The organism is Fusobacterium sp. IOR10, from assembly GCF_010367435.1.
In the GTDB taxonomy this organism is placed as follows: domain Bacteria; phylum Fusobacteriota; class Fusobacteriia; order Fusobacteriales; family Fusobacteriaceae; genus Fusobacterium_B.
In genome coordinates this window covers 1-57671 of sequence record NZ_WJWY01000007.1, presented here as the reverse complement: position 1 = coordinate 57671, position 57671 = coordinate 1, and the positions used below count along the sequence as shown (strand labels likewise).

Here is a 57671-nt window from a genome sequence, read left to right as displayed (position 1 = left end):
TGGAAGGAATAGTAGATTATTTTATAAAACATTCTGAAAATAATAGTATATTAGTTATAAATACTATTGCTCTTGAAACTTTAAGTGAAGTTTTAAAAATTTTAAAGGAAAAAAAAGAAATATTGAAAGATATTCAAATTATAAATGTAAGTATTTCCAAAAATAAAAACATAGGGGATTATACTATGATGACTGGAGAAAATCCCATATATATAATAAGTGCTAAAAAATAAAAAGATAGAGAGGTAAAAAATGAATAAATTTTATGGGATAGGTGTTGGGGTTGGAGATCCAGAGATGCTTACAATAAAAGCAGTAAATATATTAAAGAAAATAGATATAGTTTTAATTCCAAATGCAGGAAGAAATTTTAAGAGTACAGCCTATAATATAGCAAAGGAATATTTGAAAAAAGATGTTAAATTGGTAAATGTTGAATTTTCAATGAATCCTAAATTAGATGAGAGAAAAAAAGAAAGGAAAAAGAATGCAGAAATAGTGGAAAAATATTTAAAGGACAATAAAAATGTAGCATTTTTAACTATAGGAGATCCTATGGTTTATAGTACATACATATATTTGTTGGAAAATATATCCTCAAAATATGAAGTTCAGACAATTTCTGGAATTTCTTCTTTCTCAGATCTTAGTTCAAGATTTAATATTCCTCTAGTAATTGGGAATGAAACTTTAAAGATATTACCTTTACATAAAAATTGTAATATAAAACAAGAGATAGATGGAATAGATAATGTTGTAATAATGAAGGTTTCTTTAAAATTTAAGGAATTAAAAAAAGTTTTAAAGGAAACTGGAAACGAGAATAATGTTATTTTAGTTTGTGAATCAGGAAAAGAAAAAGAAAGAGTGTATTTTAATTTAGATGAATTAGATGAAAATAATATACCTTATTTTTCAACTCTTTTATTGAAAAAAGGAGGAATAGAACAATGGAAAAAGTTTATTTTATAGGGGCAGGACCTGGAGATCCAGAATTAATAACAGTAAAGGGTCAAAAAATTATAAAAGAAGCAGACATAATAATTTATGCAGGTTCATTAGTAGCTAGAGAAATTATAGAGTGCCATAAACCAGAAGCAAAAATATATAATAGTGCTAAAATGAATTTAGAAGAGGTAATGGAAACAACAATAAATAATGTGAAAAAAGGGAAAAAAGTAGCCAGGGTACATACAGGGGATCCCTCTATTTTTGGAGCTCATAGGGAACAAATGAATATATTAGAAGAAAATAATATTGAGTATGAAGTAATCCCAGGGGTAAGTTCATTTTTAGCTTCAGCAGCAGTGTTAAAAAAAGAATTTACATTGCCAGATGTTAGCCAAACTGTTATTTGCACAAGGATGGAAGGAAGAACTCCAGTTCCAGAGAATGAATCTCTAGATAAGTTAGCTTCACATAAATGTTCAATGGCAATTTTTTTATCAGTACATATGATAGAAAATGTGGTTGAGAAATTATTAAAGCATTATGAAAAGAATACTCCAATTGCAGTTGTTCAAAAAGCAACATGGAAAGATCAAAAAATTGTAGAAGGAACTTTGGAAAATATAGCTAAATTAGTTGAAGAAGCAAACATAACTAAAACAGCTCAAATTTTAGTAGGAAATTTTTTAGGAAATAAATATTCAAAATCTAAGTTATATGATAAATATTTCACCCATGAATTTAGAAAGGGAATAAAAAAGGAAGAGTTATGAAAATAGCTGTTATATGTGTTACTGAAAAAGGGCTATCCAAGAGTTATGAGATAAAAAAAGAAATAGAATGTGATATATACACAATTTCTAAATTGAAAGAAAATGGAACTAAGCTAATAGAAAATTCATTATCAGATACTTATAGAGAAATTTGCTTAAAATACAATGCATTTATTTTTATAACTTCAACTGGGATTGCTGTTAGAGTTATAAGCCCATATTTAAAGGGAAAGGATAAGGACCCTGCAGTATTAGTTGTTGACCAAGAGGGGAATTTTGTAATTTCACTTTTATCAGGACATTTAGGTGGAGCAAATGAATTAACTAGTAAAATTGCAAAAATACTAAAATCCATACCTGTGATTACAACAGCATCAGATATTTCTGGAAAAATAGCAGTGGATACTATTGCTATGAGAATTAATTCTAAGATAGAGGATTTAGAATCAGCTAAAAAAGTAACTAGTTTAATAGTTGCAGGGGAAAAAGTTCAGCTAAAGGTTCCACATAATATAACATCTTATAATCCAAGTGGGGTAATTATTGTGAGTAATAGAGAAAAAATAGAAATTTCAAAAATAATTCCTAAAAATTTAATAGTGGGTATAGGGTGCAAAAAAGGGAAAACTAAAAATGAGATAATAGATGCAATTAAGGATAGCTTTAAAAAAAATAATTTATCTTTACAAGGGATAAGGTTTTTTGCTACAATAGACATTAAAAAAAATGAAAAAGGAATAATAGAAGCAGCTAAAAGTTTTGAAAAAGAATTAAAAATAATAAATAAAGAAGATATAAAGTTAGTTCATAGGAAATTTAAAGGATCTGAGTTTGTATTTAAGTCAGTTGGAGTTTACAGTGTTTCAGCACCATCAGCATATTTAGCTTCAAATAAAAAAGGGAAATTATTAGTTGAAAAATTAAAATATGATGGAATTACACTTTCAATATTTGAGGAGGAAACAAGTGATAGGAAAGATTTATGTGATAGGGATAGGTCCAGGTAATAAAGAAAACATGACATTTAGAGCCTATAATTCCATGGAAAAATCAGATGTAATAATAGGGCATAAAACTTATGTTTCTTTAGTGGAAAAAATATTTGAAAACAAAATTTTTATAAAGTCTTTTATGAAAAAAGAAATAGAAAGATGCGAAGAAACACTGAGACTAGCTAGAGAAGGGCAGATTGTGTCCCTAATAAGCTCAGGGGATGCTGGAGTTTATGGGATGGCAGGTATTATGCTGGAAATAGCTAGTGGCTCAGGGATAGAGGTTGAGGTTGTACCAGGGGTAACTGCTGCCACTGCCAGCGCATCTTTAGTAGGAGCTCCCATTATGCACGATAGTGTAACAATTTCTTTAAGTGACTTATTAACTGATTGGGAATTAATTAAAAAAAGAATAGAACTAGCATCTAAAGGAGATTTTGTTATTTCACTTTATAATCCTAAAAGTAAAAGTAGAACCAAGCAAATAGAAGAAGCAAGAGAGATTATGATGAAGTATAAGGATTCTAAAATTCCAGTTTTAATAGCTAGAAACGTTGGAAGAATAGGAGAAAACTATGAGATAACAGATATAGAAAATATGCTTAACTGTGAAATAAATATGTTTTCAACTGTTATAGTAGGAAATTCAAAAACCTTTGTAAAAGATGGGAAAATGATAACTCCAAGAGGATATAAGGTGGATTAAATGGATTGGATAATTGGTGGAACTAAAGATTCAAGATGCTTTCTAAAATCTTTAATAGAGTTTAGAGAAAATATACTGGTGACAACAATAAGTGAATATGGGAAAAAATTACTAGATGAATATAACTTAAAGGTAATAGTGAAAGCTATGGAAGAAAATGAAATGTTAGAATTTGTGGAGACACATAATGTGAAAAGGATATTTGATTTTACTCATCCATATGCTATAAATGTTTCCAAAAATGCTATGAAAGTTTCAAAGTATAAAAACATTGAATATTATAGGTTTAATAGAAAAACATATGAATATGATAACTGTATTGAATTTAATAGAATAGAAGAGTTAGTAGAATTTGTATCAAATTTAAATGGAAATATTTTAAGTACTTTAGGTAGCAACAGTGTAAAAAAATTTGAAAATTTAAAAAATTTAAAAAGTATTTATTTTAGGGTTTTACCAACTGTAAATGCTATACAAAAAGTTGAAAATATAGGGGTGCTGGCAAAAAATATAATTGGAATACAAGGTCCATTTACTAAAGATTTTAATTGTGTTATTTATAAGGATTATAATATAAAATATTTAATAACAAAGGAAAGTGGAGATATAGGTGGGGAAAAGGAAAAGATAGAATCAGCTTTAAAAAATAATATTACAGTAGTTATATTAAAAAAACCTCTTCTTAACTATTCTTGGGAAACTGATGATTTAAAAGTTATTTTAAAAAAATTCAAAGAAAATATAGGAGAATAAAATGAGAAAACTTTTTAAAATAGGAACCAGAGGAAGTGTTTTAGCCATAGCCCAAACAAAGATAGTAATGAATTTAATTAAAGAAAAGTTTCCAAAGTTAGAATTTCATATAAAGGAAATTATAACAACAGGAGATAAAGATTTAAGAACAAATTGGGGAAATAAAGATGTTTCTTTAAAAAATTTTTTTACTAAGGAAATAGAAAAAGAATTATTAGATGGGGAAATAGATTTTGCAGTTCACTCTATGAAAGATATGCCAAGTGTTAGTCCCAATGGATTAATTCTAGGGGGAGTTCCAAAAAGAGCAGATAATAGAGATGTATTTATATCAAAAACAGGAAAATTTTTAAAAGATTTACCTAAAAATCCAGTAATAGGGACTAGCTCAATAAGAAGAGCTAGATGTATTAAAGAATTAAGAAGGGATGCTATTATAAAACCAATTAGAGGAAATATTCATACTAGATTAAAAAAACTAAAAGAAGAAAACTTTGATGGGATTGTTTTAGCAGGAGCAGGATTAATTAGAACAGGATTAGAAGATAAAATAACAGAATACTTTAGTATAGAAGATGTGATTCCAGCTCCAGCACAGGGAGCAATATATATCCAATGTAGAGGCAATGATGCTGAGCTTTTAGAGATATTAAAAGAAATAACTGACAAAAAAACAATGGAAATAATAGAAGTGGAAAGGGAATTTTCTAAAATATTTGATGGAGGATGTCACACTCCAATGGGATGTGCTGGATATTTTGTAGGAGATGAGATTGAACTTCAAGGAATGTATTGTTCAGATAAGAACATGTATAAGAGAGTTTTTAGAGGTGGAAAAACAGATAGGAAAAAAATAGCCCATGTTTTAGCAAAGAAAATACAGGAGGATATCAGTGAAGAATAAAGGGAAGATTTATATTCTTGGAGGGGGATCTGGAGATTTTGAACTATTGACCTTAAAGGGAAAAAGATGTTTAGAAGAAGCTGATTGTGTAATTTATGATAGATTAGTAAATGATATTATTATTAGATTTTCAAATCCTAAAGCTGAAAAAATATACTTGGGGAAAAAAAATACTGAAGGTGGATTGATTCAAGAAAAAATAAATAGAACTTTAGTGGAAAAGGCACTGGAAGGTAAAACTGTAGTTAGATTAAAAGGTGGAGATCCTTTTGTTTTTGGAAGAGGGGGAGAAGAAATAGAGGAATTAATAAAAAATGAAATAGAGTTTGAAATAATTCCAGGAATAACATCAGCAATATCAGTTCCAGAATATGCAGGAATACCAGTGACTAATAGAGGAATAGCAAAGTCATTTCATGTGTTTACAGGTATGACAGCAAAAAATAATCCATATCATGATTTTAAAAGTATAGGAAAATTAGAAGGAACTTTAATATTTTTAATGGGAGTAAAAAACTTAGAGCTTATTTCAAAGGAATTAATAAAAAATGGTAAAAATCCATCAACTCCAGTTGGGATTATTGAAAATGGATGTACAGGAAAACAAAGAACAATAAAAGGGACATTGAAAGATATATATCAATTGGCAAAAAATGAAAATATAAAACCTCCAGCAATTATAATTATAGGGGAAGTTGTAAATAAAAGAAAAGATTATAAATGGTTTGAGGATAAACCTTTATTTGGAAAAACTGTTTTAGTTACAAGGGAGGAAAGGTTAGGAAATGAATTTTGCAAAAAAATAGAAAAAAATGGTGGAAAGTCAATACTCCTTCCAATGATAAGTTTAAAAAATAATTTAAATAAATTTTCCTATGATGAATTGAGAAAATATAAAGGATTAATGTTTAATTCACCAAATGGAGTAAAGTTCTTTTTTGACAATTTAGACGACATAAGGAAATTAGGGAATATAAAAATAGGTGTTGTTGGGGATAGGACAAGGGAAGAGCTAGAAAAATATAAAATAAAGGCAGATATTATGCCAAAAAATTATTTAGGGTTGGAATTAGCTAAAGAAATGTCAAAGGTTACAGAAAAGGAAGACAAAATTTTAGTAGTCACTTCAGATATATCCCCTTTGGGAGAAGAAGAATTAAAATTGAAATTTAATAGAGATTTTAAAATTTTAAAGGCATATAAAAATATGTCATTAAAAGTAGAAAAAAATAAATTAACAGAAGTAATTTCCAAAGTTGATTATATAACTTTTTTTAGTGCATCAGCGGTAGAAAACTTTATAAAATGTTTGGAAAATGACTTATGTTCTTTAAAAAATACAAAAATAATAACCATAGGACCCTTAACATCAAAAAAATTAAAAAATATAAAAAAAGAAAATATAATACAACCAGATATATATACAGGAGATGAGATGATAAAAATTATGTATGACTTAAATAAATAAAAAAAAGCTTGAAAAAAGTTACCAAAAAAACTATACTTTTAATATAAAGCTATTGAGAAATTAGTATTAAAAATTGATTATTTTTTAATTTCATCAAAATTAAGGAGGATTACAAATGGAAGAAGTAGTTACAATTGAAATGATTAAAGAGGCAGCAGAAACAATAAAAAGTTCAATAAAGAGAACTCAAACGCTAGAGTGCCCAAGTTTGTTTGAAAAAACAGGGAATAAAGTTTTTTTAAAATTAGAAAATTTACAAAAAACAGGTTCTTTTAAGATAAGAGGAGCTATGAATAAGATAATGAATCTTACAGATGAAGAAAAATCTCATGGAGTAATTGCTTCTTCTGCTGGTAATCATGCTCAAGGAGTAGCTTTAGGAGCTACAGCTTTAGGAATAAAATCTACTATAGTTATGCCAGGGACAGCTCCATTTTCAAAAGTAATTGCTACAAAAGCCTATGGTGCAGAAGTAGTTCAAGTGGGAACAGTTTATGATGATGCCTATAAAAAAGCTTGTGAAATACAAAAAGAAACAGGGGCTACATTTATTCATCCATTTGATGATCCATATGTAATAGCAGGACAAGGTACAATTGGTCTTGAAATATTAGAAGATATTGATGATATAGATATAGTTTTAGTACCTATTGGAGGAGGAGGAATTTGTTCTGGAATAGCCAAAGCAATTAAAACTTTAAAACCTTCAACTAAAATAATAGGTGTGGAACCAGCTAATGCAGCTTCAATGATGGAAGCTGTTAGAGAAGGACATCCTTGTACTATAAAAACATCTCCAACAATAGCTGATGGTATAGCAGTTGCAAGAGCAGGGGACTTAACTTGTAGAATGATATCAGAATATGTGGATGAAATAGTTACAGTTACAGAAGGTGAAATAGCTACAGGAATTTTATATTTACTTGAAAAAGGTAAGATTTTAGCAGAGGGGGCAGGGGCTTCCACAGTAGCTGCAGTTTTGTCTGGAAAAATAAAGGAAAAAAATAAAAAAGTCTGTTGTGTAATATCTGGTGGAAATGCAGATATTACTGCAATTGAAAGAATAATAAATGCAGCTTTAATCCACGAAGGAAGAAAAGTTGAAATAAATGTTGAATTATTAGATAAAGCAGGGGAGTTAGAAAAGTTATTAATGATATTAAGTGAAAATAAAGCGAATATACTAAGAATAAATCAATCTATGTATAGAGCAGATGCTAAGATGAATTCTCAAGTAGCAACAATAGCAATAGAATGTAAAGATGCTACTCATAGAGATGACATTATTGCTAAAATAAAATCAGCTGGATATAATTTAATGAAATAAATTTAAAAAATTTGTCTTTTTAATAAAATTTTAGTATTATATAGTTATAAAATTAAAAAAAGGACGGATTTTATGAAAAAGATTATATTTATTTTATATATTATTTTACAAAATCTAATTTTTGCTTATGATTTTCCAATGAAAGATCCATACATAGCAACAGTGGTAGGAACTTCAAAAATGATGACTCAAGGAATAAGAGAAAAGATTCCAGTGGAAGTACATCGTATGGAAATGATAAAAACTAGAGATATTCCAGAAAATTTAAAGTATCAAGAAAAATATAAGTTTTCTTTAGCATTACAAAACAAAAAAGCACCTTTGGTCTTTATTTTATCAGGAACAGGGTCTTCTGCAACTTCAATTAAAACAAGATATTTTGAGAGAATATTTTATACAGCAGGATACCACGTAGTAGGAATTTCATCAGTTATGAATTCTAACTCCGTGGTTTCTTTGTCGTATAATAAAATGCCAGGAAATTTAGTGGTAGATGGAGTTGATTTGTATAGAGCAATAAAGAATATAAGTAAATATGTTGAAACTAGAACAAAGGTTGAAGATTATAACTTGGTAGGATATAGTTTAGGGGGGACTCATTCAGCAGTACTAGGCTTTATAGACGAAAAAGAAAAATATTTTAATTTTAACAAAATTTTTGTTATAAATCCAGCAGTTAATTTATATGATTCTGCAAAGCTTTTAGATGTTATGTTTGATAAATTAACAAACAAAAATATTGAAGTTATGTTAAGAAGAATGGATGAGTTAGTTGACGAATTATCTAAATATGAAGATAAAATAGATATGAAGAATCCAGAAAAAATATTTAAAAAATTGAAAATAAGTAGGGATGATTTAAAATTAGGAATAGGTTTTGTATTTAGACTTACATCAATAGATATTAATTTTCTATCAGATGCCCTAAATAAAAGAAATATATATAGTGAGGGAAAAATTTCCAAATATGAAGATATGACTAAATATTTTAAAGAAATAAAATTTTCAAATTTTGAAGATTATGTTGATAGAGTAGCTTATCCATACTATAGAGAATTATATGGAGATAAGTTAACTTTAAATAAAGTTAAGGAAATGTCAGATTTAAAGAGTATTGATAATTATTTGAAAAATTCCAAGAATATTTATGTTGTAACAAATAGAGATGAACTAATATTAACAAGCAAAAATATCAAGTATTTGGAAAAAACTTTTAAAAATAAAATTAAAGTTTATCCTTGGGGTGGACATTGTGGAAATATGTTCTATCAAGAGAATGTGGATTATATGCTAAATATAATGAAGGAGAAATAATATGGTTGATAAAAAAAACAAAATCCTAATAATTTTTTTAGCATGTTTGAGTTTTTCTTGTTCATCTTTAAAAACAGGTTATAGATATGGAAAGATAGAAAAAGTAAAGTATATTGAAGAGATAGATTATGACAAGGAAATATTCTTTGGGGGTAATGATAAATTTGGTCCTTTGAATAGAAGAATATATTATTTTAATGGGATGTTTGATAGGTATGTATCCTATCCTGTAATAAGCAAATATGAATATTATACTCCTAATTTTATTAGACGGGGAATTGAAAACTTTTTTTCAAATTTCAGAGAAATTTCCACTGGAATAAATCAATTTTTACAATTAAGATTTTATGATGGAATGGAGACAACTTTTAGATTTGCTATAAATACCACAATTGGAATTGGTGGATTATTTGATCCAGCATCAAAAATAGGTTTGTTAAAACATAGGGAAACTTTTGGAAGAACCTTAGCTTATTATGGTGTTGGCTCAGGTCCATATTTAGTTGCACCTTTCTTAGGACCTTCTAATGTGAGAGATTTAAGTTCTTATGCTATAAATACATATGGATTAAATGAAATAGGAGTATATGATTATCTAGGTATGGATTTAACAGATCCATATGCAATATTATTGATGGGATTAGATACGAAACAAAATATAGGAATATATTTTATGGATACAGACTATGTTTTTGAGTATGAATATTTTAGATACTTAAATAAAAAGTATTTAGATGTACTAGATGAAAAAAATAAATATTATTCAAAAGGAAAGGGAATATAATGAGAATATCAATACTAGGAAGTGGAAGTGGAGGAAATGCTACTTTTATAGAAATTGATGGAATTAAAATACTTGTTGATGCAGGATTTAGTGGTAAAAAAATCAACGAAAGATTATTAGAAATAAAAGAGGACATAAGTAAGATAGAAGGTATTTTAATTACACATGAACATATTGATCATATTCAAGGAGCAGGAATAATTTCTAGGAAATATAATTTAAAAATCTATATTACAAAGGAAAGTTATAATGTATGTGAAAAAAAACTTGGAAAAATAAAACCTGAGAATTTAATATTTATTGATATAAATGAAATTATTTTTAAAAATAAAGTTAGAGTGAAACCCTTTGATGTAATGCATGATGCAGCAAGAACTGTTGGTTTTAGAATGGAAGGAATAATTTCTAAGAAAGTTTTGAGTATTTCTACAGATATAGGATATATAGATAATAGAGTTAGAGAATATTTTAAAAATTCAGATATAATAGTAATTGAATCAAATTACGATTATCAAATGTTAATGGGATGTGATTATCCTTGGGATCTAAAGGATAGGGTTAAAAGTAGAAATGGTCATCTTTCAAATAATGATGCTGCTAAATTTATATGTGAAACATACAATAAGAAATTAAAAAAAGTATATTTAGCCCATGTGAGCAAAGATAGTAATACCAGAAAAATTGTTTCAGAGACTATATCTAATGAATTAAATAGATTAAAGATAAAAGTACCTGTGGAAATAGCAAGTCAAGATATAGTAACTAAATTATATAAAATTTAGGAGGATTCATGAATAAAGAGGAATTATGGGAAGAATTAAAGTTTGAAATAGGAAATTTAGAAGGATTAAAAAATTCAACAGAACAAGAAGTTCTTTTAGGGAGCGGAAATAAGAATAGTAAAATTTTATTTATAGGAGATGACAGTAAGCTTTATGAAAATGAGGATCTAAAATTTGAAATAGGTTCCAGTGGAGAATTTTTAATTAAACTTTGTGATTTAGCTGAGATTTCCCCAAAACATTATTTTATAACAACATTAACTAAACAAAAATCAAAATTTAGAGATTTATATGAAGAGGAACAATTAAAACTTCTTGAATTATTGGATATGGAAATAGCTTTAATTTCTCCTAAGATAATTATATTTTTTGGACAAAGCGTAGCAGAGGCTATTTTAAAAAGAGAAGTAAATATGAATAATGAAAGGGGTAAATTTTTCAAATGGAAGGGTAGTATAGAATTTTTAATAACCTATGATGTGGAATATATAAAAAAAGTTAGAGAAAATACAGGAAGGAAGTCCAAAGCAGCCTTGGATTTTTGGAAAGATTTACAAAGTATAAAAGAGAGAGCAGATGATATTTATGGATAAAAAAAATTTAAGATTAAAAGTTAGGAAAATTAGAGAAAATTTATCTATTGAAGATAAGAAAAAAATGAGTAAAATTATTATAAATAATTTTTTAAAATTGGAAGAGCTTAAAAAATCTAAAATAATAATGAGCTATATGGATATGAAAAATGAAGTTGAAACTAGAGAACTTAATAAAAAACTTGAAAATTTAGGTAAAACAATTTTATTACCTTCAATAGAGGATGGAATGATAAAAGTCTATAAAGATGACGGACATTATAAAATCAGCAAATTAGGAGTATCAGAACCCTATGCAAATGAATATAATGGAAAAATTGATCTAATCCTAGTTCCAGGAATTGTATTTAATTCAAAGGGTGATAGAATAGGATTTGGTAAAGGATACTATGATAAATTTTTATCTAAAAATATTTATAAAAATACTGTAAAAGTATCAATGATTTATGATTTTCAATTAATTGAGGATTTTTCAGGAGAAGAATTCGATGAGAAAATAGATATATTAATCAAAGAAAGCAACATTTTAAAAATTCCAAATATTGAAAAATAAAAGTTGTTATGGTATCATATAAAATAGATATATTTTTAAATTAGGAGGGATATTTGTGTCAGGACATAGTAAGTGGAATAATATTCAACATAGAAAAGGAGCTCAAGATAAAAAAAGAGCTAATTTATTTACCAAATTAGGTAAAGAATTAACTATAGCAGCTAAAGAAGGTGGGGGAGATGCTAGTTTCAACCCTAGACTAAGATTAGCTGTGGAAAAAGCAAAAGCAGGTAATATGCCTAAAGATATACTAGAAAGAGCTATAAAAAAAGGAACTGGAGAACTAGAAGGTGTAGATTATCAAGAAATAAGATATGAAGGATATGGACCATCAGGAACAGCTTTTATAGTTGATGTTGTAACTGATAATAAGAATAGATCAGCTTCAGATGTAAGAAGTACTTTTTCTAAAAAAGGTGGAAACTTAGGATCTGATGGAGCTGTTGCTTGGATGTTTAATAAAAAAGGAGAAATTATTATTTCTTCAGACCAAGTTAAAGATTCAGAAGAATTTATGATGGAAGTTTTAGAAGCTGGAGCAGAAGATATAATTGAAGAAGATGGAGAATATCAAGTGATAACTGATCCTACAGATTTTAGAAGTGTTTTAGATTCCTTAACAGAAGCTGGTTATAAATATGAAGAAGCTGAAGTTACTATGTTACCAGAAAATAAAGTTAATGTAACTGATTTAGCTATTGCTAAAAAAGTTTTAGCTTTGTATGAAACTTTAGATGATTTAGATGATGTTCAAGAAGTTTATTCAAATTTTGATATCCCAGAAGAAATTCTAAACCAAATAGATTAAAGAACATTAGAAAACTTTCTAAATATTTTATATTTAGGGAGTTTTTTTTATGGACAAAAATAAATATTGTGTTAAAATAGGTTATCCCTTACAATTATAGGAGGAAGTATGGAAATTTTAGGATTGATAGCGGCTATTCTAACAACAGTATCATTTTTGCCACAAGTCATACAAGTGGTTAAAACTAAAAATACTAAAAGTATTTCACTTGGTATGTATTTAATGTTTGTTTTAGGAGTTGTATTATGGGCGATATACGGCTTTTTAATGAAAGACAGACCTGTTTTTATAGCTAATCTAATAACTTTTTGTTTATCTTTTATTATCTTGATATATAAATTAAAAGAAGTTAAAGATATTAAAAAAGATTAAAAGAGCCTATGATAGTTATATCATTTATAAAATTTTAAAAAACAAGGTGGAAATTATTTTTTGATTTTCACCTTGTTTTTATTTTAAGATTTAGGGACTAAATGATTCTAAGTTTGCATTTTCCTCCAATTAAATTTATAGTTAATTTTATTGGGTAGATATATTTATTTTTTAAGTTTAGTATTTAAGCTCCTAATTTTATTGATAGTATCATTTTAGATACTATATAACAAAAAAGTGAGTACTTGTAATTTAATAGTATTAGGGTATAATTATATTATATAGTATATATGCAAATAACTAGAAACTGAAACAAGCAGAAGGCAGAGAAATTTTTAAAATAAACAGTAATGGAGGAAGTAAAGTGGAAAATGAAGTTCTTAAATTAATAAGAAAGAGAAGAAGTACAAGAAAATATTCTAATAGGAGCTGAGAGCATGGGGTTAGGAGCGGTATGGATAGGACTTGTTAAATTCTTATTTACAATTGATGAAGAGGTAAATAAAATGAATTTGCCAGATGGCTATGAACCATTTTATGCTGTAGCTATAGGGTATAAATCAAATGATATCTCATTAGAACCATTAAAAAGAAATCAACAAGTTGTTAATTACATTAGATAAAAATGAAATTTTAAATAAAAGGAGTATAAAATGTTAAATTTTAATTATAATATACCAACAAAAATATTTTTTGGTAGAAATAAAATAGAAGTTCTTGCAAGAGAAATAAAAAATTATGGTAATAAAGTATTGTTTGTTTATGGGGGTAGAAGTATAAAAAGAAACGGACTATATAATAAGATTACTAATATTTTAAATGAAAATAATATTAATTTTTGGGAATTAGGGGGAGTAGATCCTAATCCAAGATTGTCAAGTGTAAAAAGTGGGATTAAATTATGTAGAGAAAATAAAATAGAACTAATACTTGCAGTTGGTGGTGGAAGTACAATTGATTGTGCAAAGGTTATAGGTGCAGGGTATTACTATGATGGAGATGCTTGGGATATTGTAATGGATTCTAGAAAGATAAAAAAAGTTCTTCCCATTGCAAGTGTTCTTACATTAGCTGCCACAGGTTCTGAAATGGATTCAGGAGCAGTAATAACTAATATGGAAACAAATGAAAAAATTGCAACTATACACGATGGGATGGCTCCAAAATTTTCAATATTAGATCCAACATATACTTTTTCAGTTCCAAAAAATCAAACTGCAGCAGGAGTAGCAGATATAATGAGTCATATTTTCGAAGTATATTTTAGTAATACTAAAGAAGCTTATTTACAAAATAGAATGGGGGAAGCTCTGTTGAAAACTTGTATAAACTATGGGAAAAAAGCCATTGATTGTCCTGAAAATTATGAAGCAAGATCAAATTTAATGTGGACTGCGAGTCTTGCTATAAATGGTCTTTTAAGTTATGGAAAAGAAACTGAATGGAGTGTTCATGCAATGGAACATGAATTAAGTGCATTTTATGATATTACCCATGGAGTTGGTTTGGCTATATTGACACCTTATTGGATGGAGTATGCTTTAAATGGTTTTACAGTAGATAAATTTGTTGAATATGGGGTTAATGTATGGGGACTTGACGCTAATGATGAAAAATATGAAATAGCACATAATGCCATAAGAAAAACAAGGGAATATTTTAATTTGTTGGGAATGCCTTCTTCATTAAAAGAAGTAGAAATAGATGATGAAAAATTGGAAAAAATGGCAAAACAGGCTACTATAAGGGGAAAATTAGGAAATTTCAAAGTATTGGAAGCAGAGGATGTATTAAATATCTATAAATCAGCTTTATAATGAGGATTAAGTTTAAAAAAAATAAAAATTAAATTTAAAATAAGGTAGAAATTAATTATTAATTTCTACCTTATTTTTATTAAGCTTTTAGACCTTTAATTAATAGTTCTGCTGTTTTAGAATTAGTAGCAACAGGAATTTTATGAACATCTGATAAACGTATTAGAGCTTGCACATCTGGTTCATGTGGCATGGCAGATAGAGGATCTCTAAAAAAGAAAACAGCTAAAATATTCTCGTTAGCTATTTCAGCTCCAACTTGTTGATCTCCACCCATTGGGCCAGATAAATATCTAACAACATTTAAATCAGTAGCTTGAATAATTCTAGTTCCAGTTGTTCCTGTTCCAACAAGTTCATATTGTGAAAAAAAATCTTTATGTTTTTTTACAAAATCAACTAATTCATCCTTTTTTTTGTCATGAGCAATTAAAGCAATCTTTTTTTCCATTTTTCCTCCTAAAAATTAACAAATTTCTAATTTTATATTTTTTTCTTTTAAAAAATCAACATATTCTTTTGGAGCAAAATCAGTTAATAAAAAATCAATGTCTGAAAATTGTGCATATGTAACAAGACCTAAAGAAGAAAATTTAGAACTATCCATAAGTAAAAATATTTCAGAACTTTGATTAATAGCTGTTTCTTTAACTCCAGATTCTTTTATAGAAGCATTTGTAATACCAATATTCATAGCAACTCCAGTAGTTGCCATAAAAGCTTTTTGTATATTTAAATTTTTTAAAAAATCAATTGATTCTTGCCCTACAAAGGAATTTACAGCTCTGTCAAGAGAACCTGATAAAGCTATTATTTTAATATTTGCATAGGGCAGAGCTTGAATTATAAAATTCAAATTATTTGTAAAAACTGTAACAGATTTATTTTTTAAACCATCAACCATATGAACAGTTGTGGTTCCAGAATCAACGTATATAATATCATTATCATTGACAAATTCACTTGCTTTTAAAGCAATTTTAGATTTCAAATTTTGATTAATTATTTTTCTTTCTTTAAAAGAGACTAAGGTTTCATTAGAAGCAGCTGTAACTCCTCCGTAAACTTTTTCAATAGTTCCTTTTTTTAGAATTTCTTTAATGTCTCTTCTGATAGTATTTGGCGAAACATTGAATACTTCACAAAGTTTATCCATTTTAACTGATTTTTTTTCTAGAATATATTCTTCTATTTTCTTTGTTCTTTCGTATTTCATAAGCACAACCTCTCATTTAAAATTATATTATTATTATACAACATTTTTTTTTCTTTGACAAATGATAAAAAAAATAATATAATCAAGTTGACAACAACATAATCAAAATATAATCAAAAGTTATTTTAAAGGGGGAGCAATGGCGAATATATTTCAAATTCCTAAACAAATTATAGCAGGGAAAGAGGCATTACAATTATCAAAAGTTAATTTAAAAACTTTTGGGAAAAAAGTTTTAATTGTTACAGACGATGTTATGGTTAAATTGGGAAATGTAAAAAAATTAGAAGATGTTTTAAAAGAAGTGGAAGTAGAATGTGTTATTTATTCAGGTGTAAACGGGGAACCTACAGATAAAATGGTTGAAGAAGGAATAAAAATTTACAAGGAAGAAAAATGTGAATTTTTAATAGCAATAGGTGGAGGAAGCCCAATAGATACAATGAAAGCAGTGGGAGCAATGATAACTAATCCTGGAAATATAAGGGATTATAATGGAAAAATTATAGAAAATGAGCCTCCTGTTTTAGTTGCTATTCCAACAACAGCAGGAACAGGATCAGAAGCTACAAAGGTTACTATAATAACAGATACAGAAAACAATATAAAAATGTTATTACAAGGTGGAAAACTAATACCTACTTTGGCTATAGTGGATCCTGTATTTACATTAACTGCTCCAAAGGGAATAACAGCAGCTACTGGTGTAGATGCCTTAACTCATGCAATAGAAGCTTATACTTCTAAAAAATCCTTTCCATTAACTGATACATTTGCTATATCAGCAGTTAAAAAATTATTTGATAATTTAGTAAAAGTTTATAAAGATGGTTCAGATATAAAAAGTAGAGAAATAGTTGCAACAGCTGCTACAGAAGCAGGGATTGCTTTTAATAACTCTTCAGTAACAATAGTTCATGGGATGAGTAGACCCATAGGAGCTTTATTTCATGTTCCTCATGGTTTATCAAATGCAGTATTACTTGAAAAATGTTTAGTATTCTTAAAATCAGGAGCTATAGATAAGTTAGTTGATTTATCAAAAGCCATAGGAGTTTATACTTCAGAAATGACAGATGAAGAAGCTGCTAATAAATTTATAGAAGCAGTAAGCCAATTACTTAAAGATTTAGAAATCCCAACTTTAGAAGATTTAAACATAGATAAAAATGTATTTTTTGAAAATATAGATAAAATGGCTAATGATGCGCTAGCTAGTGGAAGTCCAGCTAATACTAGAAAATCAGTGTCTCACAAAGATATTGTATCTATTTATCAAGAGTTGTGGGGATAGTATGCCTTTAGTAAAATCAAAAACATTATTGGAAAATGCTCATGCTGGAAAATATGGAGTAGGTGCTTTTAATGTGGCTAATATGGAAATGATAATTGGAGCAATTAAAGCAGCTGAAGAATTACAAGCTCCAATAATACTACAAATAGCAGAAGTTCGTTTAAACTATTCACCACTTGACTTAATAGGGCCTATGATGGTAGCAGCAGCTCAACAAGCAAGAGTTCCTGTAGCTGTCCATTTGGATCATGGGTTAACTATTGAAACAGTGAAAAAAGCATTGGATATTGGTTTCTCATCAGTTATGATAGATGGATCAAAACTTCCAATAGAAGAAAATATAAAATTAACAAAAAAAGTAGTTGAAATGGCTAAAAAATATAAGGCCAATGTTGAAGCTGAAATAGGTATTGTTGGTGGTAGTGAAGATGGGACAGAAGCAAATAAAGTAAAATATACTGACTTAAGGGAAGCTATAAGATTAGCCAAAGAAACTGGAATAGATGCTATGGCAGTGGCTATTGGAAACGCTCATGGTGTATATAAAGAAGAACCAAAATTAAATTTTGAGATACTAGAAAAAATACACGAATCAGTTGGAGATACAAGGTTAGTTTTACATGGTGGAAGTGGTATATGTGAGGAAGATTTCAAAAAAACTATAGAAAATGGTATAACAAAATTAAATGTTGCTACAGCCACTTTTTTATCAGTTTATGATAAAGTTAAAGAAAAAAATGATGAAATTACAAATTATTTTCAATTAAGCGAAGCTGAAGTAGAGGGAGCTTATTTAAACGTAAAAAAACATATAAAAATTTTTGGAACTGAGAATAAAGCTAATTAATAAAAAAAAGAGGAGATAAAAACCATTTCATGGGTAGTATCTCCTCTTTTTTAGTAAGTATTTATTTTATAAATGTTTACTTTCAAAACATATATAGTTAAACAAGGCTATTTTAATCTGAAATGACAAAATAAATTTGACAAATTTTGTAAAATATAATATACTCAAAACATGATAATGAATTAACCAAGAATAAACAAGTTATAGAACTTTTATAAGGAGGGCTTAAGGGGAAATGAAAAAAGTTAAGTTTGGAATTGTAGGATTAGGGAGATTAGGAATTAAACATGCTGAAAATATAGCTTTCGCAATTCCAGAAGCTGAATTAGTTGCAGTTTGTGGGTTAGACGATAGTATTCTTGAAAGAGTAAAAAAAGAATGGGGAGTAGAATATACATATAAAAATTATGATGAGATGATTAATAATAAAGAATTAGATGCAATATTTGTTTCATCACCATCAGGGTTACATTGTGAGCAAATTGAAAAAGCATTAAAAGCTGGAAAACATGTTTTTTCTGAAAAACCACTAGGAACAACAGTTGAAGAATGTAAAATAGCTGAAAAAGCAGTGGAAAATTATGGGAAAGATTTGATATTTATGCTTGGATTTATGAGAAGATTTGATCCATCATATAAATATGCTAAAGAAATGGTAAAAGCTGGGAAAATAGGGAAGCCTTTTATGTTTAGATCATACAGCCAAGATCCAGAATCAAGTATAGAAGGTGCGATAGCTTATGCAGGACATTCAGGTGGAGAGTTCTTAGATATGTCAGTTCATGATATTGACTTAGCAAGATGGTTTATGGAAGATGAACCTTCACAAGTATGGGCAATAGGAGGTTGTTACAAACATCCAGAGTTTGGTCAATACAATGATGGAGACAATGTTTCAGCTCTTATGAAGTTTAAAAATGGAGGAATGGGATTCTTATTTGCAGGAAGAACAGCACCTCATGGATACAATGTAGAAAGTGAGATTATAGGAACAGAAGGAATTTTAAGAATAGGAAGTGTTCCACAAAAAAATCTAGTTGAAATTCTAGATAATAGTGGAGTTAGAAAAGAATGTTCTCAAGATTTCCTAGAAAGATTTAAGGAATCATATGTTAATGAATTAAAAGAATTTGTAGATTGTGTAATAAATAATAGAAAACCTGAAGTAACAGTTTATGATGGAACTAATTGTACAAAGGTAGCTTATGCTTGTAAAGAATCATTTGAAACAGGAAAGCTAGTAGATATAAAATAGTTATCAAAAAGGGTTAAAAATTTTAGGAGGAATTAAAATGATTAAATATCAACCAAATAACAAATTGGTAAATGGATTTAATACAGTTGTAAGAGAAGAAGATCATACTCAAAATATGTTAATGGATTTTGATGTATATAAGGGTGAGAAAGGTGAAGAGCTAGAAATATATAGCTTAACTAAAGAAACTGCAGTAATCTTATTCCAAGGTGAAATTAAAATTTATTGGGAAAAAGAAGAATACCAAGCAAAAAGAGGAAATGTTTTTGATTTTGGACCTCATGTCTTACATGTTTGTAAAGATAAGAAAATTATAGTTAAATTTCTAGAAGAAACAGAAATAGGAATTCAAAAAACTACAAATGAAAAAGAATTTGAATCAAAATTATATACTCCTGAAGATTGTGTAGATAATATTTTTGGGAAAGATGGAATGGATGGAACTGCAAGAAGATTAGTTAGAGATGTATTTAAATATGAAAATGCACCTTATTCTAATATGGTAATGGGAGAAGTAATAACTTATCCAGGAAAATGGTCAAGTTATCCTCCACATTCACACACACAACCAGAGGTATATTTCTATAAATTTACTAAACCACAAGGGTTTGGAGCAGGATTTGTAGGAGAAAATGTATTTAAAATAAAGGATAATTCATCTCTATTAATTACAGGTGATTTAACACATCCTCAAACTTCAGCACCAGGTTATGGAATGTATTATTGTTGGATGATAAGACATTTGGAAAATAATCCATGGACAAAAAGAGTAGACGATGAGGCTCATACTTGGTTGTTGGATTCTAATGCTAAAATATGGCCTAACAAATAAAAAAAATATAGATTATGTTATTTTCTTGGGCGAGTATAACATAAAATAAGGAGGGGTTGTTTTGTTTACAGTAATTTCGTTTTTATTTTTCACATTTTTAGTAGCTTTCTTTTCATACCGTATTTGTAAGGGTGAAGATACAGAAACAAATGATGGTTACTTTTTAGGTGGGCGTGATTTAACAGGGGTTTTTATAGCAGGTTCTTTGATGTTAACAAATTTATCATCAGAACAGATAATAGGTCAAAATGGTATATCTTATTCTAGTTCAATAAGTGTTATAGCTTATGAAATAGGGGCAGCAGTTACACTTGTACTTTTTGCTTTAATATTTTTACCAAAATATTTAAGAGCAGGAATTACAACAGTTCCAGATTTCCTAGAAGAAAGATTTGACGGTGGATTTAGAAAAATTATTTCAATGGTATTTGTTGTAAGTTATGTTTTAACTTACTTACCGACAGTTCTTTATAGTGGAGCAATAGTATTTAATCAGTTATTTGATATTCAAGGAATAACAGGACTTAACTACTTTGCAACTATAGCCTTAATTGTATCTGTAATAGCAATAGTTGGAGCTATTTATGCAGTAAAAGGTGGATTGAAAGCAGTAGCAGTATCAGATACCTTAAATGGTGTAGGTTTACTAGTTGGTGGATTATTAATACCAATCTTAGCTTTAGTGAAGTTAGGACATGGAAGTATTTCAATGGGTATTTCAGAAATGTTTATAAATCATCCAGAAAAGTTAAATGCAGTTGGAAATAAACATTCAGCAGTACCTTTTGCAGTAATATTTACAGGAATGTTATTTAATAATCTATATTACTGGTGTACAAACCAAATGATCATTCAAAGAACTTTTGGAGCTAAGAATCTAAAAGAAGGTCAAAAAGGGGTTTTATATGCAGGATGTTTAAAATTACTTGGACCATTTATCTTAGTTTTCCCAGGGGTTATAGCATTTCACTTAATTCCAGGATTATCAAATGGAGATTTAGCTTATCCAGCTTTAGTAGGTTTAGTTTTACCTAAACCATTGGTAGGATTCTTTGCAGCAGTATTATTTGGAGCTATATTAAGTTCATTTAACTCTGCACTTAATAGTACTTCTACAATATTTGCTTTAAATCTTTATAAACCTAAATTAGAAGCTAGAGGAGAAGACGCTAGTGACGAGAAAGTAATAGCTATGGGTAAAAGAGTTGGAATAGCTCTAACAGTATTATCTATCTGTGTAGCTCCTTTCATTATGTACTTTAAAGGTGGACTATATGGATTCTTACAAGAAATGAATGGATTCTATTCAGCTCCATTATTTGCAGTAGTTTTAGTAGGATTCTTTACAAGAAGAGCAACAGCAAAAGCAGCAAAAGCAACTATGCTTTTACATATAGTTTTCTACGGATTATATGAAATCATAAAACCAGATATAAATTTCTTACACATACTTGGAATAATGCTTCCACTAGAAGTTTTATTAATGGTATATATGACTAAGAAAAATCCTAGACCAGAACCTTATACATTTAAAAGAAAAGAGGCTCCAGTGGAAATGACACCTTGGAAATATAGATATCATTTATCAGCAGTAATTTGTATAGTATTTGTTCTATATTATGTACTATTCTCTAGAATAGGATTATTACATTATTAATTAAAGTTATTAAGGAGATGATTTAAGATGTCAGAAAAATTAACAAAAGATGATTTTAAAGGAATTGATATGATGGCTAAATTAGCTGTAATTTGGTTAGTTTTAGAAATAGTATTATTAGGAATAGGTGGATAATTGTAATTATATAATAAGGGCATAGAAATATGCCCTTACAAAAAAATTTTATATATAGCGAGGAATAATATGGAAAGAGTAAAATTAACAATGGCACAAGCATTAGTAAAATTTTTGGATAACCAATATATTGAGGTTGATGGTATTGAGAATAAATTTATAGAGGGAATATTTACAATATTTGGACATGGGAATGTTTTAGGATTAGGAGAAGCACTAAAATATACAAAACATTCATTAAGAGTTCATCAAGGAAGAAATGAGCAAGGTATGGCACTTGCAGCAATGGGATTTGCTAAACAAAATAATAGAAAAAAAATATATGCTTGTACATCTTCTGTTGGTCCAGGGGCTATGAACATGGTAACAGCTGCAGCAACAGCAACAGCAAATAGAATTCCAGTTTTATTTTTACCAGGGGACACATATGCTTGTAGACAACCAGATCCAGTGTTACAACAGTTAGAACAATTTCATGATTTATCTATAACAGTAAATGATGCATTTAAACCAGTTTCAAAGTATTGGGATAAAATTTATAGACCAGAGCAACTTATGACAGCAATGATTAATGCAATGAGAGTATTAACAAGTCCACGTGATACTGGTGCTGTAACAATAGCTTTACCTCAAGATGTTCAAGGTGAAGTATATGACTATCCTGTTGAATTTTTCAAAAAAAGAGTTCATACAATGGGAAGAATATTACCAGCAGAAAATTTAATTGAAAAAGCAATAGAATTAATAAAAAGAAAGAAACACCCTATGTTAATTTGTGGTGGTGGAGTTAGATATTCAGGTGTAGGAGAAGTATTTAAAGATTTTTGTGAAAAATTTAATATTCCATTTGGGGAAACTCAAGCAGGAAAAAGTACAATTCCATATGATAATAAATATAATCTAGGAGGAATTGGTACTACTGGGAATTTAGCAGCTAATGTAGTAGCTAAAAAAGCTGATTTAATAATAGGAGTAGGAACAAGATATACAGATTTTACAACTGCTTCAAAATGGTTATTTAAAGATAGAGATGTAGAATTTTTAAATATAAACATAGGTGAATTTGACGCAGAAAAAATGGATGGATTATCATTAGTTGGAGATGCAAAGGAAACATTAAAAAAACTAATGGATAATTTAGAAAATTATAAAAGTGGTTATGAAAATGAAATAAAGGATGCAAAAGATTCTTGGGAAAATGAATTAGAAAGATTACATAAAACTAATTATTTTGATGAAGGATATGAAGAAGAAATCAAAGGACATTTACCTCACGTTTTAAAAGAATTTGGAGAACTAACTGGTTCTTATTTAACACAAACAAGAGTAATAGGACTTTTAAATAAAAATATAGCTAAAGATTCAGTTATTGTAGGTTCTTCAGGAAGTTTGCCAGGAGATTTACAAAGAGTGTGGACAGCTTCTGTTCCAGAAACTTACCATGTTGAATATGGATTTTCTTGTATGGGATATGAAGTAAACGCAGCACTTGGTGTAAAACTTGCAGTTGGAGATGAAAGAGAAGTTTATACAATGGTTGGAGATGGTTCTTATATGATGTTACATTCAGAATTGGTAACTTCTATTCAAGAAAAAAAGAAGATTAATATAATGTTATTTGATAACATGGCTTTTGGATGTATAAATAATCTTCAAATGGGAAATGGAATGGAAAGTTTTGGAACAGAAATGAGATATAGGGATTACAAAACTGATACAATGACTGGGGAACTAATAAAAATAGACTTTGCTAAAAACGCAGAAGCATATGGATGCAAAACTTATACTGTAAAAAATGAAGAAGAACTATTAGCAGCTATTGAAGATTCAAAAAAACAAAGTGTATCAACTTTAATAGATATAAAAGTTTTACCAAAAACAATGACAGATGGATATGAATCTTTCTGGAGAGTTGGAAATGCTCAAGTGTCTAATAGAAAAGAAGTTGAAGCAGCAACAAGGGAACTAGAAAAAGAGTTAAAAGAAACAAGAGATTATTAAAATATAAATATAGGATTAGGGGGATTAAAATGAATTTAAATAAAGATAATATAAAATTAGGAATAGCACCAATAGCTTGGACAAATGATGACTTACCTGATTTAGGAAAAGAAAATACTTTTGAACAATGTGTATCTGAAATGGCTCTTGCTGGTTTTACTGGAAGTGAAGTTGGAAATAAATATCCAAAAGATACAGAAGTTTTAAGAAAAAAATTAGAAATGAGAGGAATTAAAATTTGTAATGCTTGGTTCAGTACATTTTTCGCAGCAGGAAAAGAAGAGGAAACAATAGCAGAATTCATTAAACACAGAGATTTTTTACATGAAATGGGAGCTGAAGTAATAGGATGTTCAGAACAAACATACAGTATCCAAGGATTAGATAAATCTATATTTGATGAAAAACCTGTTTTTACAGCTGAAGAATGGGATAGAGTATTTAAAGGTTACAATAAATTAGCTGCGTTAGCTAAAGAAAAAGGAATGAAAGTTTCTCTTCACCATCATATGGGAACAGGTGTACAAACACCAGAAGAAGTTAAAACATTTATGGAAGGAACAAATGATGACGTTTACTTATTATTTGATTCAGGACATATTTACTATTCAGAAGGATCTCAAGAAGCAACTGAAAAATTACTAAAAGATTATATTAAAAGAATAGCTCATATTCATTTAAAAGATGTTAGAGACGAAGTAGTCGCAGAAATTAAAAACAAAAAAGGATCATTCTTAGAAGGTGTAAAAAAAGGAACATTTACAATTCCAGGAGATGGAAACATAGATTTTGAACCATTATTTAAAATAATAGGAGATGCTGATTATAAAGGATGGATGGTAGTAGAAGCAGAACAAGATCCAAGTTTAGCAAATCCATGCGAATATGCATTAAAAGCTAGAAAATTTATAGCAGAAAAAACAGGATTATAATAAATATTAATACAATATAAGGAGATGGAAGAATGTTAAACTTAGGTGTTATTGGATTAGGAAGAATAGGAAAAGTTCATGTGGAAAGTATAACTACTTGTGTTAGAGGAGCTAAAGTTAAAGCTGTTGCAGATCCTTTCTTAAATGAAGAAGGAAAAGAATTTGCAAAAAAACATGGAATAGAAGAAGTATATACAGATTATAAAAAAATATTAAATGATAAAGATATAGATGCAGTAATAATATGTTCTTCAACAAATACTCATGCAAATATATCAAAGGAAGCTGCCCTTGCAGGGAAACATGTATTCTGTGAAAAACCAATAGATCATGACTTAGAAAAAATAAAAGAAGTTATTGAAACAGTTGAAAAAACTAAAGTTAAATATCAAGTTGGTTTCAATAGAAGATTTGATCATAACTTTAAAGCAATAAAACAAGCAGTTTTAGCAGGAAAAGTAGGGGAACCTCAAGTTATAAAGGTTACTTCAAGAGATCCTGAAGCTCCACCTGTTGAATATGTAAAAGTTTCAGGAGGAATATTCTTAGATATGACTATTCATGATTTTGACATGATGAGATTTTTATCTGGAAGTGAAGTAGAAGAAGTTTTTGCAATTGGAGGAGCTCTTATAAATAAAGAAATAGGAGAAGCTGGAGATATTGATACAGCAATCATAACTTTAAAATTTGCTAGTGGAGCAATGGGAGTTATAGATAATTCAAGAGAAGCAGCTTATGGATATGATCAAAGAGCAGAAGTGTTTGGTTCTAAAGGAGCAGTTGAAACTAAAAATGACTCAAACTCTACAGCAATAATATCTACTAAAGACGGAGTAACTGGAGAAAAACCACTATACTTCTTCTTAGAAAGATATATGGCTTCATTCTCTCAAGAAATGCAAGAATTTGTTGATGCAATAGTAAACGACACAGAAACTCCAGTAACAGTAATGGATGGATTAAAACCAGTGTTAATAGGAATTGCAGCTAAAAAATCTTTAGTTGAAGGAAGACCTGTTAAAATTAGTGAAATTATGTAAATAAACTTTAAATAAAAGAGGTAAATAAAATGATGAAATTTGACCAAACAAAACCACTTGATATTATACCTATAGGTAGAGCAACAATAGATTTAAATCCAACAGATGTACATAAACCTTTGAATGAAAGTTCAAATTTTAATAAATATGTTGGTGGATCACCAGCTAATATTGCTGTAGGTCTTGCTAGATTAGGAAAAAAAGTAGGATTTATAGGAAAAGTATCTGATGACCAATTTGGAACTTATGTTATAGATTATTTTAAAAATGATGGTATAAATACAGACCATATATACAGAGCAAAAAATGGAGAAAACTTAGGGTTAACTTTTACAGAAATAAAAAGTCCAACAGAAAGCTCAATTCTTATGTATAGAAATAATGTTGCTGATTTAGAATTAGATCCATCTGAAATAGATGAGGATTATATAAAAAGTGCAAAGGGAATAGTTGTTTCAGGAACAGCCCTTGCAAAAAGTCCATCAAGGGAAGCTTGCTTTAAAGCAATAGCTTTTGCTAAAAAAAATGGAACAAAAGTTATATTTGATATTGATTATAGAAAATATACTTGGAAATCTAAAGACGAAATTTCAATTTACTATTCATTAGTTGGAAAACAAAGCGATATAATCATTGGTTCAGAAGAAGAATTTGAATTAATGGAACATATTATGAATCCAGAAGATAAATCAGATAAAGCTGTTGCAAATAGATGGTTTGATTATGGAAATGAAATAGTAGTTATAAAACATGGAAAAGAAGGATCAGAAGCCTTTGTAAAAGAGGATAATACTAGTTATAAAATAAAACCATTCCCAGTTAAATTATTAAAATCATTTGGTGGTGGAGATGCTTATGGTTCTGCATTAATTTATGCACTATTAGAAGGTTGGGAAGTAATCGATGCCTTAGAATTTGGAAGTGCTTCAGCTGCTATGTTAGTTGCAAGTCATAGCTGTTCAGCTGATATGCCTTCAGTTGAAGCTATTAAAGACTTCATAAAAAAAGAAAAAGAAGAATATGGAGAAATGATAGCAAGATATTAAGTTAGCGTGTAATTGTGTTTTACTCGATATATTACCTTAAATAGAAAATACCCTATAAATTTATAGGGTATTTTCTTATTTCTTTTATTTTTGTTTTTTTGATTCTAAAACTGTTATAACTAGAGCAAAAAATATTGATAGCATTCCAGTTATTCTTAAAACTTCATTAAAATACATATGAACTCCTTTATATAAAAAATTTATTTTTAAAATTGCTAGAATCCATTTTAGTATATAAATTGAAAAAAGCAAAGAAATTTTTTTAATTTACGAATTATATAGTAAAATTACAAGAAAAATGTGAAAAGTGTATTTAAAATATACAGGAAATATATAAAAAAAATGGAAATATGATATAATATTTCATATAGACTATAACTAAGATATGTTGGAGAGAATATGGATAAATATAATATGATTTTTAAAAAATTAGATGAAATAGGATTTAAAATTACTCCTAGGGAATTAAAAAATATAAATTCTCTTGGTATTTTTACAGTTCAAGAATTATTATATTATTTTCCTAGAGCCTATGATGATAGGACTAACATAAAAAAAATAGGTGAACTAAAAGGGGAAGAGTATGTAGTTTTAAAGGTTCAATTTTTAACAGTTACAAATCCATTTACCCCATCTAGAATGAAGATGACCAAAGCAAGGGCCACTGATGGAACTGGGATTATAGATATTATTTGGTTTAGGATGCCCTACTTGGTAAAAACTTTGAAAATAGGTGAAGATTACATAATCATAGGTAATGTTAAAAGGGGATATAATTTTCAAATAATAAATCCAGAATATAAAAGATTAGAAAATCAAAAGGAAATGAAATCAGGGGAAATATTACCTATATACAGTACAAAAAAGAATTTTTCTCAAAATAATTTAAGGAAAATTTTAAAGAAAGCTATAATAGATTATTGTGTATATTTTGAAGAAAATATTCCTAAGGATATTTTGGATAAATATAAAATATTAGAAAGAAAGAAAGCACTAGAGGTTATTCATTTTCCAACAAATAAAAAATTATTAGAAGAGGCTAAAAGAAGATTTGCAATAGAGGAATTATTGATTTTAGAATTAGGAATACTAGAAAATAAATATAGGTCAGGAAATCTAAAAACAAGAAAATATAGTATTAATGGAGAAAAAGAGCTTGTTAAAAAATACTTAAAAAATTTAAATTTTAAATTAACTAGTGCTCAAAAAAAAGTAATTACAGAAATTTATAAGGAATTAAATGAAGGATATTTTATAAATAGATTAGTGCAAGGGGATGTAGGGAGTGGTAAAACAATAGTATCCATAATTTTACTTCTATATATAATAGAAAATGGTTATCAAGGGGTTATAATGGCTCCAACAGAAATTTTAGCAGTTCAGCATTTTTTGTCAGTTAAGGATGATTTTAAAAAAATAGGAATTGAAGTGGAATTATTAACTGGAAGTATTAAAGGGAAAAAAAGAGAAGGGATATTGGAAAATATAAAGGATGGAAAAATTTCACTGGTAATAGGAACCCATGCCTTAATAGAAGAAAATGTTCAGTTTGACAAATTAGGTTTAATAGTTATAGATGAGCAGCATAGGTTTGGAGTTGTTCAAAGAAAAAAATTAAGAGATAAGGGGATATTATCAAATTTACTAGTTATGAGTGCAACTCCTATTCCTAGATCACTTGCTTTAAGTATATATGGAGATTTAGATGTATCTGTAATAGATGAGTTACCTCCAGGAAGGCAGCCTATAAAAACGAAATGGATAAATAATGATATGGATTTGGAAAAGGCCTATAGTTTTATTGAAAGAAAAATAACTCAAGGAAGACAAGTATATTTTGTAGTTCCACTAATAGAAGATAGTGACAAAATTTCAGCTAAATCTGTTGAAGAATATAAAATTGAAATTGGAAATAGATTTAAAAATTTCTCAATAGGAATTTTACATGGTAAAATGAAAAATGATGAAAAGTATAAAGTAATGCAAGAATTTAAAAATAAAAATATAGATATATTATTATCAACAACTGTTATTGAAGTTGGTATAGATGTTCCAAATGCAACAATAATTACAATAATAAATTCAGAAAGATTTGGGTTATCTTCTTTACATCAATTAAGGGGTAGAGTAGGAAGAGGGAAATTTAAATCCTATTGTTTTTTAATTTCCAAAACAGAAAACGATAGTTCAAAGTCTAGAATGAGAATAATGGAAGAAACCAATGATGGATTTAAAATAGCGGAAGAAGATTTAAAAATTAGAAAATCTGGTGAAATATTTGGAGTTAAACAATCAGGTTTAAGTGATTTAAAATTTATAGATATAACTCAAGATATAAAAACAATAAAACAGGTTAAAGAAATTTGTGAAAATTATTTAGAATCAACTAAAGGAAGGATTGAAAATCCTTATTTAAAAAAAGATATAGAGGAAAAATTTCTTTAATCTTTAGTCCTTTAAAAAAATATATGATTATGATAGAATATGAAGCACGATAAAAAAATAAAGAGGAGAAAATAAATGAGATTTAGTAAATATTATGTAAAAACTCTTAAAGAAAATCCAAAGGAAGCAGAAATAGAAAGTCATAAACTTCTACTTAGATCTGGGATGATAAAAAAATTAGCAAGTGGAGTATATTCTTATTTACCACTAGGTTATAAGACTCTTAGAAAAGTTGAAAATATAGTAAGAGAAGAAATGGAAAAGGCTGGAGCTTTAGAGTTACATATGCCAGTATTACAACCTGCAGAGCTTTGGAAGGAATCAGGACGTTGGGATGTAATGGGTGAAGAGATGATGAGGCTTAAAGATAGACATATGAGAGATTTTGTTTTAGGACCAACTCATGAAGAGGTAATAACAGATATAATAAGAAACGATATATTTTCTTATAAGTCTTTACCAGTAAATCTATATCAAATTCAAACTAAATTTAGAGATGAAAGAAGACCTAGATTTGGACTTATGAGAGGAAGAGAATTTCTTATGAAAGATGGATACTCTTTTTCTACAACTAAAGAAGGATTAGATGTGGAATTTGAAAATATGAAAAAAGCCTATTCTAATATTTTCACAAGATGTGGATTGGACTTTAGAATTGTTGATGCAGATTCAGGGGCAATTGGTGGAAGTGGATCAAATGAATTTCATGTAATCGCTAACTCAGGAGAAGATGAATTAATATTTTGTGACAATTGTCATTATGGGGCAAATGTGGAAAAAGCAACAAATACAATAGTTGATCAAGTAATAGAAGAACCTAAAGAAGTTAAGCTAGTAGATACTCCAGATGCAGGAACAATAGATGAAGTATGTAAATTTTTAAATGCTGATGTAAAACAAAGTGTAAAATCTTTAGTTTATAAAGATTTAGGAACTGATGAACTTTATTTGGTTATTATTAGAGGAGATTTTGAAGCTAACGAAGTTAAAGTTAAGAATGCCATAGGAGCCATTGACATAGTTATGGCAACAGAAGAAGAAATAAAAGAAGCAGGATTATTTAAGGGATATATAGGGCCATACAATTTAAAGGAAAATAATAAGGATATAAAAATTATAGCAGATACCTCTGTTGTTGATATACCTAATCAAGTTGTAGGTGGGAATAAAGAAAATACTCACTATATAAATGTAAATTATGGAAGAGATTACACAGCAGATATAGTTTTAGATTTAAGAACAGTGAGAGAAGGGGATACATGTTCTGTATGTGGAAAACCTTTAAGAGTTGCTAGGGGAATAGAATGTGGTCATATATTTAAATTAGGAACAAAATATTCAGAATCAATGGGAGCAAAGGTTTTAGATGAAAATGGAAAATCAGTAGTCTTGGAAATGGGTTGTTATGGTATAGGTATAGGTAGAACTATGGCAGCAGCAATTGAACAAAATAATGATGAGAATGGTATTATTTGGTCTTCAAATATAGCTCCATTTGTTGTTGATGTAATAGTGGCAAATATAAAAAATGAAGATCAATCTAAACTAGGGGATGAACTATATAATCTTTTACAAGAAAATGGGATTGAAACTATTTATGATGACAGAAAAGAAAGAGCTGGATTTAAATTTAAGGATGCAGATTTAATAGGATTTCCTTTTAAATTAGTTTGTGGTAAAAAATCATCAGAGGGCATTGCAGAGTTAAAAATAAGAAGAACTGGTGAAACTATAGAAGTTAAAAAAGATGAAGCTGTGATTAAAATTAAAGAACTTATGAAAAAATATTAATTTATAATAACAAAAAACTCTTCAGTTATTACTGAAGAGTTTTTTTATTTAAAACACATAAATTTATTTGTTAAAGTATCTTTTAAGTAATCCAGCCATTCCTTTTCCATGTCTAGCTTCATCCTTTGCCATTTCATGAACAGTATCATGTATAGCATCAAAACCTAGCATTTTAGCTCTTTTAGCCAATGTAAATTTACCTGAACAAGCTCCAAATTCAGCTTCTACTCTTTTAGATAAATTAACTTCAGTTGAATCACTTACACATTCTCCTAAAAGTTCAGCAAATTTAGCTGCGTGTTCAGCTTCTTCAAAAGCATATCTTTTGTAAGCTTCAGCAATTTCAGGATATCCTTCTCTGTCAGCTACTCTAGACATAGCAAGGTACATACCAACCTCAGTACATTCACCTTCAAAGTTAGCTCTTAATCCATTTATGATTTCTTCATCTTTAGATTCAAGTCCTTCACCAATTTTATGTTCTGATGCCCAAATTTGAGCTTCGTCTTCTTTAATTTCTTCCCATTTTTCTGGTCCAACTTTACAAACAGGACAAGTTGTCATTCCTTCTTCTATAATTTCTCCACATACAGTGCATCTAAATTTTTTCATTTTATTCCTCCCTAAGTCTTATTAATCAATTTGTAATCATTTCATTTATGGAATAATTATAACAATTCTTATGGACTTTGTCAAGAAATAAAATTATAAAATACTTATTTTTGAAATAACTTTTAATAGAGCTTCAAGGGCATCCTCTGGTAGTTTGTCCTTTCCTTCTTTGAAAGTTTCTCTAGACTTAATAAATTCAACTCTGTCATTCATTCTGTTTTTAAGAGCAGTAACATATGTCTTATCTTTCATGTCAGGAATAAATCCTTCTATTTCAAATATTTCAATATCTGAGAAAGGTTCCCAAGGTTTGAAGACAGCTTTTTTCTCAACAATAGCTTCTAAAATTCCTAAAGTATGTTTAGGTTCAACTTTTTTCCCCATAAATTTTCCAGTATTTAAAATATAACAATCAACATTTTTTTCTTCAACTAGTTTTTTAAATTTATTATAGTCATCAGAAAGAGCATGTGTTCTAAATGGATTAGCATAAGGCTCTACAACAAGAGCATCAGGATCAACACCCTTAGCAAGTCTTTCTGCATTACTTCTTTTAGTGGCAAGTGTAGCTCCCATAACAGAAGCTAAAGAAGCTCCCTTTAGTTTAATAACTGGTGGTAATGTTGGATCCTTCATTAACCAAAAAATAGCATTAACAGGTTCATCTATTTTATTAACTCTGTTAGGAGACCATAGTCTTGATTTTATAGCTCTACCATTTCCATTTCTAATATCTTCTGTAACTATAACTACCTTTCCATTCTCATCAAGAGTGGCAGAACAGTTTTGAACTGTTAGTAAAAATTTATTATCAGGACTTCCAGCAGGATAATCATTTGTTTTATCAAAATAAGCTGGTTCTAAAGCAATTGATGAACAAGTATCTGTGTTAATTATAAATGCATCATCATGAAGAATAGTAACTTCATATTTTCCATTGTGCTTAGCATGTGTAAGTGTTGATTTTCCAGTTCCAGATAATCCAAAAACAGATGCAACAAAAGTATCTCCATTATCTAGAGTGTATTTTTTTTGACCTCCATGACAACAAGCATAATTGTGACGATTTGCTACAGCCCATGCTAGTGTAAGAGTTCCTTTTTTAAATTCTCCAAAATATTTCATTCCAAGAATAGCTCCACAGTTACTAGCAGGATCAAAATATGTTAAATATTCAGGGTCAGCAGCTTCTACATATCTAGTTCCTTTCCATAAAGGGTCTGAAAAAATATAAATGTCAGATTCATTTGGAATAATTTTAGAATCTTTATACATATTTATATAATCTATAGAAAGATATTGAAAATTTAGCATCCAAGAATACATTAAGTTTTCTTGACCCTCAGGAATCAAAAGATGGGCTTTAACCATAAATTCAGGATCAAGGCCAATATATACTTCAGCGTGATATAGTTTTTGAAAACGAGTATAATAAATGGCATTCATCAAAGATTTATCCAATCTAGCATTATCAACATCAGGATCTCCAACTATTCTTCTTGCAGCAGCAAAACGTCCAGTAATAGGTCCATCATTAAATAATAGAACTTTAGAATCAGGTTCTAATCCCAATTCTTCTCCTTTGTAGATAGGCATATCAGTAACAATAGTTCCAGGAGAATCTTTAGCTAATTTATAGGCTTCTTTAAGAGTAGTAACTTTTGTAACATTATTTCCATAAAAAGCTGCTTCAACAATGGAACGAGTTCTGGCAAAACCAGGTTTTCCCTTACCGATTTCTTCATTTTTATAATATGTTTTTGTAGACATAAATCACCTCTTTAAAATTTTATAAACATCTTATTACAAATATCTTATCATATATTATTAGGAAAAAACCATTAAAATCATTTTTTTTAAATAAAATTTTAAAATTATAGAATAAAAAAAAATAAGAGGTATAATTGTAGTGTGTAAACAAAATTATCATAGGGATTTTTGTATGAAAATCTGGGGGAGACATTTATTATGAAAAAATTATTTTTAGGAATTGATTTAGGTTCTACAACTATTAAAATTGTTTGTGTTAATTCTAAAAAAGAAATACTATATTCGATTTATGAAAGACATTTTTCAGATGTTAGAAATAAATTGAAAATTATTTTAGATGAAATGTTAACAGTACTAACAAATAAATTCGGAAGAGATATATTGTTTAGAATTAATATAACAGGCTCATCAGGTATAGGAATATCCAAAACATTAAATTTTAATTTTACACAAGAAGTAATATCAAGTATAAAAGCAATTGAAATTTTAATTCCAGAAACAGATGTAGCAATAGAATTAGGTGGAGAGGATGCTAAAATAACGTTTTTAAGAGATGGAACAGAGCAAAGAATGAATGGAAGTTGTGCAGGTGGTACAGGAGCATTTATAGATCAAATGGCTAACTTATTAAATACAGATGCTATGGGCTTAAATGAATTGGCAAAAAAGTCCAATACAATTTATCCAATAGCTTCAAGATGTGGAGTTTTTGCTAAAACAGATGTACAACCTTTAATAAATGAAGGGGCTAAAAAAGAAGATATTGCAGTTTCTATTTTACAAGCTGTTGTAAACCAAACTATAACAGGATTAGCTTGTGGAAAAAAGATAGAAAAAAAGATAGCTTTTTTAGGAGGACCTTTATATTTTTTAAGTGAATTAAGAAAAAGATTTAAAGAAACATTGAACTTAAATGATGAAGATGTATTGTTTCCAAATGAATCTCAATTATTTGTTGCAAAGGGAGCTAGTTACATTGCTTTAGAAGAAGAGATTCCATTTATTAACATTAATGAATTTAAGGAAAGATTGCAACTATTATTGAAAAATGAATCAGAAAAATCTTCTTCTTTGAGACCTTTATTTTTAACAGAAAAAGAAAAAGAAGAATTTTATAAAAAGCATAATTTAGAAAAAGTAGGAAAAATTAATATAGATGAATATGAAGGAAATGCTTATTTAGGTATTGATGCAGGATCAACTACTATAAAATTAGTTTTGCTTTCTGAAAACTTAGAAATACTATATTCATATTATTCTAACAATAAGGGTACTCCTATGAATACTCTTCTTAAGGAAATGGAGAAATTATACGATAAATTAGGGGATAGAATAAAAATTAAAGGATCTTGTGTTACTGGTTATGGTGAACAATTGATAAAAACAGCATTTAATATTGACTATGGTATAGTTGAAACAATAGCCCATTATAAAGGAGCAAAACATTTCTTGCCAAATGTAGATTTTATATTGGATATTGGTGGTCAAGATATGAAGTGTCTTAAAATAAAGGATGGAGTTATAAAATCCATTCTTTTAAATGAGGCATGTTCTTCTGGATGTGGTTCCTTTTTAGAAACTTTTTCAAATTCTCTAAATATAGATATATTAGAATTTGCAAAGGTAGGTATGGAATCAAAAGAACCTTGTGATTTAGGTACTAGATGTACAGTATTTATGAATTCAAAGGTAAAACAAGTTCAAAAAGAGGGGGCTAAAATAGAAGATATTTCAGCAGGCCTTTCTTATTCAGTTATAAAAAATACTTTATATAAAGTTATAAAAATGAAAAACAATAATGAATTAGGAGAAAATATAGTAGTTCAGGGTGGGACATTTTTAAATGACTGTGTCTTAAGATGTTTTGAACTAATTTCTGAAAAATCTGTGGTAAGACCTAATATAGCAGGGTTAATGGGAGCCTTTGGTTGTGCTATAATAGCTAAGGAAAAATCAAAAGAAGAAAATAAAGAAATGTCTAGCATTTTGAATTTAAAAGGAATAAAAGAATTTTCATTTGAAAGTAAGTTAACAAGATGTAAGGGATGTGGAAATAACTGCCTATTAACTGTTCATTTATTTAAAACAGGGGAAAGATTTGTTTCAGGAAATAGGTGTGATAATTTTTTAGGGAAAATAAAAAAAGAATCTAAATATAATATGGTTGAGTATAAATATAATAGATTATTCAATTATAATCCTTTGGATATTTCCAAGGCATTTAGAGGAGAAATAGGAATCCCTAGAGTTTTAAATATTTATGAATCTTATCCTTTTTGGTTTACATTATTTAACTCTCTAGGATTTAGAGTTATTATTTCAGATGAATCCTCTAAAAGATTATACAATAAAGGAATTGGAACTATATCTTCAGATTCAATATGTTACCCGGCTAAACTTGTCCATGGACATATTATAAATTTGATAGAGAAGGGAATAAAAAAAATATTTTATCCTTGTGTGGTGTATGAAGAAAAAGAGTCTTTAACATCAGATAATAACTATAATTGTCCAATTGTAATTTCATATTCTGAAGTTATTAAAAATAATATGGATATATTAAAGGAAAAAAATATAGAATTAATAAACCCATTTGTATCACTAGAAAGTAAAAAAGTAATATGTAAAACATTGGAAAAAGAATTTGCCAAATACAATATTAAAAAACATGAGATAAAATCAGCAGTTGATCTTGCTTGGGAAGAAAGAATAAATTATAAAGAAGACCTGTTGGAAAAAACAAATGAAATTTTAAAATATATAGAGGAAAATGATAAACCAGGTATAGTTTTATGCGGGAGACCTTACCATATAGATAAAGAAATTAATCATGGAATTCCAGATATTATAAGTTCTTTTAATATACCTATTTTAACAGGAGATGTAATATCAACTTTATCGCCCCTTAAACATAAATTAAGGGTTGTGGATCAATGGACATATCATTCTAGATTATATAGAGCAGCAAATTTTGTAGGAGAACACAAGAATTTAGAACTAATTGAATTTAATAGTTTCAGTTGCGGGATAGACTCAATAACTATAGATCAAGTATCTGAAATACTAGATTATTACGGAAAAACATATACTGTTTTAAAAATAGATGAAATAAGTAATATGGGTTCTGTTAAAATTAGGCTAAGAAGTTTACTTGCAGTTATAGGAGATAAAAAAAGAAATATTTTGAAGGAAATTCAACATAAGAAAACTACAAAAAAAATAGAGTTTACTAAAAAATCAAAGGAAGAATATACTATAATAGCGCCTCAAATGTCTCCAATACATTTTGACTTAATAAAAACAGCTTTTAAATCTAGTGGTTATAATTTAGATGTTTTAACTGAAACAAAAAGTGCAATTGATATGGGATTAAAGTATGTGAATAATGATGCTTGTTATCCAGCCATACTAGTTGTAGGAGAATTAATACTAGCATTAAAGTCAAAGAAATATAATCTAGACAAGACGGCTGTTTTAATATCTCAAACTGGAGGAAGTTGTAGAGCTACAAATTACATAGCATTACTAAAAAAAGCTTTAAGTGATGCTGGTTTTGAAAATATCCCGGTACTTTCTTTAAATAGTCTAGGATATGAGCAACAAGAGGGATTTAAATTAAGTTTAAAATTAATTCATAAATTAATAATGGCAGTTTCATATGGAGATTTTTTAATGAATTTATTGTATAAGATAAGACCTTATGAAAAGATTAAAGGGGAAGCTAATAAATTATATGATAAATCTAGGAAAGTAATTAAAAAGAATATAGAAACTGGGAATATGATTAAATTCAAAAAAAATATTCATGAAATAATAGATGAGTTTTTAAAAATAGAAACCATTGTACAAAATAAAATAAAAGTTGGAATAGTTGGAGAAATTTTAGTAAAATTTAGTCCTTGTGCAAATAATAATTTAATAGATGCTCTAGAAGAAGAAGGATGCGAAGTTAAAGTTTATGGATTGATGAATTTTATAAATTATTGTTTATATAGTGACGGATTTCTTGAAAGTAAATTTAAAGGGAAATTATTTTCTATAAAATATAAAGTTTTTCTTTCAATTTTGAAAATATACACTAATATAATTGATAAGGCTTTAAATGAAACTAAAATATTTAAAAGCGAAAATTTAATTGAAAAAATAGCTGAAAAAACTTCTCAGTATATTTCAATTGGAAATCAATCTGGAGAGGGTTGGTTTTTAACTGGAGAAATGATAGATTTTATAGAAGAGGGAATCAATAATATTGTTTGTATACAGCCATTTGGTTGTCTACCTAATCAAATAACAGGAAGAGGAATGATGAAAAAAATAAAACATATTTATCCAGAATCCAATATAACTGCAATAGATTATGATCCTTCTTATTCAGAGGTAAATCAAATAAATAGAATTAAATTAATGGTTTCAGTTGGAAAAAAAAGTTTGGATAAAATATAATTTATAAAAAAGTTTGAAATTTAAAAAAAAGATAGTAAGATATACTTATCTAAATTTCAGGAGGGAAAATGAGAGAGATAAGTTTTGAGGAAGTATTAAAGTTAAAAAATTATGTGCTAATAGATGCTAGAAGTCCAAAGGAATTTTTAGAACAAGGTATTCCAGGGGCAGTTAATATTCCTGCACTATTAGATGATGAAAGAGCTGAAGTTGGTACAGCTTATGTAAAACAATCAAAAGAAAAAGCTAAGGAAATAGGAATTCAAAGAATCTCTAAAAGATTACCAGAAATATTTAAGAATATAAATGAATTATCTAAAAAATATGATAGATTAATATTTTATTGTTCTAGAGGTGGGATGAGAAGTGGCTCTTTAGAAGTTTTATTCAATACTTTAGGTTTTAAAACTATGAAACTTCAAGGGGGATATAAATCCTATAGGCAATATATTCTAGAAAATATTCATGAAATAAATAAGAATAAAGAATATATAGTTCTCCATGGAAGAACAGGGGAAGGAAAGACTAAAATATTAGAAAAGTTAGAAGAAAAGGGATATTCAGTTTTAAATTTAGAAAAAATGGCTGATCACAAGGGCTCATTTTTTGGAGGTGTTTGTGAAACTAGAGAACAAAGTCAAAAAAGATTTGATGGAGAAATATTCAATCGATTAATTAAAGATACAAAGGGATATTTTTTAGTTGAAAGTGAAAGTAAAAGGATTGGAAATATATATATAAATGAAAATATTTACAGTTCAATAGTTAATGGAAAGCATTTATTTGTAAGTACATCTATGAAAAATAGAGTTGAAATAATTATGGAAGATTATGCAGATGCTAAAATTTCAGAATTAGAAGAATGTCTACTGAAGGTAGCAAGATATATTAGTAAGGAAAGATATGAAAAATATCATAGTTTATTGATTGAGGGAAAACTAGCTGAGCTTAGTGAGATTCTTATGGAAAAATACTATGATCCATTGTATGATGTGGGAATAAATAAATATACATATGATGTGAATATAAATTATGAAGATGTTGATGAAGCAGTTGAAGAGATAGTAACATATTTAAAAAATAATAATTATGAAGAATAAAATAAAAGCTCCCTTTTTCAAGGGAGCTTTTATTTTTCATTTCTTTTTGGGGAGAGAAATTTATTATAACAATCTATTATCGTTATACCATTATGACTAGGAAAGTATAAAAAAAGTTTAATTGGAAAATAAATTTTTAATGAGAATATCCTTTAATGAGTTAATATCTAGGGTAAGATTTAAATCTTTTTTTAAATTATTTAATTTATTATCAGACAAATATTTTTCATCTATAAAATTTTCTATTTTTAGAATTTCAAGCTCTTCATTTGAAAAAGAATTGATAGTTTTTAGAAATATATCCCCATAATTTTTAAATTTTTGATTTCCAACTCCTTTAATTTTTAACATTTCCCATCTATTTATAGGCTTTTTTTCAGCCATTTCCATAAGTGTAAAATCAGAAAATATTATATAAGGAGCAACATTTTCTTTAACACTTATTTCTTTACGTATCTTGTTTAAACTTTTAAATAAAGGATCATTATAAAAATTTAAAGAAACAGTTTCATTTATTTTTCTGTAAATTTTACGTTTATCTTTTATAATATTAAAAGAATTTTTATTTAATTTGAGAACTGGAAAACTTCCAGCAGTTAATTCAATTATATTTTCTGAAATTAAAAAATTAAGAAATTCTTCCAACCAATTTTGGTTTTTATTTTTCATTAATGCAAAAGTACTTAATTTATTTAAGCCTTTTCTTTCAATTTTAGAATCAGCTTTTCCAAGAAGTATATTTACAAGGGTAGATGTTCCTATTTTTTCCTTGGCTCTTCCTATACAAGAGATAACAATTTTAGTATCAATTGTTAAATCTTCAATATCCTTGGCTTTTTTACAATTTCCACAATTTCCACAATAGTTTTTTATTCTTTTATCACCAAAGTATTTTAAAATATATTCCCTATAACAAGTTTCCAAATAAGCATAGTTAACCATATCATCTAGTTTACTTCTTTTTATTTGTATAATTTTATCACTGGCTATATCATTTGAGTTTATAAAAAATTCCTGGGTAGCCACATCTTCTTCGAAGAATAAAAGAATGGCCTCACTGGGAAGTCCGTCTCTTCCAGCACGTCCAGCCTCTTGATAATAACTTTCTAAATCCTTTGGGATATTTCTATGAATAACATAACGGACATTGGATTTATCAATTCCCATTCCAAAAGCATTGGTGGCAATCATAACTTTAACGTTATCATTTAAAAAGTTATCTTGAGAAATACTTCTTTCCTTTTTAGACATTCCAGCATGGTATTTTCCTACATTTAATTGTTTAATATCCTTGAAATATTGATACAGACTATCTACTTCTTTTCTTGTGGAAGCATAAATTATTCCAGATAATTCTTTATGATTTTTTATGTATCTAATAATGTAAGCTTCAGGATTAATATTTTTTTCAACTTTGAAAAAAATATTTTTTCTATCAAATCCATCAATATATTTAATAGGATTATTTAAATTCAAAAGAATCTCAATATCTTTTGTTACCTTAGGTGTAGCAGTTGCAGTAAGAGCAAGAATTGGAACATTTTTATCTAGACTTTTAATAAATTCTGGAATTTTCAAATAACTTGTTCTAAAATCATGTCCCCATTGGGAAATACAGTGAGCCTCATCAACTGCAACCATTTGAACATTTAAAGATTTTATAAATTTTATGAACTTTATATTTTCTAATTTTTCAGGAGACAAGTATAGTAACTTTATTTTTCCAGATCTCAAATCGTGACAAGCTTGAAAAAATTCCTCCTTAGACAAAGTGGAATTTATTGAAATAGCTTCTATCCCTAATATTTTCAAACTATCAACTTGATCTTTCATCAATGAAATAAGAGGAGATATGACAATGGTTATTCCTTGAAACATTAAAGCTGGTATTTGAAAACAAATTGATTTTCCTCCACCAGTAGCCATAACTCCAATGGTATCTTTTTTATTTAAGATATTTTTAATTATATGAGCTTGCCCTTTTCTAAAGGAATTATATCCATATATTTTTTTTAAAATTTCTAAAGCTTGATTTTCCATACAATAATTATTCCTTTCATTAATAGACAAAATTAAATTTATATTAATTATACTACATTGAGGATGCAAATGTATTTAAAAAAATAGAGATTTAAGGTTCAGTATGACAGAGAAATAAGAGTAATAGTTCAAGATATTCATACAATGGAATGAAGTATTTAAAAAGAAATTTATTCAATTGGGACTATTTTAATTTAAAATGTTCTATAAGACAATTAAAAGATTCATCACTTATACAATGTTCGATTTTGCAAGCATCTTTTTCTGCAACATCCTCAGGAACTCCAATAGAGACAAAAATTTCTTTAAGGCAGTTATGTTTATTATAAATTTTGTTAGCTAAAATTTCTCCAGAGGGAGTTAAAGATATTAATCCACTATCATCAATGGTGATATAATTGGATTCTCTTAATTTTTTCATAGCAATACTAATACTAGATTTTTTATATCCAGTTTCATTAACTATATCTATTGACCTAACATTAATTATTTTATTTTTTAAAAACAAAATAGTTTCCAAATAATCTTCAGATGATTTATTTATTTTCATAATTACTCCTTTAATAAATATTATAATTAAATGTTAACATAGAGCAAAATAAATATCAAATAATTAATTGACATTAAATTGATGTTGTGATAAACTTTTATTAAGTTAGTTTGGACTAACTTAAAGTTTGCAAAGCAAAGTAAAATACCTATTTAAAGGGGTGAGGTTATGGAACCATTGAGTTTTTCAAATATAGGAGATAGAAAACATATATTAAAAATAACAGGTAGAGATGAGGTTAGACAACATTTAGCTGAATTAGGGTTTGTTGTAGGTGCTGAAATATATATTGTTTCTAAAATAGGAAAAAATATGATTCTTTCTGTTAAAAACTCTAGAGTCGGATTGGATATGAGTATGGTAAATAGAATAATGGTTTAAAAAAGGAGATAATATGAATTTAGCAACTGGAATTTTAGGATTAATTATTTTTGTAATATTTGTATTTATTGTAAGAAAAATGATAATAGATAAAAAAAATCACAAATGTTCTTGTGGATGTTCCACTTGTGGGATTTCTGGAGCATGTAGCTCTAATAAAAAAACTGAAAAGAAAAAAAAGGAATTATAAATAATTCCTTTTTTTATTTATAATATATTATACAAATAGTTTAGGTTCAGCTCTACGCATAAATTGTTCTTCTAATTCATGTTGATGATATAAATAGTTGTCATCATCATAATATTTAGCTCCAACAGGACATTCTTTAACGCAAGCGCAACATTTAATACAAATGCCGTTGACTTCAGTTACATTATCAGGATTAATAGATTCCATTGGGCAAATGCTAGCACATAAACCGCAGTTAATACATTTATCATTAGTTAAAGGTTTAACCTTTCTAATATCAACAGGAACCCCCTTAGAATCTCTAGGTTTGTAATAATATCTATATGGATAAGGAGTACCATTAACTTCAATTAATTTTTCACAATCAAATTCAGGAGACGAAATTTTATTAAAAATATCATCAGCAAATTTAGTTGCCAACGCTAAATCTTTTTCGTCTGGTCTATTTTTTCCAAGAATTTTAGAGAAAGAATGTTCTCCAATAAAAGCTCCAGCAGCAATTGGATTAAATCCATCTTTTTTTAGAATATCTCTAAGTTCAATTAAAGCATCATCGTAATTTCTATTACCATATAAAACTATAGGAACAACTAAAGCACCATTACCAATAATAGTATCTAAATATTTTAAAAGTACATTTGGAACCCTTCCTGCAATAACAGGAACTCCAAATACAACAATATCATTTTCATTGAATTTTTTTTCCAATGCTCTAACTTTTTTAAAAGTAAAATTATATTCTTCAAAGTCAACATTAAATTTGTCAGATAAAACTTTCCCCACATGAGTAACTGTTCTTTTTGTTGTTTCAGTTCCTGAAAAATACATTCCCCAAACTTTTCTTTCCATAAATTCCTCCATTTAATCATTATTATATAGCCTTTATTTATAAAGTTTCATCTCAATTATACAACACTTTATTTCATTTAGCTATACTAATATATTATTAAAAATATCTAAATTTACTTTGATTAGCAAAATATATTTTTAGCAATATTTCAATTACAAAAATTAATATGTATCAAAATAAAACATTTTTTCAGAAAACAATTGACAAAAAAAATAAGATATATTATAATTGTTAAGCAAAGAGATAATAAAATTTTTAGGAGGTAAGGAAATGTACGTAATAGATCAAGATAATTGTATAGGGTGTGGAGCTTGTGAAGGAACTTGTCCAGTAGGAGCTATTTCAGGAAACGACGAAGGAAAATTCTCTATCAATGATACATGTATTGATTGTGGAGCATGTGCTGGTGGATGTCCAGTAAGTTGCATATCAGCAGGAGAATAGTATTAAAATATTTAATATAAAAGAACCTAATGTAAATTAGGTTCTTTTTATATTTTTTGTATAATTATCCAAGTGCCACATCTAAAATCATCATAATTACAAATCCAATAAGAACGCTTATAGTTCCTAGATCAGAACCTTCTCCTAGATGAGCTTCAGGTATCAATTCTTCAATAACAACATACATCATTGCTCCAGCAGCAGCAGAAAGCAACCAAGGCATGATAGCAATTGAGTTAGAAGTGATTAAAAAAGTTATGATTCCAAATATTGGTTCAACAATTCCAGATAGACTTCCAAGAATAAAAGATTTTTTAGAGGAAAACCCCTCTCTTCTTAGAGGTAATGAAACAGCTGCTCCCTCAGGAAAATTTTGTATACCAATTCCAGCGGCCAAAGCAATGGCAGAAGTTAAAAGAATGGGATTATTTGGATTCTGAGCAGCTAATGAAAAAGATAATCCCACAGCCATACCTTCTGGAATATTATGTAAAGTAACAGCTGTAATAAGAAGGGAAGTTCTTTTCATAGAAGTAGACATCCCCTCTTTTTTATTTATATTAGGATGTAAATGTGGAACTATTTTGTCTAAAATAAAAATAATAAAAACTCCTGTTAAAAATCCAATGGAAGTGGGAACCCAAGATGGTAGTCCCATGTTGTTAGAAGTTTCTAGTGATGGTAAAATTAATCCAAAAATAGAAGCAGCAATCATTATTCCAGCAGCGAATCCTAAAAAAATTGTTTGAATAGTATTTGAAATTTCATCTTTAAACAGAAATACTGTAGCTGATCCTAAAGTTGTCATAACAAATATAAATCCTAATCCTTTCAAAGCATATATCATATGTGCCCCCCTTCTCTATTACATATTTATATTAACTATATAATATCAATTATACAGTTATTTATAAAGGTATTTATAATTAATTTTACTTTCTAACAAATAAAAAAATTATGTTATAATAAGAACAAAAAGGAGTTAATTGTATAATGAAAAAATTATTACCAGTACTTTTAATATTAGGAATAATAATTTTAGGAATATTTTCCACTACAATAGGAAGTGTAAAAATTCCACTTGAAAATTTATTTAAATTAAATGAAGCTCCAAAGTATATGCAGATAATAGTGTATAAATTAAGATTACCAAGGATAGTAATGGCTATTTTAGTTGGAATGATGTTATCTTCAAGTGGAGTAGTTGTTCAAACAGTTTTTCAGAACCCATTGGCAGATCCATATATTATAGGAATAGCAGCTAGTGCAACTTTTGGATCAGTAATAGCATATATTTTTAACCTGCCAGATTTTATGTATGGAGTTCTTGCATTTATAATGTCTTTAATTAGCACTTTTTTAATATTTAAAATGGCAAAAAAAGGAAGTAATGTTAATGTAACAACACTTCTTATAATTGGGATAGCGGTTTCTTCATTTTTAGGATCATTTACTTCTTTTTCCATGTATTTAATAGGAGAAGATTCTTTTAAAATAACAATGTGGATGATGGGATATTTAGGAAATGCCACTTGGGAGAAAGTACTTTTAATTTGTCCACCTTTAGTGTTTTCTTTATGGTATTTTTATATGAATAGAAATAATTTAGATGCATTATTATCTGGAGATGAGGAAGCTTATTCTTTGGGAGTAGATGTAAATAAATTAAAAATAAAGATGCTTTCAGTTTCAGCTTTAATAGTTGCTTTTTCAGTTGCTTTTTCAGGAATGATAGGATTTGTAGGCCTGATTATACCCCACACAATAAGAATGATAACAGGACCATCAAATTCTAAATTAATACCTAGTGCTGCTTTAGCAGGAGCAATATTTCTTTTAGCCTGTGACACTTTTGGTAGAACAGTTTTATCACCAGTTGAAATTCCAATTGGAGTAGTAACATCCTTTTTTGGAGCTCCATTCTTTCTTTATCTAGCTCTAAAAAATAAAAGAGGTGTGAAATAATGGTAATAAAAATAAATAATCTAAATTTTAATTATGGGGATAAACAAATACTTAAAAATATGAAATTAGAAATAAAGAAAGGTAAATTAACAGGTATATTAGGACCTAATGGTTGTGGAAAATCAACTCTTTTGAAAAATATTTTAGGTTATATAGGTAAAGAAAATGAAAATAATATAGAGATTCTAGGAAAAAAATCAAAAAATTATACTCATAAAGAAAAATCTAGGATAATGGCTTTAGTTCCTCAGAAATCAAATTTAATGAGTTCAATGAGTGTACTAGATTTTGTAACTGTAGGGAGACTACCACATTTAAAAAATAGTTGGGAAGGTTATAGTAAAAAAGACATAGATTTTGTAAATGAAATATTAGAAAAATTAGGATTAAAAAAATTTTCAAGTAGAATTGCTTTAAGTCTTTCAGGTGGAGAATTTCAAATGGTTCTTCTAGCAAGAGCTTTAATCCAAGAACCAAAGATTTTATTATTAGATGAACCAACCTCCTCTTTAGATTTAAATCATGCAATGGATTTAATGTCTACAGTAAAAAAATTAGTGGAGAATCTTAATATTACAGGGGTTGTAGTTCTTCATGATTTAAATCTAGCATCAATATTTTGTGATGAGATTGTATTAATGAAAACTGGAAAATTAGTTTATAAAGGTATACCTAAAGAAGTATTAACAGAAAAAAAAATAAAAGAAATATACAACCTAGATTGTAAAGTAATCTATAATGAAGGGAAACCATATGTTATTCCTTTTATAAAATATTAAAAGAAGCATCTGAATTTTAAATCCAGATGCTTCTTCTGTCTATATATTTTTTGTTTGTTCTTTCAACCAATTTTTTTCATCTTTATTTAAGAATGGAGATATTTTTTCAAAAACCATTTTATGATAATTATTCAACCAATTTTTTTCATCTTCATTTAAAAAAATTAAATCAATTGCATCAGTATCAATTGGAACAAAAGTAAGGGTTTCAAATTCTAAAAATAAACCATATTCATTAACAAAACTTTTAGTTGTTAAAGTTTCATTTTCTATTCTAATCCCATGGGAGTTGTCTATATAAATTCCAGGTTCAATAGTTGTTACCATATCAGGATGGATTATACAACTAGCAGAAGGTCTTAGAATATTTGGCTCTTCATGAACATTAAGAAGGTGTCCCACCCCATGTCCAGTTGCACATCTATAGTCAAGTCCAATTTCCCAGATAACGTTTCTAGCAATTGAGTCTAAATTACCTCCAAATGTTCTATGGGGAAATTTAACTTTAGAAAGAGCAATTAGAGATTTCAAAACATAGGTATAATGTTTTTTTATATGAGGTTCAACTTCACCTAAAGAAATAGTTCTAGTGATATCCGTGGTTCCTTCTAGATATTGTCCCCCAGAATCAATTAAAATTAAATTTTCAGGTTTTAAAAAGGAATAAGTTTCATAGTTTGGTAAATAATGCATCATAGCAGCATTTTTACCATAAGCAGCAATTGTTTCAAAACTAAGTTCAATAAAATTTGGTTGCTCACTTCTCAGTTTCTCTATTTTATTAACAACATCCAATTCACTAATTTTAATTTTTAAAATATTAGTTTTAAGCCAATAAATAAATTTTGTCATTGCTATTCCATCTTTTATGTGAGCATTATAATTATTTTTAATTTCAGTAATATTCTTAATTGATTTCATATGAATTTCAGGATTAGGTTCATTTATTATTTCAACTTCCTTTGGGAGATTTTTATAAATATAAGAGTTTATTTTCTTGTAATCTAAAAGAATAGTTGAAGATTTGTCAATAGTATTTAGATAACTATAAAAATCATGATAATCTTTTATTTCAATATTATTATCTTTAAAATAAATTTTAATATTTTCAGAAAGTTTAGACTTATCTATGAATAATACTGATTTATCTTTGAAAATAATAGCATAGGATAGTACCACAGGATTATATTTAATATCTTTTCCCCTTAAATTAAATAACCAGCAAATATCATCAAGGGATGATAAAATATGACAATTTATTTTTTTTTCTTTCATTAAAATTCTTATTTTTTTTATTTTATTTTTAGCTTTTTCTCCTGAATACTTATCTTCCAAAATAAAAGCTTTTTCTTTGGAAAGTTCAGGTCTATTTTCCCAAATATTTCCCACAAGATCCAAAACGATATTTAATTTAAAGGATTTTATTTTAGCTGCATTTTTAAAATCTAGCATTAGCTTGTAACTAATAGTTCTTCCATCAAAGGCAAGGGTATCATTTTTATTAAGAGTGTGCTTTATAAATTCTTGAACAGTTGGGGTATCCTTTAATCCAGATTTAAAAAGAAAGATTTCACTTCCTGCAAGTTCCCTTTCTGCTTGGAGAAAATATCTTCCGTCAGTCCAAAGAAAGGATTTATTTTTAGTTATTAATATTGTTCCACTGGATCCTGAGAAGTTTGATATATATTCTCTTGTTTTAAAAAAATCACCAATATATTCACTTTGATGAAAATCAGAGGATGTAACTAGGTATGCAGTAACATTATTTTTTTTCATTAGATTCCTAAGTGAAGCTATTTTATCATTTGTTGAAAGTTTCATAATTGAGCTCCTTTTATTATTTATTAATTTTTATTTTATCATCAAAAGGGATAGTTTTAAAGAGAATATTTTCATGGACTTTTATTTTTAGATGTTGTAAAATTAATAGGAGGATATGTTAATAAAATTATAGGAGGAAAAATGATTTATAAATTAATGGAAAAAATCCCTGAAATAGGAGAAAATAATTATATAGCTCCAACTGCTTCTATAATTGGTGATGTGAAAACAAAAAAAGACGTCTCTATTTGGTTTAACGCTGTTTTAAGAGGAGACAATGGAAGTATTGTTATAGGGGATAAAAGTAATGTTCAAGATAATGTTATAATGCATTCAAATGAGGGAGGAAATGTTATAATTGGAAAGAATGTAACATTAGGTCATGGATGTACAATACATGGAGCACAAATAGGTGATAATAGTTTAATTGGAATGAATGCTCTAATAACAGATAATGTTATAATTCCTAAAAATTGTTTTGTTTATGCAGATTCTGTAGTGACTGTAAGAATAGGTGAAATAGAAGAAGGTAGTTTTATCAAGGGAAATCCAGCAAAATGCATTGGGAAAATATCTGAAAAACAAAAAGAAGCTGTTGAATCAGCCTCTGAAGAGTATCAAAAATTAAAAGAACAATATTTAAATAACTTTATTAAATGTGAATAGGAGATGAGATTATGCCTTATATAAAATTATCAGGATTATCAAAGGAAAAAGTTTGTGAAGCAAGTAAAGATTTAGTAAAAATAGTTTCAGAAGTAACAAATACACCTAAAGAAAGAATAAGAATTTTTTATAATCCAACATTGGAAATAGTGAATGGGAAAATATGTGAAAACAGATTAAACGTGGATATAGGGTGGATGCCAAGACCTCAAGAAATGTGTGATGAAGTAGCAAAACAAATTAAAGAATATTTCAATAAAGATAACTTTGAAAGTATAAAAATATATTTTTCAGAAATTGTAAGAGATAAATTTTCTTATATTGTTTCTGAATAAATTGAAAAATTTAAGAGTTTCCAATTCATTTTATAATTTGAGCTTACATTTATTTTTATAATATTAGTATTTTGAAAGATTTTGTTGATGGAATAATTAAAATTAACATGACAAAAATTTTTATTTTTCTCAACAATTTTTTTTATTAGATTCCTTGGTTTAATTTCTTCCCTTTGGATAGTTTCGCCATTGTTTATAGCTATTTTTAGTTCTAAATTTTTTTCAGAAACAGCTGAACAAATTGAAATATCTGTAATTCTAACTACAGCCTTTATTAAGTCTTCTTCCTTTAATTTTTTTGGAACATTTACTATTATTTCAAATTCTTTTAAAAATTCTTTATTTTCATTTTTAAATTTGAAATTATAATTACTAATAGTTTGTTCTCCACGCATATCAATTTGCATCTTTCTTTTAATCTTATTAATATCATCAGGGTAGGTTCCAAGTAAATACATAAGTTTTGTAACAGCAGCTTCAGGGGTTAGATCCACTCCACTGATAACTCCAGCTTCAATTAATTTAGCACTAGCTTCATAAAGGCCCATTTTAACCATTCCTGTTGTGCATTGGGTTATGTCCACTACTATTATACCCTTTGAAGAGAGATATTTTATCATTTCAATAAATTTTTCATTTGTAGGAGCGTTTCCATTTCCAAATGTTTTTAAAATTACCCCTTTAATTGAAGAATTGTTTTCAAAAATATTTTTTAAATAATCAGAGTTAAGACCGGGGAATAATTCTAAAATAATAACTTTATTGGAAATTTTTTTATTAACATAAAATTCTTTTTTGTTTAATTTTAAAATACGGTCTTTAATTATTTTAATATCGCTTCCAATTTCTCCTATTGGAGGATAATTTGGAGAAGAAAATCCAAAATAATTAGTAGCATCAATTTTTCTTGCTCTGTTTCCCCTAAGGAGAGTATCTCTAAAAAAGATAGCTACTTCAGGAATTATTTTTATTCCATACATTTCATTTCCAGCTATTTGTATAGCTGTAATTAAATTTTGAAGTGCATCGCTTCTTGGAAATTGTAAAGGAACTTGAGATCCAGTGAATATTACAGGTTTGTTTAAATTTTTAAACATAAATGAAAGAGCAGAAGCTGAGAAAGCCATAGTATCAGTACCATGTAAAATAACAAAACCTCTATATTTTTCATAATTTAATTCAATTATTTCAGCAATTTTTATCCAAACTTCTATGCACATATCAGAAGAATCTATTAGAGGATTAAATTGATAATAATCCGTTGGGAAATTATTTAAAATAGGATGGTCCTTTATAATTTCTATCCAATTTGTTGCAGGTCTCAATGGACTGTTGCAGTCATTCTCCTTGTCGTGTACCATTCCAATTGTACCACCAGTGTTAATAATTAAAACTTTATTAAGCATAGTTCCTCCTTAAAAGTATTAGTTTATTATGAATTGATTATAACATAATAATAAAAAAGAGGAATAAAAAAATATAAAAATAGAAATTTTAAATTTTTTTTGTAAAAAAATATACAATATGAAATTATTTTTTTACAAAAACATTTTTTGACGTAAATAAGTATATTATGATATGAATACAATCACTTTGATGTAAATAGAGTTATTTTAATATCAGGTGTTTTTAAAAAAATAAAAAAAATAACTTGATTTTATATAAAAAAAAGGTATAATAAAAGTGTAAACATTGGTTGAGTAAATATGATTCATATATTGAATAAATGCTTAAGCCAATAATATTTTACCTGATATATTTTAAAGGGGGCTTGATATGAAAGTACTTTGTTATGGTGTTAGAGATGTAGAAAGACCATTTTTTGAAAAGTTGGCAAAGGAATACAATCTTGAAGTTACATGTACTAGTAACTTTTTAAACACAAAAGAAACAGCTGAAGAGGCAAAAGGATTTGATTGTGTTGTTTTAAGAGCAAATTGTTTTGCGAATAAAGAAAATTTGGATTTATATAAAGAATATGGAGTAGAATATGTTTTAACTAGAACAGTTGGAACTAATCATATAGATATTCCTTATGCTAAGGAATTAGGATTTAAAATGGCATTTGTTCCATTTTATTCACCAAATGCAATATCTGAATTAGCATTAACTCATGCTATGATGTTATTGAGACATATGTCTTATACAACTTATAAGACAGGAGTAAAAAAAGACTTTACAGTTGATGCAAACATGTTCTCAAAAGAAGTTAGAAACTGTACAGTTGGTGTAGTTGGACTTGGAAGAATAGGAATGACTACAGCAAGATTATTCAAAGGATTAGGAGCAAACGTTTTAGGACAAGATTTATTCCCTAAAACAGGTGTTGAAGATATTGTTACTCAAGTTGAGTTAGATGAACTTCTTGCTAAAAGTGATATAGTATGTCTTCACTGTCCGTTCATACCTGCTAATGGAAAAGTAGTAACTAAAGAATTCTTAGCCAAAATGAAAGAAGGAGCTATCTTAATAAATGCAGCTAGAGGAGAATTACAAGATGTGCCTGCTTTAGTAGAAGCTTTAGAAAGTGGTCATTTAGCTGGATTAGGAATAGATGTTTTAGAAAACGAATCTACAGTATTCTTTAAAGATTTCAAAGGTGGAGATATAGCAGATCCAATGATAAATAAATTAGTAAACATGTATCCAAGAGTTTTAGTTTCACCTCATATGGGTTCTTATACTGATGAAGCAGTAACAAATATGATTGAAACTAGTTTCCAAAATTTAAACGAATTTATAGAAACAGGAGACTGTAAAAATAAAATCAAATAGATTTTAGTGGTATTTAAATAAGGTGTAATAAATTTTTTATATAATATAAGTGTAACATAAAAATTAATGGAGGTTAGAAAAATGGCTAAAAATGTTTTTGAAATGGCTCAAGCTCAAGTTAAGGCAGCATGTGATAAGTTAGGAATGGAAGCAAATGTATATGAATTATTAAAAGAACCAAGAAGAGTACTAGAAGTTAATATTCCAGTAACAATGGATAATGGTTCAATAAGAATATTCAAAGGATACAGATCTCAACATAATGATGCAGTTGGTCCTACTAAAGGTGGAATCAGATTTCATCAAAATGTTTCACTAGAAGAAGTAAAAGCATTATCAATTTGGATGACATTCAAATGTTCTGTAACAGGAATTCCTTATGGTGGAGGTAAAGGTGGAATAATTGTAGATCCATCTGAATTATCAAAAGGTGAATTAGAAAGATTATCTAGAGGATACATTCAAGGAATCTATAAATTAATAGGAGAAAAAGTTGACGTTCCAGCTCCTGATGTAAATACTAACGGACAAATCATGTCTTGGATGGTAGACGAATATAATAAATTAACTGGTACATCTGCAATTGGTACTTTAACTGGTAAACCATTAGAATTTGGTGGATCAAAAGGAAGAAATGAAGCTACTGGATTTGGTGTTGCAGTTACAGCTAGAGAAGCAGCTAAAAAATTAGGAATTGAAATGAAAGAAGCTAAATTAGCAGTTCAAGGATTTGGAAATGTTGGAGCTTACACTGTTAAAAACATTGAAAAACTTGGTGGAACTGTAGTAACTATAGCTGAATGGTCTAAAGAAGACGGAGCTTATGCAATTTATAAAGAAGACGGAATAAACTTCCAAGCTGCATGGGATTATAAAGCAGCTAATGGAACTTTAGTAGGTTTCCCTGGTTCTAAAAAAGTATCTATGGATGACTTCTGGGCATGTGACGTTGAAATAGTTATACCTGCAGCTCTAGAAAATGCAATAGATGCACCTCAAGCTGAATTAATCAAAGCTAAATTAGTTTGTGAAGCAGCTAACGGTCCTATAACTGAAGCAGGAGACGCAGTATTAAACAAAAAAGGAATTACAGTTACTCCAGATATCTTAACTAATGCTGGTGGAGTTACAGTTTCTTACTTCGAATGGGTTCAAAACTTATACGGATATTATTGGGAAGAAGCAGAAGTAGAACAAAAAGAAGAAATCGCTATGGTTAAAGCGTTTGAAGCTTTATGGAAAATTTCTAAAGAATATAATGTTACAATGAGAGAATCAGCTTACATGCATTCAGTTAAAAGAGTTGCTGAAGCAATGAAAGTTAGAGGATGGTACTAGGATCTGTATTAATACAGAAAGTATTATTAAACTTGTAGTAATGTAAAATAAGTTAAATAAAATTCCTTCAGTTTTTACTGAAGGAATTTTTATATTAAATAATTATGGAAAAATATAAAATAAAGAGATATAATCTATAGTAGAGATAAATTGAAAGGGAGGCGGAGTAAGTGATTACAAAAGTTAAAAGTTCAAGTTATTTTGGGATAGATTCATTTTTAGTGGAAGTAGAAGTTGATATTTCAAGGGGATTACCCTCTTTTAATATAGTGGGTCTGGGAGATGCAGCTGTTCTAGAGAGTAAAGAAAGAATAAGAGCAGCAATTAGAAACAGCGGTTATAGAATGGAATACAATAAAATAGTAATCAATTTGACCCCAGCAGGTAAGAGAAAAGTTGGAACACATTTTGATTTGCCAATAGCTATAGGTATTATGCATTGTCAAAATTTAATAAAAGCAAAAAAAGAAATTCTGGAAAATTATGTTTTTATGGGAGAATTATCATTAAATGGAGATTTAAAAAGAACTCAAGGAGTTGTAAGCGGAGCAATTTTAGCTAAAGAATTGGGATATAAGGGAATAGTTATCCCCTATGAAAATAAAGAAGAAGGAAACTTAATAAAAAATATAAATGTAGTTATAGTCAAAAATCTAAAGGATGTGGAGCTTTTTTTAGAAACAGGAGAGAAAATAAACACAGAATATAATGAGGATAATATTTTAAAGGAAGAAGAAGATTATAAGATAGATTTTGCAGATGTAAAGGGTCAAGAGGTTGCCAAAAGGGCATTGGAGATTTGTGCTGCAGGGGGGCATAATTTAATTATGATAGGAACTCCTGGGTGTGGAAAAACAATGTTAGCAAAAAGGGTTATGACTATTTTACCTCCTTTAACAGAAAAAGAAAAAATAGAAATCACAAAAATATATAGTATAGCAGGGAAATTAAATGAAAAAAATCCTATAATAGAAAAAAGACCATTTAGGTCTCCTCACCATACAAGCACTGGAGTGGCAATGATTGGAGGAGGGAGAATCCCAAAAGTTGGTGAAATTTCTTTGGCTAATAGAGGAGTTTTATTTTTAGATGAACTTATTGAATTTAAAAAAGAAATATTGGAAAATTTAAGGGAGCCCTTGGAAGAAAAAAGAATTTCAATAACAAGAGCTAACTATAAAGTTGAATTTCCATGTAAATTTTTGCTTTTAATGTCAACAAATCCATGTAATTGTGGGAATTATTTTGAAAATGATGGAAGTTGTACTTGTAGCGCAACAGAAATTTCTAGATATTTAAAAAAATTATCAGGTCCTCTTATAGATAGGATAGATTTAAAGGTAGAAATGAGAAGACTGTCAGAAAAAGAGTTGTTAGATAGTGATCCAAAGGAAAAATCAAAGGATATAAGGAAGAGAGTTATAGAAGCAAGAAATATTCAAAAAATAAGGTTTAAAGATGACAGATTAAATGGAGATATGTTGAGAAAAGATTTAGACAAATATTGTTCATTGAATAAAGAAAATAAAAAAATAATGAAGAAAGCTATTGAGAATTTAAAATTATCTGCAAGGGGATTTGATAGGGTATTAAAGGTTTCAAGAACAATTGCAGACCTAGATAAAAGTATAGAAATAAAAAAAGAACATATATTAGAGGCTTTATCTTATAGAATAAACAACATATTATAAATTTAAGGAGGACAGATGTTAAATTACAATCCGAAATTTCTATTTAAAAATAGACATATAAACACTTGCTTTCCTACTATTTTTAGAAAAATAGAAGTTTTATATAAAAGAGAAAGAGTGGAAACTTACGATAAGGATTTTATTGATATTGATTGGATAAAGAATAAAAGTAATAGTTTAGTAGTTTTATGCCATGGATTAGAAGGAAGTTCCAATAGTAAATATATAAAGGCCCATGCTAAATATTTTTCTGAACAAGGATGGGATGTTTTAGCTATAAATTATAGAGGATGCAGCGGAGAAGAAAATAGAAAAGTTTATTCATATAACTCTATTTTAACTGATGACTTAAAATTAGTTTTAGAAGAGAAGGGGAAAAGTTATGAAAAAATTGCAGTTGTTGGATTTAGTTTAGGAGCTAATTTAATATTGAAATATTTAGGTTGTGAAAAAACATTTCCAAAAAATTTACTTTGTGCAGTTACAGTTTCTCCCCCATGTAATTTTATTTCCACTAGCAGTCAGTTAAAAAAGTTTGGAAACACAATTTATAAATTAAAATTTTTGATTAAACTTAAGAAAAAAATAAAAGAAAAATATGACAATAATTTAGATTATAGAGATAAGATAGATTTAGAAGGAGTTTTAAAGGCTAAGAATTTAGAAGAGTTTGACGAAGCCTTTACAGGAAAATATTTTGGCTTTAAAGGAGCAATGGATTATTATGAAAAAACTAATACAGTTAAGACTTTGAAGAACATAAAAATTCCAACATATATAATAACTCCCTTAGATGACCCTATTATGGGGAAAGAATGCTATCCTTATGAAGAGGTAAAGAAAAATAAAAACATTCTATTTGAAACACCAAAATATGGAGGACATATTGGCTTTTCTGCAATAAAAAATTATCCATATGTTTTAGAAAAAAGTGTATACAACTATGTTTCTAATTTTTAAACTAAAATTAGTTTGCAATTTATTAAGTAATTATAAAAATAAAAATTTTGGAGGTAAAAAATGGCAGTTTTAGTTACTGGTGGTGCAGGTTATATAGGAAGTCATACTGTAATTCAACTTTTAAATTCAAATGAAGATGTTATTATAGTTGACGATTTAAGTAATAGTTCAATAAAAGTAATAGATAGAATAGAGGAACTTTCAGGAAAGAGACCTAAATTTTATGAGATAAATATTTTAGAAGAAAATAAATTTAAAAAAATATTTGAAGAAAATGAAATAGAATCTATAATACATTTTGCAGGTTTTAAAGCAGTTGGAGAATCAGTTAATAAACCTTTAGCCTATTATACAAATAATTTAGTATCCACATTAATAATTTTAAATACAATGAAAGAATACAATGTGAAAAATTTTGTTTTTAGTTCTTCAGCAACAGTTTATGGAGATCCTAAATCATGTCCAATACTAGAAGATTTTCCATTAAGTACAACAAACCCTTATGGAACAACAAAATTGATGATAGAAAATATATTAAGGGATATTTGTAAAACTGATAAGAAATTAAATGTTGGAATACTTAGATATTTTAATCCAGTTGGTGCTCATAAAAGTGGAAGAATTGGTGAAGAACCAAATGGTATACCTAATAATTTAATGCCTTATATTACTAAAGTTGCAATAGGAAAATTGGAAAAATTAAGTATTTTTGGAGATGATTATGCAACTCATGATGGAACAGGAGTAAGAGATTACATTCATGTGGAAGATCTAGCTGCAGGACATTTAAAAACATTAACAAAGTTAAGAAATAATTCAGGATTGGTAACATATAATCTTGGAACAGGAAAGGGATATAGCGTTTTAGATATGGTAAAGGCATTTAGTAAGGCTTGTGGGAAAGAAATACCATATAGCATAGTAGGAAGAAGAGCTGGTGATATTGCCATGTGTTATGCAGATTCAAATAAAGCAAAGAAAGAGTTAGGATGGGAAGCAAAATATGATTTAGATAGAATGTGTGAAGATTCTTGGAGATGGCAAAGTAACAATCCAAATGGATATGAAGATTAGAAAAAAAATATTTCAATTTTGTTGACAAAATAGGAGACAAGTGCTATAATCTAACTTGTCTGCGGGAATAGCTCAGTTGGTAGAGCGTCAGCCTTCCAAGCTGAATGTCGCGAGTTCGAATCTCGTTTCCCGCTCCAAAAAAGTGCATCATTAGCTCAGTTGGTAGAGCATACGACTCTTAATCGTACGGTCGCCGGTTCAAGTCCAGCATGATGCACCACTAAAAAGATATTTGAAACTGCTTTTATAAGCAGTTTTTTTATTTACATATAATTAATTTAGGAGGAGAAATGTTTATAGCAATTTTATATGGATTTACAATTATTGGTCTTATTTTTTCCTTTTTTAAGAGTAGGGAAAAAACAAAAAAAGCTGGTTCTTTGTCAACTGGTGTTGGTGGAGAAAAATAAAAAAATAAATAATGTTTTTGTTCCTTCAGCTTTATGCTGAAGGAATTTTTATTTTTGTTAAATTGCTATAAATTAAAATTCTATTTCTT

General features: G+C 28.0%; 52 protein-coding genes, 2 tRNA genes and 1 pseudogene (1 of these 55 running past the window's edge). 45 read left to right on the top strand and 10 right to left on the bottom strand.

What is annotated here, in order from left to right; genetic code table 11:
- The 18 genes from cbiT to GIL12_RS03000 form a co-directional block, all read left to right on the top strand.
- On the top strand, positions 1-233 hold the final stretch of the coding sequence (cbiT, locus tag GIL12_RS03085) for a precorrin-6Y C5,15-methyltransferase (decarboxylating) subunit CbiT (RefSeq protein WP_163468890.1). The gene continues 334 nt to the left of window position 1, outside the view; 233 of the gene's 567 nt are visible here — the last part of the coding sequence; its start codon lies beyond the left edge, outside the window; the stop codon is at positions 231-233.
- A gap of 19 nt (positions 234-252) precedes the next feature.
- Complete coding sequence (gene cobI, locus GIL12_RS03080) at positions 253-972, top strand: precorrin-2 C(20)-methyltransferase (RefSeq protein ID WP_163468889.1); 720 nt, start codon at positions 253-255, stop codon at positions 970-972.
- The gene (gene cobM / locus GIL12_RS03075; RefSeq protein ID WP_163468888.1) at positions 951-1721 is read left to right on the top strand and encodes a precorrin-4 C(11)-methyltransferase; all 771 of its coding nucleotides are present in this window, start codon (positions 951-953) and stop codon (positions 1719-1721) included. The genes cobI and cobM overlap by 22 nt, the downstream gene beginning before the upstream one ends.
- Positions 1718-2728, top strand: a complete 1011-nt coding sequence (cbiG, locus tag GIL12_RS03070; protein WP_163468887.1) for a cobalt-precorrin 5A hydrolase — start codon at positions 1718-1720, stop codon at positions 2726-2728. Before cobM ends, cbiG begins: the two co-directional genes overlap by 4 nt.
- Positions 2729-2738: 10 nt before the next feature.
- Positions 2739-3419: a precorrin-3B C(17)-methyltransferase gene (cobJ, locus tag GIL12_RS03065; protein WP_239056045.1), complete on the top strand. Its 681-nt coding sequence runs from the start codon at positions 2739-2741 to the stop codon at positions 3417-3419.
- Complete coding sequence (cobK, locus tag GIL12_RS03060; RefSeq protein WP_163468886.1) at positions 3420-4172, top strand: precorrin-6A reductase; 753 nt, start codon at positions 3420-3422, stop codon at positions 4170-4172.
- Between the two features lies 1 nt (position 4173).
- Positions 4174-5076 carry a hydroxymethylbilane synthase gene (hemC, locus tag GIL12_RS03055; RefSeq protein ID WP_163468885.1) on the top strand — a complete coding sequence of 301 codons (903 nt, stop codon included), beginning with the start codon at positions 4174-4176 and terminating at the stop codon, positions 5074-5076.
- The gene (gene cobA / locus GIL12_RS03050; RefSeq protein WP_163468884.1) at positions 5066-6544 is read left to right on the top strand and encodes a uroporphyrinogen-III C-methyltransferase; all 1479 of its coding nucleotides are present in this window, start codon (positions 5066-5068) and stop codon (positions 6542-6544) included. Before hemC ends, cobA begins: the two co-directional genes overlap by 11 nt.
- Before the next feature lie 115 nt (positions 6545-6659).
- Entirely contained in the window at positions 6660-7871 is a 1212-nt protein-coding gene (gene ilvA / locus GIL12_RS03045) for a threonine ammonia-lyase (protein ID WP_163468883.1), read from the top strand.
- 72 nt (positions 7872-7943) lie between these two features.
- Positions 7944-9185 (top strand): serine/threonine protein kinase, encoded by a 1242-nt coding sequence (locus GIL12_RS03040; RefSeq protein WP_163468882.1) that lies wholly within the window; start codon positions 7944-7946, stop codon positions 9183-9185.
- Between the two features lies 1 nt (position 9186).
- Positions 9187-9969, top strand: a complete 783-nt coding sequence (locus GIL12_RS03035; protein WP_163468881.1) for a VacJ family lipoprotein — start codon at positions 9187-9189, stop codon at positions 9967-9969.
- Positions 9969-10751: an MBL fold metallo-hydrolase gene (locus GIL12_RS03030; RefSeq protein ID WP_163468880.1), complete on the top strand. Its 783-nt coding sequence runs from the start codon at positions 9969-9971 to the stop codon at positions 10749-10751. The genes GIL12_RS03035 and GIL12_RS03030 overlap by 1 nt, the downstream gene beginning before the upstream one ends.
- An 8-nt stretch (positions 10752-10759) precedes the next feature.
- Positions 10760-11344 carry a uracil-DNA glycosylase family protein gene (locus GIL12_RS03025; RefSeq protein WP_163468879.1) on the top strand — a complete coding sequence of 195 codons (585 nt, stop codon included), beginning with the start codon at positions 10760-10762 and terminating at the stop codon, positions 11342-11344.
- Complete coding sequence (locus tag GIL12_RS03020; RefSeq protein ID WP_163468878.1) at positions 11337-11897, top strand: 5-formyltetrahydrofolate cyclo-ligase; 561 nt, start codon at positions 11337-11339, stop codon at positions 11895-11897. Before GIL12_RS03025 ends, GIL12_RS03020 begins: the two co-directional genes overlap by 8 nt.
- Positions 11898-11952: 55 nt before the next feature.
- Positions 11953-12705 (top strand): YebC/PmpR family DNA-binding transcriptional regulator, encoded by a 753-nt coding sequence (locus GIL12_RS03015; protein ID WP_163468877.1) that lies wholly within the window; start codon positions 11953-11955, stop codon positions 12703-12705.
- 108 nt (positions 12706-12813) lie between these two features.
- Positions 12814-13077: a SemiSWEET transporter gene (locus tag GIL12_RS03010; protein WP_239056043.1), complete on the top strand. Its 264-nt coding sequence runs from the start codon at positions 12814-12816 to the stop codon at positions 13075-13077.
- A 416-nt stretch (positions 13078-13493) separates the two neighbouring features.
- On the top strand, positions 13494-13700 hold the full coding sequence (locus GIL12_RS03005) for a hypothetical protein (protein WP_370456696.1): 207 nt from the start codon (positions 13494-13496) through the stop codon (positions 13698-13700).
- Positions 13701-13730: 30 nt separating this feature from the next.
- Entirely contained in the window at positions 13731-14894 is a 1164-nt protein-coding gene (locus GIL12_RS03000; RefSeq protein ID WP_163468875.1) for an iron-containing alcohol dehydrogenase, read from the top strand.
- Positions 14895-14973: 79 nt separating this feature from the next.
- On the opposite strand, the gene mgsA is transcribed toward GIL12_RS03000, so the two are convergent.
- Positions 14974-15345: a methylglyoxal synthase gene (gene mgsA, locus GIL12_RS02995; RefSeq protein ID WP_163468874.1), complete on the bottom strand. Its 372-nt coding sequence runs from the start codon at positions 15343-15345 to the stop codon at positions 14974-14976.
- A 15-nt stretch (positions 15346-15360) separates the two neighbouring features.
- Positions 15361-16110: a DeoR/GlpR family DNA-binding transcription regulator gene (locus tag GIL12_RS02990; protein WP_163468873.1), complete on the bottom strand. Its 750-nt coding sequence runs from the start codon at positions 16108-16110 to the stop codon at positions 15361-15363.
- Positions 16111-16249: 139 nt separating this feature from the next.
- Between GIL12_RS02990 and GIL12_RS02985 the strand changes: the two genes are divergently transcribed.
- The 11 genes from GIL12_RS02985 (at position 16250) to GIL12_RS02935 (ending at position 31388) form a co-directional block, all read left to right on the top strand.
- Positions 16250-17404, top strand: a complete 1155-nt coding sequence (locus GIL12_RS02985) for an iron-containing alcohol dehydrogenase (protein WP_163468872.1) — start codon at positions 16250-16252, stop codon at positions 17402-17404.
- Between the two features lies 1 nt (position 17405).
- On the top strand, positions 17406-18251 hold the full coding sequence (locus tag GIL12_RS02980) for a class II fructose-bisphosphate aldolase (protein ID WP_163468871.1): 846 nt from the start codon (positions 17406-17408) through the stop codon (positions 18249-18251).
- Positions 18252-18486: 235 nt separating this feature from the next.
- Entirely contained in the window at positions 18487-19506 is a 1020-nt protein-coding gene (gene iolG, locus GIL12_RS02975) for an inositol 2-dehydrogenase (RefSeq protein ID WP_163468870.1), read from the top strand.
- 37 nt (positions 19507-19543) lie between these two features.
- A complete protein-coding gene (locus GIL12_RS02970; protein WP_163468869.1) occupies positions 19544-20338 on the top strand; it encodes a 5-deoxy-glucuronate isomerase in 795 nt (264 codons plus the stop codon).
- A 61-nt stretch (positions 20339-20399) separates the two neighbouring features.
- Entirely contained in the window at positions 20400-21995 is a 1596-nt protein-coding gene (locus GIL12_RS02965; RefSeq protein ID WP_163468868.1) for a solute:sodium symporter family transporter, read from the top strand.
- Positions 21996-22199: 204 nt separating this feature from the next.
- Entirely contained in the window at positions 22200-24131 is a 1932-nt protein-coding gene (gene iolD, locus GIL12_RS02960; RefSeq protein ID WP_163468867.1) for a 3D-(3,5/4)-trihydroxycyclohexane-1,2-dione acylhydrolase (decyclizing), read from the top strand.
- A 29-nt stretch (positions 24132-24160) separates the two neighbouring features.
- Positions 24161-25063 (top strand): myo-inosose-2 dehydratase, encoded by a 903-nt coding sequence (iolE, locus tag GIL12_RS02955; RefSeq protein WP_163468866.1) that lies wholly within the window; start codon positions 24161-24163, stop codon positions 25061-25063.
- Between the two features lie 32 nt (positions 25064-25095).
- A complete protein-coding gene (gene iolG, locus GIL12_RS02950) occupies positions 25096-26106 on the top strand; it encodes an inositol 2-dehydrogenase (RefSeq protein ID WP_163468865.1) in 1011 nt (336 codons plus the stop codon).
- Positions 26107-26135: 29 nt separating this feature from the next.
- Entirely contained in the window at positions 26136-27152 is a 1017-nt protein-coding gene (gene iolC / locus GIL12_RS02945; protein WP_163468864.1) for a 5-dehydro-2-deoxygluconokinase, read from the top strand.
- Positions 27153-27551: 399 nt separating this feature from the next.
- Positions 27552-29597, top strand: a complete 2046-nt coding sequence (recG, locus tag GIL12_RS02940) for an ATP-dependent DNA helicase RecG (RefSeq protein WP_163468863.1) — start codon at positions 27552-27554, stop codon at positions 29595-29597.
- 75 nt (positions 29598-29672) lie between these two features.
- Complete coding sequence (locus tag GIL12_RS02935) at positions 29673-31388, top strand: proline--tRNA ligase (RefSeq protein WP_163468862.1); 1716 nt, start codon at positions 29673-29675, stop codon at positions 31386-31388.
- Positions 31389-31451: 63 nt separating this feature from the next.
- Here GIL12_RS02935 and GIL12_RS02930 read toward each other — a convergent pair whose 3' ends face one another.
- Together GIL12_RS02930 and GIL12_RS02925 are read right to left on the bottom strand one after the other, a co-directional pair.
- Positions 31452-32000 carry a ferritin family protein gene (locus tag GIL12_RS02930; RefSeq protein ID WP_163468861.1) on the bottom strand — a complete coding sequence of 183 codons (549 nt, stop codon included), beginning with the start codon at positions 31998-32000 and terminating at the stop codon, positions 31452-31454.
- 93 nt (positions 32001-32093) lie between these two features.
- On the bottom strand, positions 32094-33770 hold the full coding sequence (locus GIL12_RS02925) for a phosphoenolpyruvate carboxykinase (ATP) (protein WP_163468860.1): 1677 nt from the start codon (positions 33768-33770) through the stop codon (positions 32094-32096).
- Positions 33771-33968: 198 nt separating this feature from the next.
- On the opposite strand from GIL12_RS02925, the gene GIL12_RS02920 reads away from it, so the two are divergent.
- Positions 33969-38213: an acyl-CoA dehydratase activase-related protein gene (locus GIL12_RS02920; protein ID WP_163468859.1), complete on the top strand. Its 4245-nt coding sequence runs from the start codon at positions 33969-33971 to the stop codon at positions 38211-38213.
- A gap of 68 nt (positions 38214-38281) precedes the next feature.
- Complete coding sequence (gene mnmH / locus GIL12_RS02915) at positions 38282-39313, top strand: tRNA 2-selenouridine(34) synthase MnmH (protein ID WP_163468858.1); 1032 nt, start codon at positions 38282-38284, stop codon at positions 39311-39313.
- A gap of 117 nt (positions 39314-39430) precedes the next feature.
- Here the strand turns inward: mnmH and recQ are convergent, their stop codons facing one another.
- A complete protein-coding gene (gene recQ / locus GIL12_RS02910) occupies positions 39431-41353 on the bottom strand; it encodes a DNA helicase RecQ (protein ID WP_163468857.1) in 1923 nt (640 codons plus the stop codon).
- Positions 41354-41537: 184 nt separating this feature from the next.
- On the bottom strand, positions 41538-41903 hold the full coding sequence (locus GIL12_RS02905; protein WP_163468856.1) for a metal-dependent transcriptional regulator: 366 nt from the start codon (positions 41901-41903) through the stop codon (positions 41538-41540).
- Between the two features lie 168 nt (positions 41904-42071).
- Between GIL12_RS02905 and GIL12_RS02900 the strand changes: the two genes are divergently transcribed.
- The gene (locus GIL12_RS02900) at positions 42072-42284 is read left to right on the top strand and encodes a FeoA family protein (RefSeq protein WP_163468855.1); all 213 of its coding nucleotides are present in this window, start codon (positions 42072-42074) and stop codon (positions 42282-42284) included.
- A 13-nt stretch (positions 42285-42297) separates the two neighbouring features.
- Positions 42298-42474 (top strand): FeoB-associated Cys-rich membrane protein, encoded by a 177-nt coding sequence (locus GIL12_RS02895; RefSeq protein ID WP_163468854.1) that lies wholly within the window; start codon positions 42298-42300, stop codon positions 42472-42474.
- Positions 42475-42501: 27 nt separating this feature from the next.
- On the opposite strand, the gene GIL12_RS02890 is transcribed toward GIL12_RS02895, so the two are convergent.
- Positions 42502-43323: an EFR1 family ferrodoxin gene (locus tag GIL12_RS02890; RefSeq protein WP_163468853.1), complete on the bottom strand. Its 822-nt coding sequence runs from the start codon at positions 43321-43323 to the stop codon at positions 42502-42504.
- A 271-nt stretch (positions 43324-43594) separates the two neighbouring features.
- Between GIL12_RS02890 and GIL12_RS02885 the strand changes: the two genes are divergently transcribed.
- Positions 43595-43768 carry a 4Fe-4S binding protein gene (locus GIL12_RS02885; RefSeq protein ID WP_163468852.1) on the top strand — a complete coding sequence of 58 codons (174 nt, stop codon included), beginning with the start codon at positions 43595-43597 and terminating at the stop codon, positions 43766-43768.
- Between the two features lie 64 nt (positions 43769-43832).
- Here GIL12_RS02885 and GIL12_RS02880 read toward each other — a convergent pair whose 3' ends face one another.
- Positions 43833-44615, bottom strand: coding sequence for a ZIP family metal transporter (locus GIL12_RS02880; RefSeq protein ID WP_163468851.1), 783 nt, complete (start codon positions 44613-44615; stop codon positions 43833-43835).
- Between the two features lie 146 nt (positions 44616-44761).
- On the opposite strand from GIL12_RS02880, the gene GIL12_RS02875 reads away from it, so the two are divergent.
- On the top strand, positions 44762-45733 hold the full coding sequence (locus GIL12_RS02875; protein WP_163468850.1) for an iron ABC transporter permease: 972 nt from the start codon (positions 44762-44764) through the stop codon (positions 45731-45733).
- Positions 45730-46512 (top strand): ABC transporter ATP-binding protein, encoded by a 783-nt coding sequence (locus GIL12_RS02870; protein WP_163468917.1) that lies wholly within the window; start codon positions 45730-45732, stop codon positions 46510-46512. Before GIL12_RS02875 ends, GIL12_RS02870 begins: the two co-directional genes overlap by 4 nt.
- Before the next feature lie 39 nt (positions 46513-46551).
- Here GIL12_RS02870 and GIL12_RS02865 read toward each other — a convergent pair whose 3' ends face one another.
- Positions 46552-48333 (bottom strand): aminopeptidase P family protein, encoded by a 1782-nt coding sequence (locus GIL12_RS02865; RefSeq protein WP_163468849.1) that lies wholly within the window; start codon positions 48331-48333, stop codon positions 46552-46554.
- A 141-nt stretch (positions 48334-48474) separates the two neighbouring features.
- Here GIL12_RS02865 and GIL12_RS02860 point away from each other — a divergent pair, with 141 nt between their 5' ends.
- Together GIL12_RS02860 and GIL12_RS02855 are read left to right on the top strand one after the other, a co-directional pair.
- Complete coding sequence (locus tag GIL12_RS02860) at positions 48475-48999, top strand: gamma carbonic anhydrase family protein (protein WP_163468848.1); 525 nt, start codon at positions 48475-48477, stop codon at positions 48997-48999.
- 11 nt (positions 49000-49010) lie between these two features.
- Positions 49011-49334 (top strand): DUF1904 family protein, encoded by a 324-nt coding sequence (locus GIL12_RS02855; protein WP_163468847.1) that lies wholly within the window; start codon positions 49011-49013, stop codon positions 49332-49334.
- A gap of 374 nt (positions 49335-49708) precedes the next feature.
- On the opposite strand, the pseudogene GIL12_RS02850 reads toward GIL12_RS02855, so the two are convergent.
- A pseudogene (locus tag GIL12_RS02850) lies at positions 49709-50740 on the bottom strand (asparaginase); the annotation flags it as partial.
- 370 nt (positions 50741-51110) lie between these two features.
- On the opposite strand from GIL12_RS02850, the gene GIL12_RS02845 reads away from it, so the two are divergent.
- The 7 genes from GIL12_RS02845 to GIL12_RS02815 all read left to right on the top strand — a co-directional run bounded on the left by GIL12_RS02845 (position 51111) and on the right by GIL12_RS02815 (position 57392).
- On the top strand, positions 51111-52109 hold the full coding sequence (locus GIL12_RS02845; RefSeq protein ID WP_163468845.1) for a 2-hydroxyacid dehydrogenase: 999 nt from the start codon (positions 51111-51113) through the stop codon (positions 52107-52109).
- Between the two features lie 81 nt (positions 52110-52190).
- Complete coding sequence (locus tag GIL12_RS02840) at positions 52191-53447, top strand: Glu/Leu/Phe/Val dehydrogenase (RefSeq protein ID WP_163468844.1); 1257 nt, start codon at positions 52191-52193, stop codon at positions 53445-53447.
- A gap of 170 nt (positions 53448-53617) precedes the next feature.
- Positions 53618-55138, top strand: coding sequence for a YifB family Mg chelatase-like AAA ATPase (locus GIL12_RS02835; RefSeq protein ID WP_163468843.1), 1521 nt, complete (start codon positions 53618-53620; stop codon positions 55136-55138).
- Positions 55139-55153: 15 nt separating this feature from the next.
- Positions 55154-56098: a YheT family hydrolase gene (locus GIL12_RS02830; protein ID WP_163468842.1), complete on the top strand. Its 945-nt coding sequence runs from the start codon at positions 55154-55156 to the stop codon at positions 56096-56098.
- 60 nt (positions 56099-56158) lie between these two features.
- On the top strand, positions 56159-57172 hold the full coding sequence (galE, locus tag GIL12_RS02825) for a UDP-glucose 4-epimerase GalE (RefSeq protein ID WP_163468841.1): 1014 nt from the start codon (positions 56159-56161) through the stop codon (positions 57170-57172).
- 61 nt (positions 57173-57233) lie between these two features.
- Positions 57234-57309, top strand: a tRNA-Gly gene (locus GIL12_RS02820).
- A gap of 7 nt (positions 57310-57316) precedes the next feature.
- Positions 57317-57392 (top strand) — tRNA-Lys (locus GIL12_RS02815).
- Positions 57393-57671: the final 279 nt, after the last annotated feature.

Excerpts from the sequence above, each read along its gene's own strand:
- GIL12_RS03035 (WP_163468881.1), top strand. The coding sequence starts at position 9,187 with ATGGTTGATAAAAAAAACAAAATCCTAATAATTTTTTTAGCATGTTTG.
- iolC (WP_163468864.1), top strand. The coding sequence starts at position 26,136 with ATGATGAAATTTGACCAAACAAAACCACTTGATATTATACCTATAGGT.
- recG (WP_163468863.1), top strand. The coding sequence starts at position 27,552 with ATGGATAAATATAATATGATTTTTAAAAAATTAGATGAAATAGGATTT.
- iolE (WP_163468866.1), top strand. The coding sequence starts at position 24,161 with ATGAATTTAAATAAAGATAATATAAAATTAGGAATAGCACCAATAGCT.
- cobK (WP_163468886.1), top strand. The coding sequence starts at position 3,420 with ATGGATTGGATAATTGGTGGAACTAAAGATTCAAGATGCTTTCTAAAA.
- cobJ (WP_239056045.1), top strand. The coding sequence starts at position 2,739 with ATGACATTTAGAGCCTATAATTCCATGGAAAAATCAGATGTAATAATA.
- GIL12_RS02875 (WP_163468850.1), top strand. The coding sequence starts at position 44,762 with ATGAAAAAATTATTACCAGTACTTTTAATATTAGGAATAATAATTTTA.
- GIL12_RS02895 (WP_163468854.1), top strand. The coding sequence starts at position 42,298 with ATGAATTTAGCAACTGGAATTTTAGGATTAATTATTTTTGTAATATTT.
- recQ (WP_163468857.1), bottom strand. The coding sequence starts at position 41,353 with ATGGAAAATCAAGCTTTAGAAATTTTAAAAAAAATATATGGATATAAT.
- galE (WP_163468841.1), top strand. The coding sequence starts at position 56,159 with ATGGCAGTTTTAGTTACTGGTGGTGCAGGTTATATAGGAAGTCATACT.
- iolG (WP_163468865.1), top strand. The coding sequence starts at position 25,096 with ATGTTAAACTTAGGTGTTATTGGATTAGGAAGAATAGGAAAAGTTCAT.
- GIL12_RS02830 (WP_163468842.1), top strand. The coding sequence starts at position 55,154 with ATGTTAAATTACAATCCGAAATTTCTATTTAAAAATAGACATATAAAC.
- GIL12_RS02925 (WP_163468860.1), bottom strand. The coding sequence starts at position 33,770 with ATGTCTACAAAAACATATTATAAAAATGAAGAAATCGGTAAGGGAAAA.
- GIL12_RS02865 (WP_163468849.1), bottom strand. The coding sequence starts at position 48,333 with ATGAAACTTTCAACAAATGATAAAATAGCTTCACTTAGGAATCTAATG.
- GIL12_RS02985 (WP_163468872.1), top strand. The coding sequence starts at position 16,250 with ATGGCGAATATATTTCAAATTCCTAAACAAATTATAGCAGGGAAAGAG.
- mgsA (WP_163468874.1), bottom strand. The coding sequence starts at position 15,345 with ATGGAAAAAAAGATTGCTTTAATTGCTCATGACAAAAAAAAGGATGAA.
- GIL12_RS02920 (WP_163468859.1), top strand. The coding sequence starts at position 33,969 with ATGAAAAAATTATTTTTAGGAATTGATTTAGGTTCTACAACTATTAAA.
- GIL12_RS03025 (WP_163468879.1), top strand. The coding sequence starts at position 10,760 with ATGAATAAAGAGGAATTATGGGAAGAATTAAAGTTTGAAATAGGAAAT.
- GIL12_RS02905 (WP_163468856.1), bottom strand. The coding sequence starts at position 41,903 with ATGAAAATAAATAAATCATCTGAAGATTATTTGGAAACTATTTTGTTT.
- GIL12_RS02860 (WP_163468848.1), top strand. The coding sequence starts at position 48,475 with ATGATTTATAAATTAATGGAAAAAATCCCTGAAATAGGAGAAAATAAT.
- GIL12_RS03000 (WP_163468875.1), top strand. The coding sequence starts at position 13,731 with ATGTTAAATTTTAATTATAATATACCAACAAAAATATTTTTTGGTAGA.
- GIL12_RS02930 (WP_163468861.1), bottom strand. The coding sequence starts at position 32,000 with ATGAAAAAATTTAGATGCACTGTATGTGGAGAAATTATAGAAGAAGGA.
- GIL12_RS02840 (WP_163468844.1), top strand. The coding sequence starts at position 52,191 with ATGGCTAAAAATGTTTTTGAAATGGCTCAAGCTCAAGTTAAGGCAGCA.
- mnmH (WP_163468858.1), top strand. The coding sequence starts at position 38,282 with ATGAGAGAGATAAGTTTTGAGGAAGTATTAAAGTTAAAAAATTATGTG.
- GIL12_RS02885 (WP_163468852.1), top strand. The coding sequence starts at position 43,595 with ATGTACGTAATAGATCAAGATAATTGTATAGGGTGTGGAGCTTGTGAA.
- GIL12_RS02880 (WP_163468851.1), bottom strand. The coding sequence starts at position 44,615 with ATGATATATGCTTTGAAAGGATTAGGATTTATATTTGTTATGACAACT.
- cobM (WP_163468888.1), top strand. The coding sequence starts at position 951 with ATGGAAAAAGTTTATTTTATAGGGGCAGGACCTGGAGATCCAGAATTA.
- cbiG (WP_163468887.1), top strand. The coding sequence starts at position 1,718 with ATGAAAATAGCTGTTATATGTGTTACTGAAAAAGGGCTATCCAAGAGT.
- ilvA (WP_163468883.1), top strand. The coding sequence starts at position 6,660 with ATGGAAGAAGTAGTTACAATTGAAATGATTAAAGAGGCAGCAGAAACA.
- GIL12_RS02970 (WP_163468869.1), top strand. The coding sequence starts at position 19,544 with ATGATTAAATATCAACCAAATAACAAATTGGTAAATGGATTTAATACA.
- GIL12_RS02845 (WP_163468845.1), top strand. The coding sequence starts at position 51,111 with ATGAAAGTACTTTGTTATGGTGTTAGAGATGTAGAAAGACCATTTTTT.
- iolD (WP_163468867.1), top strand. The coding sequence starts at position 22,200 with ATGGAAAGAGTAAAATTAACAATGGCACAAGCATTAGTAAAATTTTTG.
- GIL12_RS02890 (WP_163468853.1), bottom strand. The coding sequence starts at position 43,323 with ATGGAAAGAAAAGTTTGGGGAATGTATTTTTCAGGAACTGAAACAACA.
- GIL12_RS03020 (WP_163468878.1), top strand. The coding sequence starts at position 11,337 with ATGGATAAAAAAAATTTAAGATTAAAAGTTAGGAAAATTAGAGAAAAT.
- iolG (WP_163468870.1), top strand. The coding sequence starts at position 18,487 with ATGAAAAAAGTTAAGTTTGGAATTGTAGGATTAGGGAGATTAGGAATT.
- GIL12_RS02855 (WP_163468847.1), top strand. The coding sequence starts at position 49,011 with ATGCCTTATATAAAATTATCAGGATTATCAAAGGAAAAAGTTTGTGAA.
- cobI (WP_163468889.1), top strand. The coding sequence starts at position 253 with ATGAATAAATTTTATGGGATAGGTGTTGGGGTTGGAGATCCAGAGATG.
- hemC (WP_163468885.1), top strand. The coding sequence starts at position 4,174 with ATGAGAAAACTTTTTAAAATAGGAACCAGAGGAAGTGTTTTAGCCATA.
- GIL12_RS03010 (WP_239056043.1), top strand. The coding sequence starts at position 12,814 with ATGGAAATTTTAGGATTGATAGCGGCTATTCTAACAACAGTATCATTT.
- GIL12_RS02900 (WP_163468855.1), top strand. The coding sequence starts at position 42,072 with ATGGAACCATTGAGTTTTTCAAATATAGGAGATAGAAAACATATATTA.
- GIL12_RS02990 (WP_163468873.1), bottom strand. The coding sequence starts at position 16,110 with ATGAAATACGAAAGAACAAAGAAAATAGAAGAATATATTCTAGAAAAA.
- GIL12_RS02980 (WP_163468871.1), top strand. The coding sequence starts at position 17,406 with ATGCCTTTAGTAAAATCAAAAACATTATTGGAAAATGCTCATGCTGGA.
- GIL12_RS03030 (WP_163468880.1), top strand. The coding sequence starts at position 9,969 with ATGAGAATATCAATACTAGGAAGTGGAAGTGGAGGAAATGCTACTTTT.
- GIL12_RS02935 (WP_163468862.1), top strand. The coding sequence starts at position 29,673 with ATGAGATTTAGTAAATATTATGTAAAAACTCTTAAAGAAAATCCAAAG.
- GIL12_RS03040 (WP_163468882.1), top strand. The coding sequence starts at position 7,944 with ATGAAAAAGATTATATTTATTTTATATATTATTTTACAAAATCTAATT.